Genomic DNA, 55,887 nt, shown 5'->3' on the forward strand with positions numbered 1-55,887 from the left:
GCCTTGGCCTGCGCGTAGGCGCCGAAGGCGATGCCCCAGCGCTCGGAGGCCAGGTTGTGGCCGAGGTAGGAGAAGCCCTTGTTCTCCTCGCCGAGGAGGTCCTCGACGGGCACCTTGACGTCGACGAACGCCAGCTCGGCGGTGTCGGAGACCTTCAGGCCCAGCTTGTCCAGCTTGCGGCCGATGGAGTAGCCCTCGGACTTGGTGTCCACGGCGAACAGGGAGATGCCGTGCCGGCGGTCCTCGGCGGTGGGGGCGGCGGTGCGGGCGCAGACGATCACACGGTCGGCGTGGACGCCACCGGTGATGAACGTCTTGGAGCCGTTGAGGACGTAGTGCGTGCCGTCCTCGGAGAGCCTGGCGGTGGTCTTCATGCCCGCGAGGTCGGAGCCGGTGCCGGGCTCGGTCATCGCGAGGGCCCACATCTCCTCGCCGGAGACGAACTTCGGCAGGAACCGCTTCTTCTGCTCGTCGGTGGCGAGCATCTTCACGTACGGCAGGCCGAGCAGCACGTGCACGCCGGAGCCGCCGAAGGAGACGCCGGCGCGGGCGGTCTCCTCATACAGCACGGCCTCGAACTTGTACGAGTCGATGCCGGCGCCGCCGTACTCCTCGTCGACGCGGATGCCGAAGACGCCGAGTTCGGCGAGCTTGTAGTAGAAGTCGCGCGGCACCTGGCCCGCGGCGAACCACTCGTCGTAGACCGGGACGACCTCGGCCTCGATGAAGGCCCGCAGGGTCTCCCGGAACGCCTCGTGATCCTCGTTGAACACCGTACGGCGCACCGCCGCCACCCTTTCCTGCGCCTGAACCGGCGCGGCTCTCGCGTACCTGGTCGCTCGCCGTCGGGGTTCCGCAAGGAAGGGTCGCGGCCCCGTGGCTAAGCGCTTGCTCACTTACGGTACCGGCGGGTAGGGAGGTGCGTCCAGGTAACGCTCGTCACGCCGGACAGCGGCAGGAGCCGCCCCCGCGGGCGAGTGGTGCGGGCGGGAACACGACCCGGCCCGCGCCGGAAGGCCGCGCGCCTACTCCCCAGCCGCCCCAGCCGCCCCAGTCCCTCCAGTCCCCCCAGTCCCTCCAGCCGCCGCGAACGCGCCCCGCGCCATCCGGTGCAGCAGCTCCGCCATGGCCCCCCGGCCCGGCAGCGACCCCGCCCGCCCCAGGTGCGGGGTCGAGTTCAGCAGGCCGAACACCGAGTGCACCGCCGACCGCGCCGCCGGCTCCGCCAGGTCCGGGTACACCTCCCGGACCACCCCCACCCACAGCTCCACGTACTGCCGCTGCAACTGCCGCACGAGCTTGCGGTCCGTGTCCCGCAGCCGGTCCAGCTCCCGGTCGTGCAGCGTGATCAGCGGCCGGTCGTCGAGGGCGAAGTCGATGTGGCCCTCGATGAGCGAGTCGAGGACCGCCCCGGCGGGCACCCCGTCGGCCTCCCGCAACCGCCGCTTCGCCCCCGTCAGCAGCTGACCGCTGATCCCCACCAGCAGCTCGGCGAGCATCGCGTCCTTGCCCGGGAAGTGGCGGTACAGACCGGGTCCGCTGATGCCGACCGCGGCGCCTATCTCGTCCACGCCCACGCCGTGGAAGCCGCGATCGGCGAACAGCCGCGCGGCTTCCTTGAGGATCTGCTCGCGGCGGGTGGGGGCGTCGGTTCTGGTGGCCATGGAAGCAATTCTAGACAGGGAGGTTAGCGGTCGTTAACCTGAAGGAAATGGTTAACGCTCATTAACAGTCGATCACTGGGTGAGGGGACCGAAGAATGCAGGAGGCAGCAGAGCTGACGAGCGCGGCCGATCCCGCGTCGGAGGCCTGGCGGGCCAATGAACGGGCCCACCTCGCCCTCGTCGAGGAGCTGCGCGGCAAGCTCGCCGCGGCCCGGCTCGGCGGGGGTGAGAAGGCCCGCGCCCGGCACACCGCGCGCGGCAAGCTGCTGCCGCGGGACAGGGTCGACACCCTGCTCGACCCCGGCTCACCGTTCCTGGAGCTCGCGCCCCTGGCCGCCGACGGGCTGTACGACGGGCAGGCCCCGGCCGCCGGCGTCATCGCCGGGATCGGCCGGGTCAGCGGACGCGAGTGCGTGATCATCGCCAACGACGCCACCGTCAAGGGCGGGACGTACTACCCGATGACGGTGAAGAAGCACCTGCGGGCCCAGGAGGTGGCCCTGGAGAACCGCCTGCCGTGCGTCTACCTGGTCGACTCCGGCGGCGCCTTCCTCCCCTTGCAGGACGAGGTCTTCCCGGACCGCGAGCACTTCGGGCGGATCTTCTACAACCAGGCGCGGATGTCGGGCGCGGGGATCCCGCAGATCGCCGCCGTCCTCGGGTCGTGCACGGCCGGCGGCGCGTACGTCCCCGCCATGAGCGACGAAGCCGTGATCGTGCGGAACCAGGGCACGATCTTCCTCGGCGGGCCCCCGCTCGTGAAGGCCGCCACCGGTGAGGTCGTCACCGCCGAGGAGCTCGGCGGCGGCGAGGTGCACGCGCGCGTGTCCGGCGTCACCGACCACCTCGCCGAGGACGACGCGCACGCCCTGCGGATCGTGCGCAACATCGTCGCCACCCTCCCCGCGCGCGGGCCGCTGCCCTGGGAGGTCCGACCCGCCGTCGAGCCGAAGGCCGACCCGTACGGGCTGTACGGCGCCGTGCCCGTCGACTCCCGCACGCCCTACGACATCCGCGAGGTCATCGCCCGCATCACCGACGGCTCCCGCTTCGCCGAGTTCAAGACCGAGTTCGGGCAGACCCTGGTCACCGGTTTCGCCCGGATCCACGGCCACCCGGTCGGGATCGTCGCCAACAACGGCATCCTGTTCTCCGAGTCCGCCCAGAAGGGCGCCCACTTCATCGAGCTGTGCGACCAGCGCGGCATCCCGCTGGTGTTCCTGCAGAACATCTCCGGCTTCATGGTCGGCAAGGACTACGAGGCCGGCGGCATCGCCAAGCACGGCGCCAAGATGGTGACCGCGGTGGCGTGCACACGCGTGCCCAAGCTGACCGTCGTGGTCGGCGGGTCGTACGGCGCGGGGAACTACTCCATGTGCGGGCGGGCCTACTCGCCCCGCTTCCTGTGGATGTGGCCGGGCGCCAAGATCTCGGTCATGGGCGGCGAACAGGCCGCGTCCGTCCTCGCGACGGTGAAGCGGGACCAGCTGGAGGCCCGGGGCGAGCAGTGGCCCGCCGCCGAGGAGGAGGCCTTCAAGGACCCGGTCCGCGCGCAGTACGAACGCCAGGGCAACGCCTACTACGCCACCGCCCGGCTGTGGGACGACGGGGTGATCGACCCGCTCGACACCCGGCAGGTGCTGGGTCTGGCCCTGACCGCCTGCGCCAACGCGCCGCTGGGCGACCCCCAGTTCGGCGTCTTCCGGATGTGAGGGGGACTTCAGAGATGCCTCAGACGATGTTCGACACGGTCCTCGTGGCCAACCGGGGCGAGATCGCCGTCCGCGTCATCCGCACGCTGCGCTCGCTGGGCGTGCGCTCGGTGGCCGTCTTCTCCGACGCGGACGCCGACGCGCGCCACGTCCGGGAGGCCGACACGGCCGTACGGCTGGGCCCGCCGCCCGCCGCCGAGAGCTATCTGTCCGTCGACCGGCTGCTGGCAGCCGCCGCCCGCACGGGCGCCCAGGCCGTCCACCCGGGCTACGGCTTCCTGGCGGAGAACGCCGGCTTCGCGCGCGCGTGCGCCGACGCCGGGCTCGTCTTCATCGGACCGCCCGCCGAGGCGATCGCCCTCATGGGCGACAAGATCCGCGCCAAGGAGACGGTGAAGGCGGCCGGGGTGCCGGTCGTCCCCGGGTCCAGCGGCAGCGGGCTGACCGACGCCGAACTCGCCGACAGCGCCCTGGAGATCGGCCTGCCGGTCCTGCTGAAGCCGTCCGCGGGCGGCGGCGGCAAGGGGATGCGGCTGGTGCGCGACGCCGCCGTGCTGGCCGACGAGATCGCCGCCGCCCGCCGCGAGGCCCGCGCCTCCTTCGGGGACGACACCCTGCTCGTCGAGCGGTGGATCGACCGGCCCCGGCACATCGAGATCCAGGTCCTCGCCGACGCCCACGGGCAGGTGATCCACCTGGGCGAGCGCGAGTGCTCCCTCCAGCGCCGCCACCAGAAGGTCGTCGAGGAGGCGCCGTCCGTCCTCCTGGACGAGCGGACCCGCGCGGCGATGGGCGAGGCGGCGGTCCAGGCGGCCCGCTCCTGCGGCTACACGGGCGCGGGCACGGTCGAGTTCATCGTCCCGGGCAAGGATCCGTCGTCGTACTGCTTCATGGAGATGAACACCCGTCTCCAGGTCGAGCACCCGGTCACCGAACTGGTCACCGGCCTCGATCTCGTCGAGTGGCAGCTGCGGGTGGCCGCCGGTGAGCGGCTGCCGTACACCCAGGACGACATCAGCCTCACCGGGCACGCCATCGAGGCGCGCCTGTGCGCCGAGACGGTGACCGTCACAGAGGGCACGCCCGGGTTCCTCCCCTCCGGCGGCACGGTGCTGCGGCTCCACGAACCGCAGGGGGACGGCGTACGCACCGACTCCGGGCTCAGCGAGGGCACCGAGGTCGGCAGTCTGTACGACCCGATGCTGTCCAAGGTGATCGCCCACGGGCCGGACCGGGAGACCGCGCTCCGCAAGCTGCGGGCCGCGCTCGCGCAGACGGTCACGCTGGGCGTGCAGACGAACGCCGGGTTCCTGCGGCGCCTGCTCGCCCATCCGGCGGTCGTGGCGGGCGAGCTGGACACCGGCCTGGTCGAGCGGGAGGCGGAAGGGCTCGTCGTCACGGACGTACCGGACGAGGTGTACGAGGCGGCGGCGGCCGTACGGCTCGACGCGCTGCGGCCCAGGGGCGAGGGCTGGACCGATCCCTTCTCGGTGCCGAGCGGCTGGCGGCTCGGGGGCCTGTCCCGGCCCGTCAACTTCCCTCTGCGCGTCCAGGACCCCGTCGAGTACGTCCCGCGCGGCACCCACACCGTCACCGACGACCAGGTGTCCGTCACCCTGGACGGCGTCCGCCACACCTTCCACCGCGCCGCCGACTGGCTCGGCCGTGACGGCGACGCCTGGCAGGTGCGGGACCACGACCCGGTCGCCGCGTCGCTCAACCGGGCCGCGCACGGCGGCGCCGACTCGCTGACCGCCCCCATGCCCGGCACGGTCACGGTCGTGAAGGTCGCCGTCGGCGACGAGGTGACCGCGGGTCAGAGCCTGCTGGTCGTCGAGGCGATGAAGATGGAGCACGTCATCTCCGCCCCGCACGCCGGCACGGTCGCCGAACTGGACGTCACTGCGGGGGCGACGGTCGCCATGGACCAGCTCCTGGCGGTCATCACCCCGGCCGAAACCCCGGCCGTCACCTCGACCGACACCCCGGGCGTCACCTCGACCGGCACCCCGGCCGTCCCGTCCGCGGAGGAGGAGTGATGACGCTGCCCATGGCCGTCCCGGCGCCCGGCCTGCCCGCCCGCGTCCGGATCCACGAGGTCGGCGCGCGCGACGGCCTGCAGAACGAGAAGGGCACCGTCCCGACGGAGGTCAAGGCGGAGTTCGTGCGCCGGCTCGCCGGCGCGGGCCTGACCACGATCGAGGCGACCAGCTTCGTGCACCCCAGGTGGGTGCCCCAACTGGCCGACGCGGAGCAGCTGTTCCCGCTGGTGCGGGACCTGACGGCGGACCTCCCGGTGCTCGTGCCCAACGAACGCGGCCTGGACCGCGCGCTCGCGCTGGGCGCCACCCGCGTGGCCGTCTTCGCCAGTGCCACCGAATCGTTCGCCAAGGCCAACCTCAACCGCACGGTCGACGAGGCGCTGGCGATGTTCGAGCCGGTGGTCGGCCGGGCGAAGGCCGAGGGGGCGCACGTGCGCGGCTACCTCTCGATGTGCTTCGGCGACCCCTGGGAGGGCGCGGTGCCCGTCCCGCAGGTCGTCCGGGTCTGCCGGGCCCTGCGGGACATGGGCTGCGACGAACTGAGCCTGGGCGACACGATCGGCGTGGCCACGCCCGGTCACGTCCTGGCCCTGCTCACCGCCCTCACCGGACAGCGGATCCCGGTCGCCGCGCTGGGCGTGCACTTCCACGACACGTACGGCCAGGCGCTCGCCAACACCCTGGCAGCGCTTCAGTACGGCGTCACCACCGTCGACGCCTCCGCGGGCGGCCTCGGCGGCTGCCCGTACGCCAAGTCCGCGACCGGCAACCTCGCCACCGAAGACCTCGTGTGGATGCTCCAGGGTCTCGGCATCGACACCGGAGTCGACCTGGGCCGTCTCGTCGCCACCAGCGTGTGGATGGCCGGCCGGCTGGGCCGCCCCAGCCCTTCCCGCACCGTCCGCGCCCTGTCCCACGAGGACTCCGAACGCCGCAAGGAGCAGTGACCGCCATGGACCACCGACTCTCCCCCGAGCTGGAGGAACTCCGCCGCACCGTCGCGGAGTTCGCACACGACGTGGTGGCGCCCAAGATCGGCGACTTCTACGAACGGCACGAGTTCCCGTACGGGATCGTCCGCGAGATGGGCCGCATGGGGCTGTTCGGGCTGCCGTTCCCACAGGAGTACGGCGGCATGGGCGGCGACTACCTGGCGCTCGGCATCGTGCTGGAGGAGCTGGCGCGGGTGGACTCGTCGGTGGCCATCACCCTGGAGGCGGGTGTCTCGCTGGGCGCGATGCCGGTCCACCTGTTCGGCACCGAGGCGCAGAAGCGGCAGTGGCTGCCCCGGCTGTGCTCCGGCGAGATGCTCGGCGCGTTCGGCCTGACCGAGCCGGACGGCGGCTCGGACGCGGGCGCCACGCGCACTACCGCCCGGCTCGACCCGGAGACGGACGAGTGGGTCATCAACGGCACCAAGTGCTTCATCACCAACTCGGGCACCGACATCACGGGCCTGGTCACGGTCACCGCGGTGACGGGCCGCACGCCGGACGGCCGGCCGCTGATCTCCGCCATCATCGTGCCGTCGGGCACGCCGGGCTTCACGGTCGCGGCGCCCTACTCGAAGGTCGGCTGGAACGCCTCGGACACCCGTGAGCTGTCCTTCTCCGACGTGCGGGTCCCGGTGGCGAACCTGCTGGGCGAGCAGGGCCGCGGCTACGCCCAGTTCCTGCGCATCCTCGACGAGGGCCGGATCGCCATCGCCGCCCTCGCCACCGGACTCGCGCAGGGCTGCGTGGACGAGTCGGTGAAGTACGCGAAGCAGCGCGAGGCCTTCGGCCGTCCGATCGGCGCCAACCAGGCCATCCAGTTCAAGATCGCCGACATGGAGATGAAGGCCCACACGGCCCGCCTCGCCTGGCGTGACGCGGCCTCGCGCCTGGTGTCCGGCGAGCCCTTCAAGAAGGAGGCGGCCCTGGCGAAGCTCTACTCCTCGACGATCGCCGTGGACAACGCCCGTGACGCCACCCAGATCCACGGCGGCTACGGCTTCATGAACGAGTACCCGGTGGCCCGCATGTGGCGCGACTCCAAGATCCTGGAGATCGGCGAGGGCACGAGCGAGGTCCAGCGGATGCTGATCGCGCGGGAGTTGGGGCTGACGGGATAGACCGGGGCGATCGGCCCGCACCACCGCCGCGGGTGCGTGCGCACCGTCGGCCGGCATGGAGAGCCGGGTTCCGGGGCACGCACCCTCCGGGCCCGGCTCCCGTGTGCGCGCCGTCCCGGCCACCCCACCTTGGCCGCGACCTGAGGTTAGGCTAACCTAAGCCTGTTCCAGCCACCCGCCGTAGGCGCACACCCCCCAAGTGGCCCCGTACGCACGAAAGCAGACCCTTCCATGTCGAACGCCAGAACCGCCCCCTTCTCCCGCCGCGGCCTGCTCGCCACCGGTGGCGCGCTCGGCCTGGGCGCCTTCCTGGCCGCCTGCGGCGACAGCGACGCGGAGAGCGGCGGCTCGGACTCCACGGCGTCCGCCAAGGCCTCCGGCCCCTGGTCCTTCAAGGACGACCGCGGCACGACCGTGAAGCTGGACGAGGTCCCCACGAAGATAGTCGCCTTCACCGGTGTCGCCGCCGCCCTCTACGACTACGGCATCGAGATCCAGGGCGTGTTCGGCCCGACCACGACGAAGGACGACAAGGCCGACGTCCAGGCCGGCGACATGGACGTCAGCAAGCTGACCGTCTTCGGGAACGTGTGGGACCAGTTCAACGTCGAGAAGTACGCGGCCTTCGCCCCCCAGGTCCTCATCAGCACGACCTTCGACAGCGCCGGCACCCTCTGGTACGTGCCCGAGGCCTCGAAGGACAAGATCGCCAAGCTGGCCCCGAGCGTGGCCGTCTCGGTCTTCGACCGTCAGCTGACCAAGCCGCTCGCGCGCATGTGGGAGCTGGCCGAGTCGCTCGGCGCGGACATGACGGCCGCCAAGGTCACCGACGCCAAGAAGCGTTTCGAGGCCGCCTCGGAGCGGCTGCGCAAGGCCGCCAAGGCCCGCCCGGAGATCAGGGTGCTGGCGGGTTCCGCCGCGGAGACCTCGTTCTACGTCTCCGGTACCGACCTCTCCGTCGACCTGGAGTACTTCAAGGCCCTCGGCGTGAACTTCGTCGAGCCCCCGGCGTCGGCCAAGAAGGCCACCGGCGGCTGGTTCGAGACGCTCAGCTGGGAGAACGTCGACAAGTACCCGGCCGACGTCATCATGATGGACGACCGCACCGCGACCATCCAGCCGGCCGACATCACCGAGGCCACCTGGAAGAAGCTGCCCGCCGTCAAGGCCGGCCAGGTCATCTCCCGCTCCCCCGAGCCGATCCTGTCGTACGACAAGTGCGTGCCGATGGTCGAGAACCTCGCGAAGGCCATCGAGGACGCGAAGAAGGTCGGCTGACCCGCGCGCCCGCCCGACACCTCTTCCTGACCGTCAGGAGCCATACGTGACCACCGCCGTAGCCGCCCCGTTCCGTTTCTTCTCCCTCCAGGTCGCACGGACGAGGCGGCTCGGCCCGTCCCTGCTCCGGGTCACCTTCGCCGGGGACGACCTCAGGGCGTTCCTCTCCGACGGGCGGGACCAGAGCCTGTCCCTGTTCCTGCCGCACCCGGGCCAGCCCGAGCCCCGCGTCCCCGTCGAGCTGGGCGACGGCTGGTGGCAGGGCTGGCGCGAACTCCCGGACGACGTACGGGCCGTGATGCGCTCGTACACGCTGCGGGACCTGCGCCGGGACGCCTTGGGGCACACCACCGAGATCGACGTCGACTTCGTCCTGCACGGAGTGGACCCGGGCGCGCCCGTCGCCGCGGGTCCCGCCTCGCGGTGGGCCGCGCGAGCCGCCGCCGGGGACAAGGTGCTGCTGCTCGGCCCGGCGGTCGCGGACAACCGGGCGATCCGCTTCCGGCCCCCCGAGGGCACCGACCTGGTGGTGATCTGGGCCGACGAGACCGCCGTCCCCGCCGCCTGCGCCATCGTCGAGTCGCTGCCGGCCGGCGTCCGCGCCCGGGTCTGGCTGGAGGTGCCGCACGCCGGTGACGTGCAGGACCTGGTGACCGAGGCGGACACCGAGATCACCTGGCTGGTGCGCGGCGGGCGGGGCGCCACGTGCTCCCCCATGGCGCTCGACCCGATCCGCGACGCCCCGCTCCCGCCCGCCGCCCATCCGTACGCCTGGATCGCGGGCGAGTCCGGCTGCGTGAAGGAGCTGCGGCGGCACTTCGTGCGCGAGCGGGGTTTCGACCGGCGCAGTGTCACCTTCGTCGGCTACTGGCGGCAGGGCCTGACCGAGGAGCAGCTGCGCGAGCAGGAGTGACACGGCCGTGGGCCCGACTCGCGTCGGTCCGGCCGGTGTTGGAAGTGACGGCAGTCACGGAAGGGGCGGGGTTTCCACCAGGTTAAGTTAGGTTAGGCTAACCTAAGTGAAGCCGAGGCTCCGCCCCGCTCCCGCCCTACGGACTGTCCCCACCGGAGGACCCGCACATGCGCTCGCACTTGCTCAACGACACGACCGCTGAGCACTACCGCCGCTCCGTGACCGAAGGAATAGAGCGGGTGGCGGCCAAACTCGCCACCACCTCCCGTCCGTTCACCGGTGTCACCGTCGACGCCCTCTCCCCGGTGATCGACGAGATCGACCTCGACAAGCCGCTGCACGACACCGCCGCGGCGCTCGACGAACTGGAGGACGTCTACCTCCGGGACGCGATCTACTTCCACCACCCCCGCTACCTCGCCCACCTCAACTGCCCGGTCGTCATCCCGGCCGTGCTCGGCGAGGCCATCCTGTCCGCCGTCAACTCCTCCCTGGACACCTGGGACCAGTCGGCCGGCGGCACCCTCATCGAGCGCAAGCTCGTCGACTGGACCACCGCCCGCATCGGCCTCGGCGAGAACGCCGACGGCGTGTTCACCTCCGGCGGCACCCAGTCCAACCTCCAGGCGCTGCTGCTGGCGCGCGAGGAGGCCAAGCCGGGGCGGGCCGGACGGGAAGCGGCGGACTCCTTCTCGAAACTGCGCGTCTTCGCCTCCGAGGCCAGCCACTTCAGCGTGAAGAAGTCCGCGAAACTGCTCGGCCTCAGCCAGGACGCGGTCGTGTCGATCCCCGTCGGCACCGACAAGCGCATGCAGACGGTCGCGCTCGCCCGTGAGCTGGAGCGCTGCGTGCGGGACGGCCTCGTCCCCATGGCCGTCGTCGCCACCGCCGGCACCACCGACTTCGGCTCCATCGACCCGCTGCCCGAGATCGCCGAGCTGTGCGAGCAGTACGGCGTGTGGATGCACGTCGACGCCGCCTACGGCTGCGGACTGCTCGCCTCCGTGAAGTACCGGGACCGCATCGAGGGCATCGAGCGCGCCGACTCGGTCACCGTCGACTACCACAAGTCCTTCTTCCAGCCGGTGAGTTCGTCCGCCGTCCTGGTCCGCGACGCGACCACCCTGCGCCACGCGACCTACCACGCGGAGTACCTCAACCCGCGCCGGATGGTGCAGGAACGCATCCCCAACCAGGTCGACAAGTCCCTGCAGACCACCCGCCGTTTCGACGCGCTCAAGCTGTGGATGACGCTGCGCGTGATGGGCGCCGACGGCATCGGGCAGCTCTTCGACGAGGTGTGCGACCTGGCGGTGGAGGGCTGGAAACTGCTGGCCGCCGACCCCCGCTTCGACGTGGTGGTGGAGCCGACCCTCTCCACCCTCGTCTTCCGCTACATCCCGGCCACCGTCACCGACCCGGCCGACATCGACCGCGCCAACCTGTACGCCCGCAAGGCCCTGTTCGCCTCCGGCGACGCGGTGGTGGCGGGCACCAAGGTGAGCGGCCGCCACTACCTGAAGTTCACCCTGCTCAACCCCGAGACGACGACCGCCGACATGGCCGCCGTCCTCGACCTGATCGCCGGCCACGCCGAGCAGTACCTGGGAGAGTCCCTTGACCGCGCTTCCTGAACCCACCGGGTCCACGAAAAAGACCTACGACTTCGTGGGGATCGGGCTCGGCCCGTTCAACCTGGGCCTGGCCTGCCTCACCGAGCCCATCGAGGCACTCGACGGCGTCTTCCTGGACTCCAAGCCCGACTTCGAGTGGCACGCCGGCATGTTCCTGGAGGGCGCCCACCTCCAGACCCCGTTCATGTCGGACCTCGTCACCCTCGCCGACCCGACCTCGCCGTACTCCTTCCTCAACTACCTGAAGGAGAAAGGCCGGCTGTACTCGTTCTACATCCGCGAGAACTTCTACCCCCTGCGGGTGGAGTACGACGACTACTGCCGCTGGGCCGCGAACAAACTGAGCAGCGTCCGCTTCAGCACCACCGTCACGGACGTCCAGTACGACGAGGGCGACGAGCTGTACGTCGTGCGGACCGAGGCCGGCGAGACCTTTCGCGCCCGCCACCTGGTCCTCGGCACCGGCACCCCGCCGCACATCCCGGAGGCCTGCCGGAACCTGGGCGGCGACTTCCTGCACAACTCGCAGTACCTGCGGCACAAGGCGGAGCTGCAGAAGAAGGAGTCGATCACGCTGGTCGGCTCCGGCCAGTCCGCCGCCGAGATCTACTACGACCTGCTCAGCGAGATCGACGTCCACGGCTACCGGCTGAACTGGGTCACCCGCTCCCCGCGCTTCTTCCCGCTGGAGTACACGAAACTCACGCTGGAGATGACCTCCCCGGAGTACGTCGACTACTTCCACGCGCTGCCGGAGCAGACCCGCTACCGCCTCACCGCCGACCAGAAGGGCCTGTTCAAGGGCATCGACGGCGACCTGATCAACGAGATCTTCGACCTGCTCTACCAGAAGAACCTCGGCGGTCCGGTGCCCACGCGGCTGCTCACCAACTCCTCGCTGAACGGCGCCCGGTACGAGAACGGCACGTACACCCTCTCCTTCCGCCAGGAGGAGCAGGGCAAGGACTACGAGCTGGCCTCCCAGGGCCTGGTGCTGGCCACCGGCTACAAGTACGCCGAGCCGGAGTTCCTCAAGCCGGTCCGCGACCGCCTGCGCTACGACTCCCAGGGCAACTACGACATCGCCCGCAACTACGCGATCGACGTGACCGGCCGGGGCGTCTTCCTGCAGAACGCCGGCGTGCACACGCACAGCATCACCAGCCCCGACCTCGGCATGGGCGCGTACCGCAACAGCTACATCATCCGCGAGCTGCTCGGCAGCGCGTACTACCCGGTCGAGAAGACGATCGCCTTCCAGGAGTTCGCCGTATGAGCACCACCACCGACATAGGCACCTTGACGATCCGCCCCCTCGACCCCCTCAAGGACGCCGAACTGGTGCACTCCTGGGTCACCCACCCCAAAGCGGCCTTCTGGATGATGCAGGACGCCAAGCTGCAGGACGTCGAGCGGGCGTACATGGAGATCGCCGCCGACGAGCACGCGCACGCGCTGCTGGGCCTGCACGACGGCGTGCCCGCGTTCCTGATGGAGACGTACGACCCCGCCCACCGCGAGCTGGTCGGCCTGTACGAGCCCGAGCCCGGCGACGTCGGCATGCACTTCCTGGTCGCCCCCACCGACCGGCCCGTGCACGGGTTCACCCGCGCGGTCATCACCGCCGTGATGGCGCACCTGTTCGAGGACCCCGCCACCGCCCGGGTGGTCGTCGAGCCGGACGTGTCCAACACAGCCGTCCACGCCCTGAACGAAGCCGTCGGGTTCGTGCCCGACCGCGAGATCCAGAAGCCGGAGAAGAAGGCGCTGCTGAGCTTCTGCACGCGGGAACAGTTCGTCGCGGCGACGGGGGTGACGGCATGACCCTCGCCGACGCCGTGGCCCACCTCTCCCCCGAGCGCTGGGAGCAGGCCAACCGCCGGCTGATCCGCAAGGCGCTCGCCGAGTTCGCGCACGAGCGGCTGATCACGCCGGAGCCGGAGAAGGACGGGGACGGGGACGCGTACGTCGTCCGCAGCGACGACGGCCTGAGCCTGTACCGCTTCACCGCCACCCGCCACGCCCTGGACCACTGGCAGGTGGACGCCGGCTCCATCACCCGCACCCGCGACGGACAGGAACTCCCGCTCGCCGCCCTGGACTTCTTCATCGAGCTGAAGAAGACGCTCGGCCTGAGCGACGAGATCCTGCCGGTCTACCTGGAGGAGATCTCCTCCACCCTCTCCGGCACCTGCTACAAACTCACCAAACCGCAGATCCCGGTCGCCGAGCTGGTGAAGAGCGGCTTCCAGGCCATCGAGACCGGCATGACCGAGGGCCACCCCTGCTTCGTCGCCAACAACGGGCGGCTCGGCTTCGGCATCCACGACTACCTCTCGTACGCCCCCGAGACCGCGAGCCCGGTCCGTCTGGTGTGGCTGGCCGCGCACCGCTCGCGGGCCGCGTTCACCGCGGGCGTCGGCATCGAGTACGCGTCGTTCGTCCGCCAGGAGCTGGGCGAGGAGACGGTCGAGCGGTTCGACCAGGTGCTCCGGGACCAGGGCCGGGACCCGGCCGACTACTTCCTCATCCCCGTCCACCCCTGGCAGTGGTGGAACAAGCTCACCGTCACCTTCGCCGCCGAGGTCGCCCGCGGCCATCTCGTGTGCCTGGGCGAGGGCGACGACGAGTACCTGGCCCAGCAGTCCATCCGGACCTTCTTCAACAGCTCGCACCCCGAGAAGCACTACGTGAAGACGGCCCTGTCCGTCCTCAACATGGGCTTCATGCGCGGGCTGTCGGCCGCCTACATGGAGGCCACCCCGGCGATCAACGACTGGCTGGCCCAGCTCGTCGCCAACGACCCGGTGCTGAAGGACACGGGCCTGTCGGTCATCCGGGAGCGGGCGGCCGTCGGGTACCGGCACCTGGAGTACGAGGCGGCGACCGACCGCTACTCCCCGTACCGCAAGATGCTCGCCGCGCTGTGGCGGGAGAGCCCGGTCCCCTCGCTCCAGGACGGCGAGTCCCTGGCCACCATGGCCTCCCTCGTCCACGTCGACCACGAGGGCGCGTCCTTCGCGGGCGCGCTGATCGAGCGGTCGGGCCTGGCTCCCAAGGAGTGGCTGCGCCGCTATCTGCGGGCGTACTACACCCCGCTGCTGCACAGCTTCTACGCCTACGACCTGGTCTTCATGCCGCACGGCGAGAACGTGATCCTGGTCCTGAAGGACGGCGTGGTCCAGCGCGCGATCTACAAGGACATCGCCGAGGAGATCGCGGTCATGGACCCTCAGGCGGTGCTGCCGCCGGCGGTCGAGCGGCTGCGCGTGGAGGTCCCCGAGGACAAGAAGCTCCTGTCGATCTTCACGGACGTCTTCGACTGCTTCTTCCGCTTCCTCGCGGCGAACCTCGCCGGCGAGGGGATCCTGGAGGAGGCGGACTTCTGGCGCACGGTCGCCGAGGTGAGCCGCGACTACCAGCGCTCGGTGCCCGAACTCGCGGAGAAGTTCGAGCGGTACGACCTGTTCGCCCCCGAGTTCGCGCTGTCCTGCCTCAACCGGCTCCAGCTGCGCAACAACAAGCAGATGGTGGACCTCGCGGACCCGTCCGGCGCGCTCCAGCTGGTGGGCACCCTGGAGAACCCCCTCGCGGGGCTGTGATCACGGCCCCCCACGGACAGACGGGCACCCCGGAGTACGGTCCTCCGGGGTGCCCGTCGGCACGTCCCGGCTACCGCGCGGGCCAGGGCACTTCCGGCGCCCGGTAATAGCCGATCCCCAGCGCGTCCCACCGCGGCCCCTGCGCCGCGAGCCGCACCCGGTAGGCCTCCCAGTCATGGGTGGCCGCGGGAGACCAGCCCAGCTCGGCGGCGCCCGCCAGCCGCGGGAAGGCCAGGTACTCGACGTGGGCGGAGTTCTCGACGGTCTCCGTCCACAGCGGCGCCTCGACGCCCCGCACGGCCGACGCGGGCGCCCCCGGCAGGTAGCTGCCCGGATCCCAGTCGTAGGACCGCCGCACGTCCACATAGCCCGCCCAGGACAGCCCCAGCGGGGTGTTCGCGTCGTACTTCATGTCGAGGTAGATCCGGTCGGCGGGCGAGAGGATCAGCCCGGTCCCGGCCTGCGCGGCCTTCGCGACCTGGGCCTTCTCCTCGGCGGCGGTGGAGTCCAGGCCCCAGTACTGGGCGAGCGCCCCCTTGGCGGGGCTCGCGCCGGTCAGCTGGTGCCAGCCGACCACCGTCTTGCCGTACGCGGCGACGATCGGCTGCACCCGGTCCATGAACTTGACGTACTCCTCGTGGCTCGTGGAGTGCGCCTCGTCACCGCCGATGTGGAGGTAGCGGCCCGGGGTGAGGGCGGCCAGCTCGCGGATGACGTCGTCCACGAAGTCGTACGTGATCTCCTTGCCCACGCACAGCGAGCTGAAGCCGACCTCGGTGCCGGTGTAGAGCGGGGGTGCCACGCCGTCGCAGTTCAGGCCGGGGTAGGAGGCGAGGGCCGCGTTGGTGTGGCCGGGCATGTCTATCTCGGGGACGACCTCCAGGTGGCGGGAGGCCGCGTAGCCGACGATCTCCCGGTAGTCGGCCTTGGTGTAGAACCCTCCGGGTCCACCGCCGACCTCGGTGGAGCCGCCGTACGTGGCCAGGCGCGGCCAGGAGTCGACGGCGATGCGCCAGCCCTGGTCGTCGCTGAGGTGCAGGTGCAGCTTGTTGACCTTGTAGAGGGCGAGTTGGTCGATGTAGCGCTTGACCTGGTCCACGGTGAGGAAGTGCCGGGACACGTCGAGCATCGCGCCGCGCCAGCCGTAGCGCGGAATGTCCCGGATCGTGCCGCCCGCGACCAGCCAGGGGCCGGACTGGACGGTGTCCTTCTCGACGGCCGCCGGGAGGAGCTGGCGCAGGGTCTGGACGCCGTGGAAGAGCCCGGCGGGCCGCGCGGCGGTGATGGTGACGCCCTGGCCGCCGCTGTCGAGCCGGTAGCCCTCCGCGCCGAACGGGCCCTTGGCCAGGCGCAGCTGGATGCCGCCCCTGCCGTGTGCGGTGACCGGCAGGCGGTAGCCGGTCGAGGGCCGCAGGACGTCCGCGAGGTAGGAGGCGACCCGGCGGGTCTCGCGGGAGCCGTCGACGCGGATGTGGGTGTCGCGGGTGATGCGGTACGGCGATCCGCCCGGCGTGACCGAGGCGGGTGCCGGGACCACCCGGTCCAGCGGGGTCGCGGCCGGTGGGCCGGCGGCCGGGGCGGCGCCGACGGCGAAGGCGCTCGTCGTCGCGACGAGCAGCAGCGAACCGAGCAGGCGGGTCGTTCTGTGGTGGTGTCTCACCAACGGTCCCTTCCTTGAGCCCGAACAGAACCCGAACAGGTATGGACCAACTCTCCCTCAGAAGCGGTGAAACAATCCCCTCATGGCGGAAATCCTCCAGAAGGACGGCAGTTGGGTCTTCGACGGCGACGCCCTGCGGCTGACCCCCGGACGGGACAGGAACGTCAGTCCGCTCCGCCGGACACTGGGTGAACTCGTCGTCCCCTTGGGCGCGTTGGCGGGCATCTCGTTCGAGCAGGGGAGGCGGAGCGGGCGGCTCAGGCTGCGGCTGCGCGACGGCTCGGATCCGCTGCTGCTCGCGACCGGCGGCCGGCTCACCGAGCCGCACGACCCGTACCAGCTGGCCGTCGACTCCGACCGCTACGGCGTCGCCGAGTACGTCGTGGACCAGGTGCGCGCGGCCCTGCTCCTGGAGCAGGTGCCGGCCGACCCGGTCGACACGTACCTGCTGCCGGGTCCGGCCGTCCCGCTCTCGGTGTCCGCCGGGGACGGCACCGCGAGCTTCGACGGCGAGCGGGTCCGCCTGGAGTGGAACGGGAAGGCCGAGGAGGCCAAGGCCGCCGTCGGCCCCCGCACCCTCCCGGTCACCGACCTCACCGCCGTCGAGTGGCGTCCGGCGGTCGGCCTGGAGAACGGCTGCCTCCGCTTCACCGTCAGGAACGCCCCGACCAAGGCCCCGCCCAAGTACGACCCGAACGCCGTCGAGTTGTGGAACCTCAAGAAGAGCCCGCTGATGGCCCTGGTCGCGGCGGCCGTCCAGGCCCGGCTGCCGCATCCGGCCGCCCAGGTGAAGGACGTGCCCAAGACGCTCACCGCGCCCGCCCCCGCGCCCCCGCCCGCCGTCGAGGACCGCCACGACGCGCTGCTGCGGCGGTTGCGCGAGCTCGGGGAGCTGCGTCGCACGGGGGTGCTGACGGACGAGGAGTTCGCGGCGGCCGAGCGGGCGGTCCTCGGGGGGACGTGAGGACCGCCCGCTCCTGCGGTGCGCCCCGCCTTCCGGGCACACCGGCGGCCTACCTGGCCTTGCGCGCCACCGTGAAGTGGTCGACCTGCTCGCCGGTCTCGGCGATGCCCCGCACCTTCAGCGTGGCGGTGCGGCCCCTGGCGGCCGGGGTGACGTCCACCCGCAGGAAGGAGTAGTCGAGGTAGCGCACCCGGGACCAGGCGACGGTCTCCTGCTGCCGGGCGCCGTCCTTGAGGCAGACGAAGGACGAGACGGCGTCGTCGTCCTTGACCCGCCCCTCGTAGGACTCGTCGGCGCTGAACGCGTACAGGCTGCGGCCGGCCGCGCCCGCCGTCACGTAGACCACGCCCTCCGTCTCCGGGTAGGCGGTGCCGCCGATCGGGAGCCGCTTGGCGACCTCGCCGCCCTTGAGGACGTCCGTGCGCTCGTAGACGTGGTTGTGGCCGTTGATGACGAGGTCCACGGTGTACTTCTCGAACAGCGGCACCCACTCCTGCCGCACGCCCCCCTCCGAGGCGTGGGCGGTGGAGGTGCAGTACGCGCAGTGGTGGAAGAAGACGACGATGAAGTCGACGTCCTGCGCGGCCCGGTACTTCTTGAGCTGCGCCTCCAGCCATCCGGTCTGGGTGCCGCCGGAGATGCCGAGGTTGGCCGGGATCTCGAAGGAGATGTCGTTGGCGTCCAGCGAGATGACCGCGGTGTTGCCGTGCACGAAGGAGTAGACGCCCGGGAGGTTCTTCTTGTCGGGTCCGTTGTCGGGGAGCGTCCAGCGGGCTTCTTCGCCGCCGTAGCCGTTGGGCGAGTACCAGGCCTCCATGTCGTGGTTGCCGTACGAGACCATCCACGGGACCTGCTTGGCGACGGACTCGGTCTGGTACAGGAACTGGTCCCACACCCGTGAGTCGAACCCGGTGTCGGAGGCGAGGCCCTGGCCGGCCGGGTCGCCGTAGGCGATGTCACCGGCGTGCAGGTGGAAGGCGGGGTTCTGGGCGAGGATCAGGGCGTCGTTGGCGAGGCCGTGGTAGCTGACGCCCTGGTCGCCGAAGGCGGTGAAGGTGAAGGGCTCCTTGCGGGCGGGGGCGGTGGTGAAGGTGCCGAGGGTGCCCAGCAGGTGCGGCTCGGCGGGGTCGAAGCCGGTGTGGCCGACGCCGTAGTAATACGTTTTGCCCGGTCGCAGGCCGGTCAGGCGGGCGTGCAGGTAGTACTGGGTGTGGTCGCCGCCGGCGCCGACACCGGCGGGGGTGTGGAGGGCGCGCACCTCGGCCTCGATCTTGCGGGAGAGGTCCCAGGGACGGGCGCCGACGCGGAGGAAGGGCTTCTTGACGGCGACCGGGACCTGCCAGGAGACGGTGATCTCGGTGCGCGGGTCGTTGCCGTAGGCGAGGTGCCGGCCGAAGGGGGCGACGAGGGCTCCGTCGACGGTCTCGGTGCGGGTGGTGGCGGCCGGGGTCGCCGCCTGTGCGGTGGCGCCCGGTACGAACGCGCCGCCCGCGACGGCGCCCAGGGTGACCGCGCCGCCCCTGATCATCGTGCGCCGGGAGAATCTGGTGCGCAGGTACTCGTGCTGCTCGGCCATGTTCATGCGTGCGGCGAGCCGCTCGGGTACGCCCATGCGAGGAATGTCCATGGTGACTGAAACTCGTCCCCTCAGGCGACCAGTGGCAGGACGCCGGATGGACGCGTCACGAACAGGTCCTCATGACGGATCCAACGTTCACCCAAAGATTCCCCACAGCCCTCTGCCCGAAATCGGGCAGGAATGTTGCGAAACGCTCGCCGGTACCCCAGGATCTACCGGGTGCACGACGAACTCGTTGATCATCTGACGCGGTCCACGCCCCTCAGCCGGGGCGAGGCACTGCGCGTGATCCAGGACGTGCTCGCCTACTTCGACGAGACGACCGAGGAGTACGTCCGTCGCCGCCATCGCGAGTTGCAGGCCCAGGGCCTGGTGAACGCGACGATCTTCGAACGGATCGGGGCGGACCTGGCTTACCGTGCGGTCGCGCCACCGGAGCTCACCCTCCGCCAGCTGCGCCGCATGGTCTACGGCTGATCCGTCCAACACTGCGAACGCTGAGGAAATACGTATACATGTGCGGAATCGTGGGTTACATCGGGAAGCGTGACGTGGCGCCCCTGCTGCTGGAGGGCCTCCAGCGGCTGGAGTACCGGGGATACGACTCGGCGGGCATCGCCGTCACCTCCCCGAAGACGTCCGGCCTGAGGATGGTCAAGGCCAAGGGCCGGGTCCGCGACCTGGAGGCCAAGGTCCCCGCCCGCTTCAAGGGCACGACCGGCATCGCCCACACCCGCTGGGCCACCCACGGCGCCCCCTCCGACGTGAACGCCCACCCGCACCTGGACGCCGAGGGCAAGGTCGCCGTCGTCCACAACGGCATCATCGACAACGCCTCCGACCTGCGCCGCAAACTGGAGGCGGACGGCGTCGAGTTCCTCTCCGAGACCGACACCGAGGTCCTCGTCCACCTCATCGCCCGCGCCCAGGGCGAGAAGCTGGAGGACAAGGTCCGCGAGACCCTGCGGGTCATCGAGGGCACGTACGGCATCGCCGTCCTGCACGCCGACTTCCCCGACCGGATCGTGGTGGCCCGCAACGGCTCCCCGGTGGTGCTCGGCATCGGCGAGAAGGAGATGTTCGTCGCCTCGGACATCGCCGCCCTGGTCGCCCACACCCGGCAGATAGTGACGCTGGACGACGGCGAGATGGCCACCCTGAAGGCCGACGACTTCCGCACGTACACCACCGAGGGCACCCGCACGACCGCCGAGCCGACCACCGTGGAGTGGGAGGCCGCCTCGTACGACATGGGCGGCCACGACACCTACATGCACAAGGAGATCCACGAGCAGCCCGACGCCGTGGACCGGGTGCTGCGCGGCCGCATCGACGACCGCTTCTCCACCGTGCACCTGGGCGGCCTGAACCTGGACGCCCGAGAGGCGCGCCGGATCCGCCGTGTGAAGATCCTCGGCTGCGGCACCTCGTACCACGCGGGCATGATCGGCGCCCAGATGATCGAGGAGCTGGCCCGCATCCCCGCCGACGCCGAGCCGGCCTCGGAGTTCCGCTACCGCAACGCGGTCGTCGACCCCGACACGCTGTACGTCGCCGTCTCCCAGTCCGGTGAGACCTACGACGTGCTGGCCGCCGTCCAGGAGCTGAAGCGCAAGGGCGCGCGGGTGCTGGGCGTGGTGAACGTGGTCGGCTCGGCGATCGCCCGCGAGGCCGACGGCGGCATCTACGTGCACGCCGGCCCGGAGGTCTGCGTGGTGTCGACGAAGTGCTTCACGAACACGACGGTCGCCTTCGCCCTGCTCGCGCTCCACCTCGGCCGCACCCGCGACCTCTCCGTCCGGGACGGCAAGCGGATCATCGAGGGTCTGCGCAAGCTGCCCGGCCAGATCGCCGAGATCCTGGAGCAGGAGGAGGAGATCAAGAAGCTGGCCGAGCAGTACGCCGACGCCCGCTCGATGCTCTTCATCGGCCGCGTCCGGGGCTACCCGGTGGCCCGCGAGGCCTCCCTGAAGCTCAAGGAGGTCTCCTACATCCACGCCGAGGCCTACCCGGCCTCCGAGCTCAAGCACGGTCCGCTGGCCCTGATCGAGCCGGCCCTGCCGACGGTCGCGATCGTCCCGGACGACGACCTGCTGGAGAAGAACCGCGCCGCCCTGGAGGAGATCAAGGCCCGCAGCGGCAGGATCCTCGCGGTCGCCCACGAGTTCCAGGAGAAGGCCGACCAGACGATGGTGGTCCCGAAGAACGAGGACGAGCTGGACCCCATCCTCATGGGCATCCCCCTCCAACTCCTCGCCTATCACACGGCGTTGGCCCTGGGCAGGGACATCGACAAGCCGCGCAACCTCGCCAAGTCGGTCACGGTCGAATAGCGCGCACCCAAAGGTGCGGGAACTGCGCGAGCGGCCACAGCGCACCTCCGGAGGCCGGAGAAAGAAGACGGACCCCGCGTGCGGCCACCCGGCACGTGGGGTCCGTCCCTGCGCCGGGAGCCGCCCAACCCCCGGCCCGCGCGGCTACCCGGTGGCCGTCACGCCCCGGCCGGCTGCGCGTCGCGGAAGTGCCGTGGGCCGGTGATCCGGCGCGGAGAGGGACAACCCGTGCGTGTCCCTTGCGAGTTGGTCGCCCACGGCGGTCTCCCTTCGCGCGGGTGCGCGGGTGCGGTGGTGCGCTGGTGCGATGACCGGTATATGCCCTTCGCAAGAGCACGAACACCTCTGCGCACGCGTGGATTCATGCGGCGCACAAGGGGAGTTCGCCGTCCCCGGGGCACATCTCAGCTAGGAGAACACGAGTCGCGGGACAACGGCTGAAGCGCGGGGCGCTTACGGGATGACGACCACGGGCCGCTGCGCCCGCTTGGCGAGCCGCCCGGCGACGGAGCCGAAGATACGGCCGACGATGCCGTGCGTGGAGCCGACGACGATGGCGTCCGCCTCGTACTCGCGGCCCACCTCTTCGAGCTCGTGGCAGATGTCGCCACCGCGCTCGACGAGGATCCACGGCACCTCGGCGAGATAGTCCGCGCAGGCGAGCTCCAGCCCGAGGACCTCGGTGCGGTGGTCCGGCACGTCGACGAAGACCGGCGGCTCGCACCCCGCCCACACGGTGGTGGGCAGCCGGTTGGCGACGTGCACGATGATCAGGCCCGACCCGGAGCGATGGGCCATGCCGATGGCGTACGCGAGGGCGCGCTCACTGGACGTGGAGCCGTCGAAGCCGACGACGACGCCGTGCTTGAAGGCGGGGTCGCAGGAGTGACGTGGCTCTTCCGCCGCCTGGGGCTCGGCCGCCGTGGGGTCGGCGACGGGCCGCTTGCGGTCCGCGGGTTCGAAGAATTCGTGACCGGCCATGGCTGTCTCGGCGTAGTGATCCTTGATCGGGAGGAGCGACCGTGTGCGGCGGAGCTGTGTCCGGGAATCATCTTCCCAACCCCATACCCTCAAGGGTACGGCGGCACGCCTCCTTAGCCCAGATCCCGCCCTCGCTGCGTGGGGGTTCCAGGGAGCATGCACGAGGGTGCGCCCGTAACGCAATGGTTGCTGCGCTGTACAGGCGGTTTGCACGGGATTCACGCGACGGCGGCCCGTCCCGGACGCACAGTGACCGATGGATCGAACACGCGTTGAATCCCGTGAGCCAGCCACAGGGAGCACGCATGTCCGGTCCCAGACGCCACTCCGAGGCTCCTCCAGCGCCCGAGGCCTGGGGGGACCCGCCCCGCGCGACCCCGCCCGCCCAGGACTCGGCGACGGACGTCGTCCGCTGGGCGGCCTTCAGCTGCGTCCTGGTTCCCGTGGTCCTCCTCTGGTACGGCACCTCGCTGGCCGGCACCGCCGGCACCGCCCTCGGCCTCGCGGCGGTGACGGCGGTCTGCCGTATCCTCCTGCGCCAGTCGGAGCGCGGCGCGGCCCGCCTGCTCGCCGAGGAGCGGGCCCCCCGGCGCGGCTCCCACCACGGCCGCCCGCACGGCCGGCATCACAGGGCCGGAACGGGGGCACACAGAGGCGGACGTCACAGTGGGGGGAATACACCGGTCGGCTGACCGGTTTCCGCGCACGCGCCCGACTCTTTTCAGCCAACTTCTGGTGTCCGCCCACTCCTTGGCCGAACCACCCCCCAACCCCCGTTCCACCTGCACGGAAAGGGTCTCCGGGGGTCCTCGCACCCTACGTGGATTGGCCACTGCGACAAGGCGCACTTCCCTGCACGCCCCACGAGTGCAACGCTTCGTGATCGAATGCTTCACGCCAAGTTGCCAAGTCGACAATGTGCCGGATGACCAACTGGTCACGTCGGCGCCACGGGACGCAGTAGATTCGATCTTGACTGTCTTACGGCGGGGGACTCGTGCAGGACCGAGGGGAAACGTGCAGGAGCGACACAACCGAGGAGCCGCGACCACCGAGGGGGGCTTAGCAGTATGAGCCACGACTCCACTGCCGCGCCGGAAGCCGCGGCCCGGAAACTCTCCGGGCGACGCCGCAAGGAGATCGTCGCGGTGCTGCTGTTCAGCGGCGGTCCCATCTTCGAGAGTTCCATACCGCTTTCGGTGTTCGGGATCGACCGCCAGGACGCCGGAGTACCACGCTACCGACTGCTGGTGTGCGGAGGTGAGGAAGGCCCGCTGCGGACCACAGGGGGCCTGGAACTCACCGCACCACATGGCCTGGAAGCGATCTCCCGGGCGGGCACGGTCGTCGTGCCGGCCTGGCGGTCGATCACTTCCCCGCCACCGGAGGACGCGCTCGACGCGCTGCGCCGCGCGCATGAGGAGGGTGCCCGCATAGTCGGGCTGTGCACCGGCGCCTTCGTCCTCGCGGCGGCCGGACTGCTGGACGGCCGCCCCGCGACCACCCACTGGATGTACGCGCCGACGCTGGCCAAGCGCTATCCGTCGGTGCACGTGGATCCGCGGGAGCTGTTCGTGGACGACGGCGACGTGCTGACGTCCGCGGGTACGGCGGCCGGAATCGACCTCTGTCTCCACATCGTGCGGACGGACCACGGCAACGAGGCGGCGGGCGCACTGGCCCGGCGTCTGGTGGTCCCCCCGCGCCGGTCGGGCGGCCAGGAGCGCTACCTCGACCGGTCTTTACCGGAGGAGATCGGCGCCGACCCGCTCGCCGAGGTCGTCGCCTGGGCGCTGGAACACCTCCACGAGCAGTTCGACGTGGAGACGCTCGCGGCCCGCGCGTACATGAGCCGGCGTACGTTCGACCGCCGGTTCCGCTCGCTCACCGGGAGCGCGCCGTTGCAGTGGCTGATCACGCAGCGGGTGCTGCAGGCCCAGCGCCTGCTGGAGACGTCCGACTACTCGGTGGACGAGGTCGCGGGGCGCTGCGGCTTCCGCTCGCCGGTGGCGCTGCGCGGGCACTTCCGCCGCCAGCTGGGTTCGTCCCCGGCCGCCTACCGGGCCGCGTACCGCGCCCGCAGGCCGCAGGGGGAACGGCCGTCGCCGGACGGCGACGGCGCCATGGCCGGACAGCAGGGCGGTCCGGCGAGCGCGCCGACGCCGCTGCATCCGGACAGCGGTGGTCCGGTACCGCTCCAGACCCGGCGTACGGCGAGCCCGGTCGGGACGTCGGCGGCGCTGGCTTCGTCGTCGGCCTCGGCCTCGTCCTCGGACAACGGCCGTGAGGCCTACGCGGGCAGCCGGGCGAGTCTGCCGGGGCAGCGCGGCGGGATGTGACGGCGGGTGGGGGCGGCGGGCGCGGGGGACTGTCCTCGCCCCCGCCGCCCTTACCCGTTCCCGGCCCCGAACGGGCTCCGGGCGGCACCGGTCACCTCATCGGGGGACGTCAGCCTTAGGGTGGTCGCATGAACGATCGCATGGTGTGGATCGACTGCGAGATGACCGGCCTCTCGCTGTCCGACGACGCGCTCATCGAAGTGGCCGCCCTCGTCACCGACTCCGAGCTGAACATCCTCGGTGACGGTGTGGACATCGTCGTCCGCCCGCCGGACCGGGCACTGGAGACGATGCCGGAGGTGGTGCGTCAGATGCACACCGCGTCCGGACTGCTCACCGAGCTGTCCGGCGGCACGACGCTGGCGGACGCCGAGGAGCAGGTTCTGGCGTACGTACGGGAGCACGTCAAGGAACCCGGCAAGGCCCCGCTGTGCGGCAATTCCGTCGGCACGGACCGCGGCTTCCTGCTCCGGGACATGCCGACGCTGGAGAGCTACCTCCACTACCGCATCGTCGACGTGTCCAGCGTCAAGGAACTCGCCCGGCGCTGGTACCCGCGGGCGTACTTCAACAGCCCGGAGAAGAACGGCAACCACCGCGCCCTCGCCGACATCCGCGAGTCCATCGCGGAACTCCGTTACTACCGCGAAGCCGTCTTCGTCCCGCAGCCCGGACCCGACTCCGACACCGCGAAGAAGATCGCCGCCAAGTACGTCCTGCGCGGGCGGTAGGAGCACGTCACAGGAGTGCGGAGGGGCGCCGTGAAAGCCGGGCGCGAGCACCCCTTCGGACCCTGTACACTTTTTCCCGGCAGGCCGGGGAAACCCGAACGGCCGACTTGGTGGGTGTAGCTCAGCTGGTAGAGCACCTGGTTGTGGTCCAGGAAGTCGCGGGTTCAAGTCCCGTCACTCACCCTCAATCATCAGCCGGTGGCCTTGGAGACAAGGCCACCGGCTGATGTCGTTCCCGGCGTCCCCGCCCGACGTACGGCTGCTCGTAGGGTGGGCCGATGCCCGAGCCCCTGGTGTCCGCCGAGCCTCTCTCCACGCCCCGCCTCGACCTCCTCCCCCTGCGGGCCGAGCACGCCGAGGAGATGGCCGCCGTCCTGTCCGACCCGGCCCTGCACGCCTTCACCGGAGGCACGCCCCACTCCCCCGCCGCGCTGCGGGACCGCTACGAGCGGCTGGTGGCCGGGTCGCCGGATCCGGCCGTCTCCTGGTGCAACTGGGTGCTCCGGCCGCGTGCGCAGGCGTGCCTCGTCGGCACGGTCCAGGCGACCGTCACCCGGGCGGACGCCGGGCACCTCGCCGAGATCGCCTGGGTGGTCGCAACGCCCTGGCAGGGTCGCGGGTTCGCCTCGGAGGCGGCGCGGGCGCTGGTCGGATGGCTCGGGCGGGGGTCCGTGCGTACGGTCGTCGCCCACATCCACCCCGGGCACCTCGCGTCGGCGGCGGTCGCCCGGGCGGCCGGGCTGGCGCCGACCGAGGACGAGCAGGACGGCGAGCGCCGGTGGCGGCTGGCGCTGCCCGGCTGAGCCCGCTCGACGGGTCCGGTCAGCGCCGCGTTCGATCTGAGGGGGCGGGGGCAGAGGCGGGGGCCGGAGGCGGGAGGCGGTCAAAGTCCCGCCCTAAGGGCGTATTGTCGCCTTATGGGCTGTTCGTGAGGTTGGGAGGCTCGTCATGCGGGCCCGACACATTCCCCGGTGGCGGCTGTTGACCTGGGTGATCCTCGCGTTCAACCTCGCCATGCTGCTGTGGCTCGTGGTGGCGCTCGACGCCGCGGGGGAGGAGTGCGTCGGGGAGCTGTGCCGGGGCGCCGACGACCCGGGCTCCGTCACCGGCGCCTGGCTGGTGATCTTCTTCTGGCTGGCCGGGGTCGTGCTCCTGGGTGTGGCCTGGTTCGTCACCCACCGCACCGAACCCGGGCCGCACCGACGGCACGGGCGACACGGGGAGCACGGGCGACACGGGGAGCACGGGGAGCACGGGAAGCACGGGCGGCACGGGCAGCCCCGACCGACGCCAGGACATCGGCCGACGTCCGGACGATGACGGCCCCAGACGGCGCCAGCCGGCCCCAGCCGGTGCACGCCGGTGTCAGGACGACCTCCGCTCCACCAGTTCCGTCGCCAGCACCACCCGCTGCCGCTCCAGGCCGCGGACCGCCGCCGGACGGCGGTCCGCGATCTCCGTCAGCAGCAGGTCGATCATCCTGCGGCCCATCTCCTCGATGGGCTGGCGCACGCTGGTCAGGGGCGGGTCCATGTGCCGGGCGATGGCGGAGTCGTCGTAGCCGACGAGCGCCACCTCGTCGGGGATGCGGCGGCCCTCCTCGCGCAGCACCTGGCGGGCGCCGGCCGCCATCACGTCCGAGCCCGCGAAGACCGCGTCCAGGTCGGGACGGCGGGCCAGCAGCTTCGTCATCGCGCGCCGGCCGCCCTCCTCGGTGAAGTCACCCGGCTCGATCAGCCGCTCGTCCACCTGGTGCCCCGCGTCCAGCAGGGCGTCACGGTAGCCGTCGACGCGCCGCTGGGCGCCGTACACGTCGAGGCGGCCGGTGATGTGGCCGACCGCCCGGCAGCCGCGGGCCAGCAGGTGCTCGACCGCCGAGCGGGCGCCTCCGTAGTTGTCCGAGTCGACCGACGGCAGGGTCTCCGCGGCCGACCTCGGGCCGCTGATCACCGCCGGTATCTCCAGCTGGGAGAGCAGGTCGGGCAGCGGGTCGTCGGCGTGCACGGACACCAGCAGGACGCCGTCGACCCGGTGCGCGGCCAGGTACTGGGCGAGGCGGGCCCGCTCCCGGTCGTTGCCCGCGAAGATCAGCAGGAGCTGCATCTCGGTGTCGGAGAGCTCGGCGCCGACGCCCTTGAGCATGTCCGAGAAGTACGGTTCCGCGAAGAAGCGGGTCTCCGGCTCGGGGACGACCAGGGCGATCGCGTCGGTGCGGTTGGCGGCCAGGGCGCGGGCGGCCGTGTTGGGCACGTACCCCAGCTCGGCGACCGCCGCCTCCACCGCCGCGCGGGTGGCGTCGCTGACCCGGGGCGAGCCGTTGATCACCCGGGAGACCGTGCCGCGGCCCACGCCCGCCCGTGCCGCCACCTCTTCGAGGGTGGGCCGGCCACCGCTCCGGCCCCGCGCTCCGTGGCTTGCCATGGGCTCCGCCTCCCGTTGACCCTGTCATTGGCCTGGAATTTAACAGTCCTGCCGGAGGGGCGACCGGTCACGGTGGACTCCCTCATTCCACTGCCGTGCTTCCCGGGGGTGGCTGGATCGTTACGCCGGGGTTCCAGTTAACAGCCCGATAACTGAACGCATCTCTCCGCCCCTAGTCCCTTGACACCCCCGCCCGGACCGACGAACCTTCAACACATCACCGGTGGGAGCGCTCCCACGGTACCTGACACATACACAACCCGCACGTTCCCCGCCCGAGCCGCAGCTAGAACAAACGGGCCCAACAACGCAGTTGGCCGGGGGGTCGGCACGTCAGGGCAACAGGAGGACGCAATGCGAGCACGTACCCGCATCGCCCGCAAGACGATGGTCCTCGCGGCCGTCGCCGCGCTGGGCTCCGGGCTGCTGGCCGGCTGTGCCGACGACGGAGACGACGGCGGTGACGGTTCGTCTTCGGGCGACAGCAGTGGCAAGACCACGATCACCCTCGGCCTCTTCGGCACCCAGGGCTTCAAGGAAGCCGGTCTGTACGCCGAGTACGAGAAGCTGAACCCGGACATCAAGATCGCCGAGAACGTCGTCGAGCGCAACGAGAACTACTACCCGGCTCTCGTCAACCACCTCACCACCAACAGCGGTCTGCAGGACATCCAGGCCGTCGAGGTCGGCAACATCGCCGAGGTCGTGAACACCCAGGCCGCGAAGCTGACGGACCTGTCCAAGGTGGAGGGCGTCAAGTCGGCCAACTGGCTCGACTGGAAGTGGAAGCAGGCCACCACCAAGGACGGCCAGACGATCGGTCTCGGCACCGACGTCGGCCCGATGGCCATCTGCTACCGCAAGGACCTCTTCGAGCAGGCCGGACTGCCGTCCGAGCGCGAGGAGGTCAGCAAGCTGTGGGCCGGCAGCTGGGAGAAGTTCGTCGAGGTGGGCAAGGATTACCAGGGGAAGGCGCCCAAGGGCACCACCTTCCTGGACTCCCCCGGCGGTCTGCTCAACGCGATCGTCAGCGGTGAGAGCGAGAAGTTCTACGACGCCTCAGGCGAGGTCATCTACAAGACCAACCCGGCCGTGAAGAAGGCGTTCGACCTCACGGCGCAGGCCGCCGAGGACGGGCTGATCGGCAACCAGACGCAGTTCCAGCCCGCCTGGGACACGACGATCGCCAACAGCAAGTTCGCCGCGATGTCCTGCCCGCCGTGGATGCTCGGCTACATCAAGGGCAAGTCGAAGCCCGAGGCGGCCGGCAAGTGGGACGTGGCCACCTCGCCGAAGCCCGGCAACTGGGGCGGCACCTTCCTCGCCGTGCCGAAGTCCGGCAAGAACGCGGAGGAGGCCGCGAAGCTCGCCGCGTGGCTGACCGCGCCCGAGCAGCAGGCCAAGCTCTTCGCCAAGCAGGGCAGCTTCCCGAGCGCCCCGGCCGCGTACACCATGCCGCAGGTCACCGGCGCGAAGAACGACATGACCGGTGACTCCCCGATCGGCACCATCTTCGCCGACGCCGCCAAGCAGATCCCGGCCCAGGTGATCGGCCCGAAGGACCAGATCATCCAGCAGGGTCTGACCGACAACGGCGTCATCCTGGTCACCCAGGGCAAGTCGGCCAAGGATGCCTGGGAGACGGCCACCAAGACCATCGACAACAACCTGGAGAAGTGACCGGTATGGCCACCCGGCACGACACCGCCGCGCTCCCCCTCAAGGAGGGGGGCGCGGCCCCGGGCCGCCCGCCCGCCGACGCCGTGCCCGAGGCGGACAAGCGTCGCCGGGCCCGGCTCTCCCGCCGCTGGCAGCGGGACATGCGCTGGAGCCCGTACGCGTTCGTCTCGCCGTTCTTCCTGCTGTTCGTCGCGTTCGGCCTGTTCCCGCTGATCTACACCGGCTGGGCCTCGCTGCACACGGTGGAGATGACCGCGCCCACCGACATGGAGTGGGCGGGCCTGCGCAACTACACCCGGATCTTCGACGACGACTTCTTCTGGAACGCGGCGAAGAACACCCTGACCATCGGCATCATCTCCACGGTCCCGCAGCTGCTGATGGCGATGGGCATCGCCCACATCCTCAACTACAAGCTGCGCGGCTCGACCTTCTACCGGGTCATGATGCTCGCGCCGTACGCGACGTCGATCGCCGCCGCGTCGCTGGTGTTCGTGCTGCTCTTCGGCCGCGACTACGGCATGATCAACTGGGCTCTGAACGCCGTCGGCATCGACAACATCGACTGGCAGAACGACAAGTGGGCCTCCCAGATCGCCGTCTCGTCGATCGTGGTCTGGCGCTGGACCGGCTACAACGCGCTGATCTACCTGGCCGCGATGCAGGCGATCCCGCAGGACCTGTACGAGTCCGCGGCGCTGGACGGGGCCAACCGCTGGCGGCAGTTCATCCACGTCACCCTGCCCTCGCTGCGCCCGACGATCCTGTTCACCTGTGTCGTGTCGACCATCGGCGCCTCCCAGCTGTTCGGCGAGCCCCTGCTGTTCGACGCGAACAAGGGCACCTCCGGCGGCTCCCAGCACCAGTTCCAGACGCTCGGGCTGTACCTGTACGAGCAGGGCTGGGTCAACCAGCACCTGGGCCGCGCCTCGGCGATCGCCTGGACGATGTTCCTGATCCTCATCGTGATCGGGATCGTCAACTACGTCATCTCGCGCCGGCTGCGCGCCAGTAGTTAGGAGACCCGGCCGTGACGACGACACTGACTCCGGTGGAAACGACCGACCAGAAACCCAAGCGGGTGCGGCGGCCCAAGTCGGCCCGGGCGGGCGGGCACATGCACGCCGGCCCGATCGCGTACGTCATCCTCGCCCTGTTCACCATCGGCTCGCTGTTCCCGCTGGTGTGGACGGCGATCGCCGCCTCGCGCGACACCCAGCGCCTGGCGCAGACGCCGCCGCCGTTCTGGTTCGGCGCGAACCTCTTCGACAACCTCGAAATCGCCTGGAAGGACGCCAACCTGGGCGAGGCGTTCATCAACACCACGTTCGTGGCGGGGGTGTCGGCGGTGACCATCGTGTTCCTGTCGACGATCGCCGGGTTCGCCTTCGCCAAACTGCGCTTCAAGGGCCGGGGCGCGATGATGCTGATCGTGATCGGCACGATGATGGTGCCGCCGCAGCTCAGCGTGATCCCCCTGTACATGATGGTCGCCGAGCTCGGCTGGACGGATCAGCTGAAGGCCGTCGTCTTCCCGTCGCTGGTGAGCGCCTTCGGGGTGTTCTTCATGCGGCAGTACCTCATCCAGGCGTTGCCGGACGAGATCATCGAGGCGGCCCGGGTGGACGGCGCGAGCAGCTGGCGGGTGGTGTGGCACGTGGTGTTCCCGGCCGCGCGGCCCGCGATGGCCGTCCTGGGCATGCTGATGTTCGTCCAGACCTGGAACGACTTCCTGTGGCCGTTCCTGGTGCTGACCCAGACCGGCAGCCCGACCGTCCAGGTGGCGGTCGCGGGCCTCGGCCGGGGCTTCACGCCCGACCAGTCCCTGATCATGGCGGGGGCGCTGCTGGGCACCCTGCCGCTGCTGCTGGTCTTCGCGATCTTCGGCAAGCAGATCGTGGGCGGCATCATGCAGGGCGCCGTCAAGGGCTGAGCCCCGCCGCTCCTCGGGGGCCGAGCCACTGTCGCCTCGGCCCCTGCTCTCCCCCTTCTTCTCTCTCCCTCTCTTCTCCCCCTCCTCTCATCCACCCCGTCGGTCCACACGACCTCCTATGGGAGCGCTTTCATGCCAGAGCCCGAAACGCCGGGAACCCCGGTGACCTTCCCGCCCGCCTTCCTCTGGGGCGCCGCGACCTCCGCTTACCAGATCGAGGGGGCGGTGCGGGAGGACGGCCGTACGCCCTCCATCTGGGACACGTTCAGTCATACGCCGGGCAAGACGGCCGGCGGCGAGAACGGTGACATCGCCGTCGACCACTACCACCGCTACCGCGACGACGTGGCGATGATGGCGGACCTGGGCCTGACGGCGTACCGCTTCTCGATCTCCTGGTCGCGGGTGCAGCCGACGGGCCGCGGGCCGGCGGTGCAGCGGGGCCTGGACTTCTACCGCCGGCTGGTCGACGAGCTGCTCGCCCACGGCATCAAGCCGGCCGTCACGCTCTACCACTGGGACCTGCCGCAGGAGCTGGAGGACGCGGGCGGCTGGCCGGAGCGCGACACGGCGTACCGCTTCGCGGAGTACGCGCGGATCGTCGGCGAGGCGCTCGGCGACCGGGTGGAGCAGTGGATCACGCTCAACGAGCCGTGGTGCAGCGCCTTCCTCGGCTACGGCTCCGGTGTGCACGCCCCCGGCCGCACGGACGCGGCGGCCTCGCTGAAGGCGGCCCACCATCTGAACCTGGCGCACGGTCTGGGAACGACGGCGCTGCGCTCGGTGATGCCGGCCCGCAACTCGGTCGCGGTGAGCCTCAACTCCTCGGTGGTGCGCCCGCTGTCGCAGGACCCGGCGGATCTGGCGGCGGTCCAGAAGATCGACGACCTGGCCAACGGGGTCTTCCACGGGCCGATGCTGCACGGCGCGTACCCGGAGACGCTGTACGCGGCGACAGAGCTGATCACGGACTGGTCGTACGTCCAGGAAGGCGATCTCGCGGCCATCCACCAGCCGTTGGACGCGCTGGGCCTCAACTACTACACGCCGGCGCTGGTGGCGGCGACCGACCCGGACGCGGGCGGCCCGCGTGCCGACGGCCACGGCTCCAGCTCCTTCTCCCCCTGGCCGGGCGCGGACGACGTGGCCTTCCACCAGACCCCGGGCGAGCGCACGGAGATGGGCTGGACGATCGACCCGACCGGCCTGCACGACCTGATCATGCGCTACACCCGCGAGGTCCCCGGCCTGCCGCTGTACATCACGGAGAACGGCGCGGCCTACGACGACAAGCCCGACCCCGACGGCCGCGTCCACGACCCCGAGCGGATCGCCTACCTGCACGGGCATCTCGCGGCGGTCCGCCGCGCCATCACGGACGGCGCGGACGTGCGCGGCTACTACCTGTGGTCGCTGATGGACAACTTCGAGTGGGCCTACGGCTACGGCAAGCGCTTCGGCGCGGTCTACGTCGACTACGCGACCCTGGCCCGCACCCCGAAGTCGAGCGCCCACTGGTACGCCCAGGCCGCCCGCACGGGAACGCTCCCGCCGGTGACCGCGGTGGACATGCCGCCGCTGGCGGCAACGGACTAAATCCCTGGGGGAAGCGGGGGACGGGGCGCGGCATCCGACGGGGGTGCCGCGCCCCGGCATGCCGGCCGGCCGCCGGCCCGTCGGTGTGCCACGTCGCCGACGTGACGGTGACCGTGCTGCCGGCCGGTCGTGGACTCGGCGCTCCACAGCGAGCCCGGTTTCGCGCCCGCCGGCAGGTCGGACCGCAGCACGGCGGCGACCCGGAGTCGGGCCAACGGCTTGATCAGGACGGGAGTCGGGGATTCCAGGGCACCCTCAAGAATGGGATCGGGACCGGTTGAAGGCGGAGCCCAGCCGTCCGGGCCGACGGCGTCGTACGGAGCCTCGGTGGCCCCTGCGCACCGGCTCGCGTCCGTCCACCTGGAGCCAGATCCGCACCTCCGTGCCGCCCAGCACGGACCGGCCGATCCGTACGTCCCCGCCGGTCGACTCCGCGAGCCGGCGCACGATGTCGAGCCCGAGCCCGGTCGACCCGGCGCTCCCCGAACCCCGGCCGCGCGCCATCGCCGCCCCCGGGTCGGGTATGCCGGGCCCCGCGTCCGACACGAGGACGATCACCGCGTCCTCGGCGTTGTGCACGTCGACCGCGAAGGCGGTGCCCTCCGCGGTGTGCCGGAAGACGTTGCCGAGCAGGGCGTCCAGGGCGGCGGCCAGGTCCGTGCGGGCCACCGGGACGCGCACCGGCCGATCCGCCCCGGCGACCCGCCACTTGCGGCCCTCGTCCTCCGCCAGCGCCGACCAGAACACCATCCGCTCGCGCACCACCTCGGCCGCGTCGCACCCGGCGCCGGGCCCGGCCGCCGCGGTCTGCGGCTTGGCGTCCCGGGCGGTCCGGATGATCGTGTCGACCTCGCCCTCCAGCTGGGCGACCGCGGCCCGCGTCTGCTCCGCGGCCGGCCCGTCCCCGAGCGAGGCCGCGTTCAGCCGCAGCACGGTCAGCGGCGTCCGCAGCCGGTGCGACAGGTCCGCCGCCAGCTCCCGCTCGTTGGCGAGGAGCTGGACGACCTGGTCGGCCATCGAGTTGAACGCGACCGCCGCCAGCCGCAGTTCGGCCGGCCCTTCCTCCGGCACCCTGGCGCCCAGCTTCCCCTCCCCCAGCTCGTGGGCGCCCTCCACCAGACGCCGCGCCGGCCGCACCATCCGCACGCCCAGCCGGTCGGCGACCGCGACCGAGCCGACGACCAGCGCGAGGCCGACCCCGGCGAGCACCGCCCAGGCGGTGGCGACGCCGTTGCTGACCTCGGCCTCGGGCACGTACACCTCGACGACGGCGATCTCCCCCGAGCTCAGCGCGACCGGCTGGAGCAGGGCGGAGCCGCCGGGCACCTCGCTGGTGGAGGCCCGGCCCAGCTTCCGCACGGTCGCGATGTCCGCCTCGGCGGCGTGCCCCCGCCCGAGGCCGACGGCCGCGGTGCCGTCGGCCGCCGGGATGTGCACGGCCATCCCGGCGTCCGAGCCCGCGGCGGCGACGACCCGCTCCACCTGGTCGCGGTCGGTGGTGATGGACAGGGCGGGGGCGACGGCCGCGGCCTGCCGTTCGGCGTTGGAGAAGGCGCGGTCCCGGGCCATCTCCTGGACCACCAGTCCGAGCGGGATCGCGAAGGCGACCACGACCATGGTGGTGACCGCCAGCGAGACCTTGACCAGAGCCCATCTCATCGCGCCGGCTCCGCGCCCGGGAACGGCGGGGCGGGCGACGGGGCCGGCGGCTCCAGCTTCACGCCGACGCCCCGGAGGGTGTGCAGATAGCGGGGCCGGGCGGCCGTCTCGCCGAGCTTGCGGCGCAGCCAGGACAGGTGGACGTCGATGGTCTGGTCGTCGCCGTACGACTGCTGCCACACCTCGGCGAGCAGTTCCCTGCGCGGGACGACGACACCGGGCCGCCCGGCCAGGAAGGCGAGCAGGTCGAACTCGCGCCGGGTGAGGTCCAGTCGTACGCCGTCCAGTTCGGCCGTGCGGCGCAGCGGGTCGACGCTCAGGCCGCCGACCCGCAGCACGGTCTGTGCCGCCGCCTCCCCGGAGCCGGCGCGGGACCGGCGCAGGACGGCCGCCATCCGTGCCGACAGGTGCTCGACGGAGAACGGCTTGGTCAGGTAGTCGTCCGCGCCCGCGTTCAGCAGGCGGACGATCTCCGTCTCGTCGTCGCGCGCGGTGGCGATGATCACCGGGACGTCGGTGATGCCGCGCAGCATCTTCAGGGCTTCCGACCCGTCCAGATCGGGCAGTCCGAGGTCCAGGACGACCACGTCGAAACGGACATGGGCGACCTCCCGGAGCGCCTCCAGCGCCGTGCCGACGCTGCGCACGGTGTGCGAGGCGTGGGTCAGATGCCGGATCAGCGCCGAGCGTACGAACTGGTCGTCCTCGACCACGAGAACACGTGCCATGCGCCGCACCGTACGCCATGCGGGACGAGCCCATCCGGTGCCTGTGGACAACTCCCCGGCTGTGGACGACGACGGCCCGCGGCGGACACCGGTGGGACGCGTGAGGCAGGATGGCCCGCGATGCGCAGAGGACTCGTACACCTGCTTGCCTGGTCGCTCGCCACGGGCGCGGCGGTCACCCTGTCGTGGTGGGGCGTCCGCACGGTGATGGAGGGCACGGCGTACGACCCGCCGCGCGCGCTGCCCGTCACGGCGGCCGACGCGGCCACCCGGGAGCCGCAGCCGTCGGCGTCGTCGACGAGCCGGCCGTCCCCGTCGAGGAGTCCGTCCCCGACCGCGGCCCCGAGCCGGACACCGTCCCGCGCGCCGCGACCGGCGCCCACCCCCGCCACCACCCCGGCCACGAGCCCCTCCCCCACCGCGTCGGGCCAGGTCAAGAGCTACGACACCGACGGCGGACGGGCGGTCTTCGACCTCGGGCCGACCTCCGCGACGCTCGTGTCGGCGACGCCGGGCACCGGCTGGTCGATGCAGGTGTGGAAGACGGAGTCGTGGATCCGGGTGGAGTTCGCCTCGGGCGCGGACCGGGTGTCGGTGTTCTGCACCTGGCACGACGGGCCGCCGCGGGTGGAGATCGGGAACTACTGAGCGGGCGTCACCGGAACACGGACGGCGGCGGCGCCGGGGAGGCCACCGCGGCCGCGTCGGTGACGGGGACGGCGCCTCCCGTGAAGTCGGTGAGCGCCCGGCCGTGTTCGACGCGGCCCGGGTGCGGGTCGGAGGCGGCGCGGCGGGTGAGTTCGGCGAGCGGCAGCGGGTGGTCGCAGGCGACCAGGACCGCGTTGCCGAAGCGTTTGCCGCGCAGCACGGTCGGGTCGGCGACCAGCGCGAGTTCCGGGAAACAGGCCGCCGCGGTGGCGATCTGGCCGCGCAGATGGGCCAGCGGCGGGCCGTCGGCGAGGTTCGCGGCGTAGAGACCGCCCGGCTTCAGGGCCCGGCGGACCTCGTGGAGGAACTCGGTCGAGGTGAGGTGGGCGGGGGTGCGGGCCCCGCTGAACACGTCGGCGATGACGAGGTCGGCCCAGCCGTCGGGCACCTTCGCGAGGCCTTCGCGGGCGTCCGTCGCCCGGATGCGGATCCGGGCGTTCGGTGCCAGCGGCAGCTCCCGGCGGACCAGTTGGACCAGGGCCGCGTCGCGCTCGACGACCTGCTGGGTGGAGCGGGGGCGGGTGGCGGCGACGTAGCGGGCGAGGGTCAGCGCGCCGCCGCCGAGGTGCACGGCGTGCACGGGCCGGCCGGGCGGGGCGGCCAGATCGATGACGTGCCCGAGCCGTCGCTGGTACTCGAAGGACAGATACGCCGGTTCGTCCAGGTCGACATGCGACTGCGGCGCCCCGTCGACGAGCAGCGTCCAGGCCCGTGCCCGGTCCCGGTCGGGTATGAGCTGGGCGAGCCCGCCGTCGACGGCTTCGACGAGCGCTTCGACGGCGGCGCTCGCGCGCCGGGAGTTCCTGGACTTTCCCATGGGGCCATTATCGGGGGCCGCGGACAGGACAGCTCAGCGAGCTCACGCGAGCTGACGGCGAGGTCAGCGGCAGTTGTCCGCCGCCTCGATCAACCGTGCCGCCTCCCCCAGCGCCGCCCGCAGCACCGCCGGGTCCGTCGCCAGGTCCGCCTCTCCCGGGGGCAGCAGCCAGTCGGACCCCTCCACCGGCGGCTCAGGGCTCAGCCGCAGGCCCCGTCCGTCCGTCTCCGTGCAGGTGCTCCCCGGCACGTCCCACGCCGCCGCGGTCCCCGGCGGCACCACGAACCCCAGCGTGTCGCAGCCGTCGTCGTGCAGGACGGGCCCCACCGCGTCGCCCGCCCCCCGCCGCAGGATGTCGACCGCCTCCAGCCCCTGCCGCGTCGGCACCGTGACCAGATCGCACACGGTGTCCGGACAGGGCTGCGGCGCACTGGACGCGGTCGGCGTACAAGGATCGATGCTCTGTCTGGTCTCCATGCCGGCCTCCACCACGGAACCCCTCATCCAACGATCGGGTCGGGAGTCGGGCGGCTCCCGGTCCACGGGGTTCAACGCGGCGACGCGTCAACGGCTACGGCCGAAGTCCGCCGCAAAGGATGGCAGTTCATGGCAGATCCGGGATGAGATATCCGGTTTGTAGCCAAACACCGCGTGCCGGGTCGTGCACAGCGGGTACGTTCTTGCCCGCCGGAAACAGGGTGTCACACGGACAACTCAGCCCGAACTCGCCCCGGGTCCGGCATGGTTCGACGGTTCGCACGAGAGGACCCGGCCATGACGTCGTCCACGGCGACCTCGTCCCAGCCCCCCAGACCACCGCAGCCGAATCTCGCGTTCCGGAGGCTGCGCGGACAGCGCTCACCGGCCGAGTTCGCCGCGGCGGTACGGCGGGCAGCCCGCGAGATCGGCGAGCGGGTCTGCTGCGACGCGCGCTATGTCGGCCGGGTCGAGGCGGGCGAGATCCGCTGCCCCAACTACGCGTACGAACGGGTGTTCCTGCACATGTTCCCCGGCCGCACCCTCACCGACCTGGGGTTCGCGCCTCGCTCGTCCGTACGCGGACGCCGGGCGCACGCACCAGAGGACGCGCCCCCCTCATGCGTCACGAGCCCGGTGTACGCCCTGGGTGAGACGCGGAGGGCGGACGAGCCGTACGACCCGCAGGACACACAGGATCCGTACGGCACGCACAGCCCGTACGAGACGCACGACGACTACGAGGAGAGCGACGTGCTGCGTCGCGCATTCATGACCGGCGGGGGCGCCACGGTGGCCGCCGCCTCGCTGGGGCCCCTGGCGCTCACCATCGACGCCGCGGCCGCGGACCGTCCCGCCCGCCGCGTCGGCGGTAGCGAGGCCGGCGCGCTGGAGGAGGCCGTCCGCAGAATCCGGCTGCTCGACGACCGGCACGGCGCGGACGGCCTCTACCAGCGCGCGGCGGCCCCGCTGCGCGCCGCGTACGCGCTGCTGGACGCCGGGGTGACCCGGCAGGCGACCACCGAACGACTCCACTCGGGCGCCGGTGAACTGGCCGTCTCGGTGGGCTGGCTGGCCCATGACTCGGGACGGTTCGACGACGCCCGCTCGCACTACGCGGAGGCCCTCGCGACCGCCCGGATGAGCGGCGACGACGCCCTGGAGGCGCACGCCTTCTGCAACACGGCGTTCCTCGCCCGCGACGCCGGACGCCCGCGCGAGGCGGTCCGGGCCGCCCAGGCCGCGCAGCGCGTCGCCCGCCCGCTGGGCTCCGCCCGGCTGATGTCGCTGCTCGCGCTGCGCGAGGCGGGCGGCTGGGCCGGGCTCGCCGACCGCACCGGCTGCGAACAGGCGCTCGCCCGCGCGCAGGTCCTCTACGAGCGAGGCCGCTCGGACGCCGACCCCGAGTGGATGAGCTTCTACGGCGAGGCCGAGCTGGAGGGCCTGGAGGCGCAGTGCTGGTCGACGCTGGGCGACTGGCGGCGCGCGGCCCGGCACGCACGCCGTGCGGCCCGGCTCCAGGACCCGCACTTCACCCGGAACATCGCCCTGTACACGGCGGAGCTGGCCGACGACCTCGCGCGCGGGGGACGGCCCGACGAGGCAGCGGCGGCGGGCATGAAGGTGCTGGACCTGCTGGCGGAGGTCCAGTCGGCGAGGGTCCAGACGATGCTGGCCGGCACGGCGCGAGTGCTGCGGCCGCACCGCGGGGCGTCGGGGGTGCCGGCGTTCCTGGAGCGGCACGCCTCACTGCCGCGGACGGTGTGAGCGGCCGTCCGGCGTCAGGAGAGGTGCCCCAGGTCGTTCCAGCTCTCGATGGCCGGTTCGCCGTACGCCCAGCCCAGGATCGACAGGGACGTCGGGTTCAGCCGGATCCGCGCCGCGAAGCCGAGCGGCAGGCCGAGCCAGCGCGCGCCGACGGACCGCAGGATGTGCCCGTGCGCGAACACCAGCACGTCCCGGTCCGCCTCCTTCGCCCAGGCGACGACCTCGTCCGCGCGCGCGGTCACCTCGGCGGGCGACTCGCCCTCGGGCACGCCGTCCCGCCAGATGAGCCAGCCCGGCCGGACGGCCTGGATGTCCTGCGGGGTCATGCCCTCGTAGGCGCCGTAGTGCCACTCCATGAGCGGGTCCCAGAGCTTCGCCCGCTCCCCGAAGCCGGCGAGTTCGCACGTCTCCCGCGCGCGGGAGAGCGGGCTGGTACGCACCTCGACGCCGTCGAGACCGTCGAACGGCGCCCGGTGCAGACGTTCGCCGAGCAGCTTGGCGCCGCGCCGGCCCTCCTCCAGCAGCGGCACATCGGTCCTGCCCGTGTGCTTGCCGGACAGCGACCATTGCGTCTGTCCGTGCCGGGCCAGCAGGATGCGCGGTGCCATGGGGGAACCTCTTCGGGGAAATTCGGCGGCGGAACCCCTCCATCATCGCGCACGCTGTGCGGGGGCAACCCGCGGGCCGATCTCTGCGTCTATGAGGGCCGGGGGCGCGCCGTAGGGGCGCGTGCGTACGCCGTAAAGTGGCACGACCGGGCAGGACCACCGGGCGCGCGAGACGAAGGGGGAGGGCGATCGGATGCCGCAGACCGTGACACCAGGCATCGAGGCGGCCTCGCGGACCCGGCTGCGCTGGTGGACCGAGCTGCCGCTGATCCTCCTGGTGTACGCCTGCTACTCCGCCGGCCGGCTCCTCGCCCGGGGCGACGTCGCGAGCGCCGTCGACCACGGCCTGGCGATCCTGCGCGTCGAGAAGGTGCTGCGCATCAACGCCGAGCACCCTCTCAACCGGCTGTTCACGCAGCAGGCGTGGATCGGCGTGCCCGCGGACTTCCTGTACGCCTCGCTGCACTACCTGGTCACGCCGGCCGTCCTGATCTGGGTGTTCCGGTCGCACGCCGTGCACTACCGGATGGCCCGCACGTGGCTGATGACGTCCACCTTCATCGGCCTGATCGGCTTCACCCTGCTGCCGACCTGTCCGCCCCGCCTGCTCGCCTCGAGCCACGGCTTCGTGGACACGATGGCCCAGTACAGCTCGTACGGCTGGTGGGGCGGCGAGGCGAGCGCTCCGCGGGGCCTGGGCGGTATGACCAACCAGTACGCGGCCATGCCGAGCCTGCACGTGGGCTGGGCGCTGTGGTGCGGAGTGCTGCTGTGGCGCTACGGCCGGACGCGTACCGCGAAGACCGCCGGTGTCGTCTACCCGCTGGTGACGACGATCGTGGTGATGGGCACCGCGAACCACTACTTCCTGGACGCGGTCGCGGGCGCCGCGGTGATGGGCGCCGGGCTGCTGCTCGCGCCGCACGTCATCCGGGGCGCGGAGCGGGCGGGGGCGTTGCTGCGGGCCCGCTTCGCGGTCGTCGCGGCAGGCTCTCCCGGCGCACATGCCCCACTTGTCAGTGCCGGATGCCAGACTTCCGCGAGTGAGCACATTCCACGGCAGCGCGAGTCCAGGTTCGCAGGCGGAGCCGAACCGAGTGCCTCCCCCACGGACACGGGAGAAGGCGCTCCGGCACCGGCTCGCTGAGCTGCGCGGCCCCGACGTACCGGCCAAGGCCCTGGACGCGCGCGCCCTCGCGGCGCTCGCCGCCAACCCCGGGTGCGAGCGGCGCGCGATCCTCGACGGCGCCGGGGTGAACAAGACGGCGCTGGCGAGCGCGCTGGGCGCGCCCTCCGCGTTCGGGCAGTCGCAGTTCGCGCTGACCCGGGGCAACGCGTTCGAGGCGCGGGTCACGTCGGACGGCGGCGCGGAACTGCTGCGCCTGGTGCACGAGAAGCTGGACCCGGCGGCCGAGCCGCCGTCGCACGCCCAGGTGCCCGACCTCACCGCGATCGGCCCCGAGGGCCGCACCGCCCGTACCGCGCTCGCCCTGCGCGAGGCCACCGCGGCCGGCGGCTGGACGCTGCTCGGCCATCCGATGCTGGCGCTCGGCGTGGCCGGTTCGCCCGCCTTCCTGGAGCCGGACGCGGTGGTCGTGCACCCGGACGGCGGCTGGACGGTCGTCGAGATCAAGTCCTTCCCGATGCTGGACGGCTCCGCGGACCCGGCGAAGGTCGGCGCCGCGGCCCGGCAGGCGGCGGTGTACGTGCTGGCGCTGGAGGAGGTCGCCGCCCGGCTGGATCCGCCCCCGCGCGTGCGCCACCACGTGCTGCTGGTGTGCCCCAAGGACTTCTCCAACCTGCCCGCCGCGTCCGCGGTCGACATCCGCAGGCAGCGCGCGGTGACCGCCCGGCAGCTGGCCCGCCTCACCCGCCTCCAGGACATCGCCGACGCCCTTCCGGAGGGCACCTGCTTCTCCCCCGAGCTGCCCGCCGACCAGCTCACGGCGGCCGTCGAGGCGGTCCCGGCGGCGTACGCGCCCGAGTGCCTGTCCGCCTGCGAGCTGGCCTTCCACTGCCGTGACCGTTCCCGCACGGCCGGCGCGGTGACCTCCCTCGGCCGCGCGGTCCGCGCCGAACTGGGCGGCCTGACGACGGTCGACGACGTCCTGGCGGCGGCCCGCGGGGAGGCCGGGGACCCGGACGACCCGGCGGTGGCCGCGCTCAGGAGGGCGGCGGCCCTGCGGTCGGAGGCGCTGGCGAGCCGGCAGGAGGCGGCATGTCGCTGATCTCCACCCTCGCCCGGCTGGAAGCCGTCAGCACCGGCCGCGCCCAGCCCGCCGCGACCGTCCGGCACCGCCGGCTGTCCGAGCGGCCGCTCGTCCTCGTGCCGCTCACCACCGCCGGTGAGGCCGGCGCCCCGCTCGGCGCCCTGGTGGGCACGGACCGGGACGCGCCGCGGCTGCTGGCCGTGCCGCAGCCGCGCGACCGCGACCTGAGGTTCGCGTTCCTCGCCGAACTGGCCGACGTGATCCTGCCGTACGTGGACACCTACGCCGAGGCCGTCGAGGCCGCCGAACGCACCGAGACCGACCCGGAGACCGGCAAGCGGGTCAAGGTCGAGGTGGACCTGTGCGCGGACGCCCCGCAGCTGATCGTGCCCAGCCGCGCCGGCGTCGAGTTCGTGCGGCTGCTCGGGCGCTCCATGCGCTTTCGGCGGACGGCGGAGCAGGACCCGGAGACCCCGTATCCCGCGCCGCCCCGGCTGCCGTTGCTCGGCCGGTGGCTGACCCACTTCGGGGAGCGGGCCCGGGTGCCCGGCTCCTCGCTGCTGCTCGCCATGACCGACGTCCTGGCCCGGCACTGGGCGACGGGCCAGTCCACCCTGGAGGACCAGCACCTGGGCGCGCTGCTCGCCTGGATCGACCCGCCGGAGGGCGTGTCCGGCGCCGAGGCGGCGCTGCGGGCGGAGCTCCAGCGGGACGCGGACGGCCAGTTGCTGTGCCCGCCCGCCGGCCCGGCCACCGACCCGGCGTTCGACAACAGGCTCCTCGCCCCCGCCTTCGAGCGCTACGACCGTGCCCGTCTCGCCCTGGCCGCCGCCGAGGACGGCCTGCAGGCCGACGACCGGCTCGGCATCCTCACCGCCGCCGAGCGCGAGGTGCGCGCCCTGGTGGAGAGCCGGACGCGGCCCACCTGGGACGCGGTGTGGCGGGGCCTGGACCTGCTGCGGGCGCTGCCGGAGGGCGGTCACGTCGAGGAGCGGTGGACCCGCGACCGCTGGTCGTTCACCGCCCACCGCGACCGTGTCCTGGCCGGCGAGCCCCCGCAGCCGCGCCGCGACGACGCGGTCACCGCCGCGAACAAGCTGGCCGCGCGCGAGCGTGAACAGGCCCGTCTGGAGGCTCAGGAGGCGCTGGACGACCCGCTGGTGATGGCCGGGCGGCGGCTGGCCGGGGAGGCGTTCGCGGGCGAGGTCACCGATGTCGTGATGGCGTACAGCGAGGGCAGACGGCCCAGCCCCCGCCCGCTGGTCACCGTCCGCACCGACGACCGGCCGCACCTGGGTGAACGGGCCCGGGTGTACCGCTCGCTGGGCGGCAAGCCGCAGGCCGCCGAGTTCGTGGGCCAGGAGGCGGAGGATCTGCTGGTCCTGCGGATCGTCGACAAGATGGGCCGCGGCAAGGAGCCCGAGCCCGGTTCGGTGCCGGAGAAGGGCGACCGGCTCTGCTTCACCCTCTTCGAGCACGAGCAGCGCGGCGGCGTGAAGCTGCCCGACCCGGAGGACACCCCGTGGACGCACGGCGGACCGCCCGGTGAGGCGACGGTTCCCGATCCCGACCCCGTGACCCCGGAGGACGTCCTGTGACCGCGCCTGCCTTCGACCCCGGTGCCGAGGCCGCGCGGGCCACCGAGGCGATCCTGCACGACACCCTGCACGGCACGCACCGGGGCGTCGTCGTCGACTCCCCGCCCGGTGCCGGCAAGTCCACGCTCGTCGTCCGGGCCGCGCTGGAACTCGCCGACGCCGGGCAGCCGTTGATGGTCGTCGCGCAGACCAACGCCCAGGTCGACGACCTGGTGCTGCGGCTCGCCGAGAAGAACCCCGGCCTGCCGGTGGGCCGCCTGCACAGCAGCGACAGCGACCCGTACGACAAGGCGCTCGACGACCTGCCGAACGTACGCAAGTCGGCCAAGGCGGGCGACCTCGGCGGGCTGGCGGTGGTGATCTCGACGGCCGCCAAGTGGGGGCACGTCAAGGCCGACGAGCCGTGGCGGCACGCGATCGTCGACGAGGCCTACCAGATGCGCTCCGACGCGCTGCTCGCCGTGGCCGGTCTGTTCGAGCGGGCGCTGTTCGTGGGCGACCCCGGCCAGCTGGACCCGTTCGCGATCGTGGGCAGCGAGCAGTGGGCGGGCCTGTCGTACGACCCCTCGGCCTCCGCGGTGACGACTCTGCTCGCCCACAATCCCGAGCTGCCGCAGCACCGCCTGCCGGTGTCCTGGCGGCTCCCGGCGTCGGCGGCGCCCCTGGTCTCCGAAGCCTTCTACCCGTACACGCCGTTCCGCAGCGGCACCGGCCACGACGACCGGCGGCTCGCCTTCGCCGTCCCGTCGGACGGCTCCGGACCCGACCGGGTGATCGACGAGGCCGCGGAGTCGGGCTGGGGCCTGCTGGAACTGCCCGCGCGGCACACTCCGCGGACGGACCCGGAGGCGGTGCGGGCGGTGGCGGCGGTCGTACGCCGGCTGCTGGACCGGGGCGGCGCGGCCACGTCGGAGCGCTCGCCCGAGCCCACCCCGCTGACCGCCGACCGGATCGCGGTCGGCACGGCCCACCGGGACCAGGCTGCGGCCGTCCGCGCGGCGCTCACCGAGCTGGGCGTGGCGGACGTCACCGTCGACACGGCGAACCGCCTCCAGGGCCGCGAGTACGACGTCACGGTCGTTCTGCACCCTCTCTCCGGCCGCCCCGACGCGACCGCGTTCCACCTGGAGACGGGCCGCCTGTGCGTCCTGGCCTCCCGCCACCGGCACGCGTGCGTCGTGGTCTGCCGGGCGGGCGTCACCGACCTCCTGGACGACTACCCGTCGACGGAACCGGTCCAGCTGGGCACAGTGGTGAAGTTCCCGGACGGCTGGGAGGCGAACCACGCGGTACTGGCACACCTGGCGCGACACCGGGTGGCATGGCGGCCGTGACCGGCGCCGGGAACATCCCGGGCCGGGAGGCCCTGATACCGCGGGAGTGTCCAGGGACACCGCCCACAGCATCAGGCCCCCTTGCGCGGGCGCGGGACAATGGACGGTGGCCCGATCCAGACGGGTCATCCCTGACGTACGAGGAGGAGAAGACATGGCGGAGCCCACGCCGCGTCGGAACGAACCGCGGCTACGCCCCGCGCCCCTGCTCTTCGAGCCCGCGCAGGCCGCCGCCGACCCGGAGCACTTCTTCGATCTGGAGTCGATCGACGACCCCCGGGCGCTGCTGGCCCGTGCGACGGAACTCACGCACGCGTTCCGCGCGGCGACCGACCGGGCCGTGGAGTTCCAGGCCATCGCGGCGGCCCAGCTGGCCGACCCGCGCCGCTTCGACCGGCTGACCGCGGCGGACATCGCCGAGCGGGCCGAGTGGACCGAGGACTACGCGAAGAAGATGGTCGAGTTCGGCCGGGACCTCATGCGGGGCGGCGCGGAGGGCCGAGGGCCCGCCGACCCGGTGTGACGTACCGGGCACGCGCCTTTACCCGGGCATATGCCAGGCGGGCAAGATACCCCCTCCCGTCCTTCCGCGTCCCGTTTTCCGGCAACTATGCGAACCGGCCCGCTCACGCCCCGTAGACGTAGAGGCATGAGCAGTCCACGGAATGAGCCACCACCGCCGTTCTCCCCTCACCGCGACGACCGCTTCGACGTCTCGGGCGTCACCGCGGACGGCGCCGCCTGGCTGGCCTCCGCGGGGACCTCTCCTGCGCGCAGCGCCCTGGCGCTGTGGGCAAAGCGGCCTCACGCGCCGGTCGTGCTGCCCTGCGGCTCCGCCTTCGACGTGGTCAGCGCGCCCGCCGTCTTCGGGCGCCGCATGCTCGACCGGCTGCGGGCGGAAGGGCCGGGGCCGGGACCGGTCGCGGCGTTCCGGGGCCGGATGCTGCTGTTCGCCGCGCCCGGCACGGCCCAGCGGCTGCCCTCCCTGCTGCACTGGGAGGAGTTCGGCCGTACGGGCGCCGTCCCGCCGCTGCTGTGCCACGGCACCGGCGACGCGGTGACCGTCCCCGCCCCGAGCGGTACCGGCGGCTCCCCCGGCAGGCCCGACGGGCGCTGGCTGGTCGCCCCGGACACCCGCCGCCCGTGGCTGCCGGGCCCGGAGATCCTGCTCTGGGCAGCCGTCCGGGCGGCCCGCGCGGCCGTGCGGATATCGATTTTTCCTCCCGCCGATCAGGGTGCTAATGTCTACGACGTCAGCAGGCGCCGCTAGCTCAGTTGGTTAGAGCAGCTGACTCTTAATCAGCGGGTCCGGGGTTCGAGTCCCTGGCGGCGCACGGTGACGATGGCGAGGCAGGTTCGCGGAAGCGCGAGCCCGCCTCGCCATCGTTGTTTCTGCACGTGTCGCCGCCCTCACCGCCTTGCCGCGTCGCCCGAGCGGTCACCCGACCGTGATCTTCACCGTCCACGCCCCCGAGGCGGTCCGGCCCTCCGCCTCCACCCGGACGTTCTCTCCCGGCACGGTGAAGCTCTCGCCGAGGGCGACCGGGGCGTCCGCGAGGGGCGGGTAGACCGAGTTCTCCCAGCAGGCGTCGGTGCGCGGATGGGCGTCCAGCACCTCGACCGGGCCCCGGCCGGACTCCGCCGCGCCGCTCACCCGGTAGACGAGGATGCCCGGCCGGCAGGCCGCCGTGTCGTTGCCCACCGGTCCGCGCGCCTCGAAGGCGAGCACGCTGTCGGCGCCGGTGCGGACGACGGCGAGCTTGGTCCCGTGGCCCAGCCCGAAGGCCGGCGCCCCGGCGGCGCCCACCACCGGGACGCCCGGCCCCGCGCCCAGCGGCTCCAGCGTCAGCCGGGTCGGCCCGCTCTCCCGTACGCACGCCACCTGGCGCGGCTCCAGCCAGCCGAGCTTCCACTTGTGCCAGCCGAACAGGTCCGGCGCCAGCCCGAACTGGCTGCCCATCAGGTCCCAGTCGCCGACGTGCGTGTCCCAGTCGCCCTTGCCGTCCACCGGCCGGTGGTAGAGGTCCGGCAGGTCGAAGACGTGCCCGGTCTCATGGGCCAGAACCAGCCGGTCCGGCGGATGCTGCTCGAACACGGTGACGACCCGGCGGATGTCCGTGCCGTCGGCCCGCAGCGGCATGTCCAGGTTCACCACCTTCGTCGCGTCCGAGTCCACGCCGGGCGCGTCCGGGTCGGCGACGAAGTAGACGACGTCGTAGCGCGAGAAGTCGACCTGCCCGTCGGCCGCGGCGAGCGCGTCGCGCAGATAGGCGGCGCGGTGCGGGGCGCTCCAGTCCCGCTGTATGGCGTACGACGTGGAAGGGTGCGGCATCCGGATCCAGTCCCGCAGGGGATGCGGGCGCAGGGTGAACCTGCCGTAGGAGGCGCGCTGGAAGAAGTCGCTGGTGGCCGGGAAGTGGTCGGCGGTCAGCTGGCCGGGGCTGGTCAGCGGGGTCGAGTCCGGGAACGACAGGAAGACCATCACCGCGTCCAGCTCCCGGGTCGGCCGCGGATAGGCGGCGTTCCAGGTGTCCAGGCCCTCCGAGTGGTGGGCCTCGGTGCGCTGGAGGGCGCACGGTGCCGCCGAGAACGGCTCGGCGACGGAGGGGCCGGTGACGAGGGAGGTCGCCGCGAGGGCCGACAGGGTGGTGAACACGGCCGCGGTGCTGCGCAGTCGGGGGCGCGGGAGCGGACGCGGCACAGGGACCTCCGGGAGCGGTTCACGGGACACCGCACCCAGATTGTGTGAGTTTGTCGTACAAGGCCCTGTTTATCTGCACCAGACGAGTGAGAGGGCCGAAGGTCCGTCAGACGCGACACCCCCGAACTGCTCACGGAACGTCACAACTGGTCAGGCGCCCGCAGAAGCCGTCCGCGGTCCGAGCAGAAACGATCTGTCAGAAAGGCCGCTCGGTCCGGGACACTGGACAGTGGCTGGAAGGGCCTTGGGGCAGCCTCTATGATCGGCACACTTTCCTGCCGGACAGCGATCGAGTGCACTGCGGGAGCGAGCGGTGAGCGGAACGTCCGAAGGGCCGACGCCCGCGGCAGACCTCGACCGGTCAGCCGTCACAGAGAGTGATGCCAATGCGGCGCCCGGTGCCGAACCCTCCACCTACCGGTCGGTCTTCACGGCCGCCCCGCTCGCCATGGCCGTCGTGGACCGCGAGGGCCTGGTCGTCGGCGCCAACACCGCCTTCGCGGACCTGCTCGGCAGTGCGCCGGACGCGCTGGCCGGACGGATCGCCGCGGACCTGGTGGACCTGGCCTCCGACGCCCGCACCTGGCACGCCTACCGGGAGGTCCTGCGCGGCCGGCAGGCCAGGCTGCGCTGCACCCGCCGGCTCAAGCACTCCGACGGCCAGTCCCTGTGGGTGCAGGTCACGGTCGCTCCCCTGAAGGGAGACGGGCCCGGCTCGGTCCTGCTGTCCGTCGCCGACATCAGCGCCCGCCGTGAACTACAGGCGCGGCTGCGGCACTTGCAGATGCACGACCCGGTCACCCGGCTGCCCAACCGGGCGCTGTTCTTCGAACGGCTCTCGGCCGCGCTGGAGGCGGAGGCGTACGAGCCGGGCGGCACCGGGCGGGTCGGCCTGTGCTACCTGGACCTGGACGGCTTCAAGGCGGTCAACGACACGCTCGGCCACCGGGTCGGCGACCGGCTGCTGGCCGCCGTCGCCGACCGGCTCACGCGCTGCGCCGACGAGGCCGGCCGCGGCCGGATCAGCGCGCCGCTGGTCGCCCGGCTCGGCGGTGACGAGTTCGCGCTCCTGGTCGAGGACTCCACCGGCACCGAGCAGCTCGCCGATCTCGCCGAGGCCGTGCAGAAGGCGGTCCAGGCTCCGTTCGACCTCTCCGGGCAGCGGCTGTCGGTGTCGGCCTCGATCGGCGTGGTGGAACGGCGGGCGGCGGGCACCAGCGCGACGGGGCTGATGCAGGCCGCCGACACGACGCTGTACTGGGCCAAGGCGGACGGCAAGGCCCGCTGGACCCTCTTCGACCCGGAGCGCAACGCCCACCGCATGACCCGGCAGGCCCTCGCCTCCACCCTGCGGCCGGCGATCGAGCGCGGCGAGTTCGTGCTGGAGTACCAGCCGTTGGTGGGGATGGAGGACGGCCGGCTGCGGGGCGTCGAGGCGCTGGTGCGCTGGAACCACCCGCAGTTCGGTGTGCTGACGCCGAATCGGTTCATCGGACTGGCCGAGGAGGACGGCTCGATCGTGCAGCTGGGGCGGTGGGTTCTGGCCACCGCCTGCCGGCAGGCGCGGCAGTGGCAGCTGGACCACCCCGACGAACCGCCGATCTTCGTGAGCGTGAACGTGGCGGTCCGTCAGGTCTGGGACTCCGACCTGGTCGCGGACGTGGCGGAGATCCTCGCGGAGACCGGCCTGGCACCCCGTCTCCTGCAGCTGGAGCTCACCGAGTCGGCGGTGATGGGCTCGGCGGGCCGCCCGCTCCAGGCGCTCCAGGCGCTCAGCGGCATGGGCGTGCACATCGCCATCGACGACTTCGGCACCGGCTACTCGAACCTGGCGTACCTGAGCCGGCTGCCGGTGTCGGTGCTGAAGCTGGACGGCTCGTTCGTGCGGGGCTTCCAGTACGAGGGCGAGGGCGTCCCCCCGAACCCGGCGGACGAGGTCGTCGTCGAGGCGATGATCCAGCTCGCCCACCGGCTCGGGCTGACGGTCACCGCGGAGTGCGTGGAGACGTCGGCGCAGGCCGCCCGGCTGCGGCGGATCGGCTGCGACACCGGCCAGGGGTGGCTGTACTCGCGGCCGGTGCCGCCGGATCGTATCTCCGGATTGCTGGGGGTCGGGGTGTGAGCGGGCCCGTGACCAGGCCCGGGGCTCAGGCGGCGGGCAGTCCGTAGGCGTCCGCGATGAGTTCGTACGAGCGCAGGCGGACGTCCCCACTGTGGGCGTTGCCGGTGATCATCAGCTCGTCGGCGCCCGTGCGCTTGTGGAGGTCGTCGAGGCCGGAGCGGACCTCGTCGGGGGTGCCGTGGATGACGTTGGCGTTCCAGGAGTCGACGAAGTCGCGCTCCATCGGGCTGAACGCGTAGGTCTCGGCCTCTTCGGGGGTGGGGACGAGCCCGGGGCGGCCGGTGCGCAGCCGGATCATGTTGAGCGCGGCGGCCATGATCTGGCGGCGGGCCTCGTGCGGGTCCTCGGTGGCCAGGGCGGAGACGCCGATGAGGGCGTACGGCTGGTCCAGCACGGCGGAGGGCCGGAAGGACTCCCGGTACAGGTCCAGGGCCGGGATGGTGTGCTGCGCCGAGAAGTGGTGCGCGAAGGCGAAGGGCAGGCCGAGGGTGCCGGCGAGCCGGGCACTGAAACCGGAGGAGCCGAGGAGCCAGACGGGCGGGCGGTGCGGTGACTGCACGCCGCCGGGGGAGGTGGCCTGGACCGGGCCGGGGACCGCGTGGATCCGGCGGTAGGGGTGCCCGTCCGGGAAGTCGTCGTCGAGGAAGCGGACGAGTTCGGCGAGCTGCTGGGGGAAGTCGTCGGCGGCCTCGTCGAGGCGGTCGGAGCGGCGCAGGGCGGCGGCGGTGGCGCCGTCGGTGCCGGGGGCCCGGCCGAGGCCGAGGTCCACCCGGCCCGGGGCCATGGCCTCCAGCGTGCCGAACTGTTCCGCGATGACCAGCGGGGCGTGGTTGGGGAGCATCACGCCGCCCGAGCCGAGGCGGATGCGGGTGGTGTGGGCGGCCAGGTGGGCGAGGATCACGGCGGGGGAGCTGGACGCCACGCCCGGCATGGAGTGGTGTTCGGCGACCCAGTAGCGGTGGAAGCGGCGGGACTCCGCGAGCCTGGCCAGGGCGACGCTGGTGCGCAGGGCGTCGGTGGCGGTGCGGCCGGCGCCGACGGTGACCAGGTCCAGGACGGACAGGGGGGCGGGGGCGGTGCCGTGGGTGGTCCCCCGGATCTCGTCTGGCGTTGCGGTCACGGTGGGTGCCTCCTGTGTTCGGCCGTGCGGTGTCGTGTCCTCCGGGGGTTAACAGGAGGGTGTCTCCGCTTATTCCGGCCCGGTGCGCCGGTCGCGGGGGTGACCGCCCGGGGCTCCGCCCCGGCCCGGTCACCCCCGCGACCGGCCTTCGTCAGGAGGGACTCACGCCTGGACGAGGGGTTCCCTGGTGAAGAGGGCGCCCAGGCTCGGGGCGTTCACCCGGCGGTCCGCCAGGCGCAGGGCCTCCCAGACCGTGACCTGGTTCGCCGTCAGCACCGGCTTGCCGAGTTCCTTCTCCAGGGCCGGGATGTGGGCCGCCGTGTGCAGGGCCGTGTCCGGGAGGAGCACCGCCTGAGCGTCCGCGCTGTCGGCTTCCCGGGCCAGCGCGAACACCTCCTCCTCCCCCCATGTCCCGACCTCCGCCGCCGTGATGATCCCGGAGCCGCGGACCCCGGTCACCTCCACGCCGGCCGCCCGCAGGAACTCCGCGAAGAGCGACGCCACGTCCTCGGGGTAGGTCGCGCCGACCGCCACCCGCCCGGTCCCGAGCTCCCGCACCGCGTGCACGAAGGCGAAGGACGTGGAGGAGGCCGGCATGCCCGCCGCGAGGGCGAGGGCGCGTACCTGCTCGTGGGCGCCCTCCCAGCCGTACACGAAGCTGCCGCTGGTGCAGGCCCAGACCACCGACTCCGCGCCGGACATCCGCAGTTCCCCGACGCCCGCCGCGAGCCGCTCGGCGGAGCCCATCCGGAGCAGGGCGTCGACCCGGTGGGCGTCCTCACCGATGTCGGTGTGCACCAGGTCCAGCCGGACGTCGCTGCCGAGCAGCTGCTCGATGCGCGGGTAGTCGTCCTCGGCGGAGTGGCCCGGATAGAGGAATCCCAGTGCGGTCATGTCCAGCCTTCCTGCTGTTCTTCGTCCGGCAGTGCCGGTGCGTCCGGCAGTCCCGGAACGTCGGGCAGTGCGGGACCGAACCGTGCCGCCGGATCGATCAGCGCCTGGTACGGTCCCACCGCTCGGGTACCCAGTCGGCGCAGCGCCGCCCACATCGTGACCTGGTTGGCCGAGATCACCGGGATCCGCAGCTCCGCCTCCAGTTGGGGGATGACGTCGTACGTCGGCAGGTTGGTGCAGCTGATGAACAGCGCGTCGGCGCCGTCCCGGGCGGCCCGGCGGGCCATGTCCGCCACGTCCCGGTAGGGAACCTTCCAGATGTGCCTGGTCAGGCCCATGTACGCGCAGCCGCTGACGGTGACGCCCGCTTCGGCCACGTACTCCTCCAGCGCGCGGGTCACGGACACCGTGTACGGCGTCACCAGGGCCACCCGGCGTACGCCGAGTTCCGTGAGGGCCTCCAGCAGCGCCCCGGACGTCGTCACCGACGGCTGCGCGCCCGAGCGGGTCATCGCCTCGCACATCGCGCGTTCCCCGGCGATCCCGCCGACGAAGCTGCCGGACGTGCAGGCGTAGGCCACCACCTCGGGCGCGATCGCGGTCAGCGTGCGCACCGCGTCGTGCAGGGTCTGGTGCTCGCTGACCAGGCGCGCCAGGTCGAGGCTGACCTCGACCGGGACGTACGGCGTCCGGGTCAGGTGCAGGGAGACCTCGTCGGGCACCCAGCGCCACAGTTCCCGGTCGAGGGCGAAGTCGAACGGGGCGACGACCCCGACACCGCGCTGAGGGCGTGGGCCCCCCAGAAACGAGACGTCCATGACAGACACCGGCCTCACGCTGAGGGACCAGGGGACAACGGACCGTGCACATGCCCGTGTTGACGAAGGTAGGTTCGGGTGCGAGCGTGGTCAATCCGCCCTTGTGACGCCCGCGTCACGCCTCGGTCACCCTCTTGTGTCCGCCCACGTCGGACGGCCCTCACTCCCGGAAAACCCGCTTCTCGAACGGCTCGCGCATGACCGCTCCCCCCTCCGGTCCCCCGTCCGCCCCCACCCTCCTCGTGCTGGACGCCGATCCGCTCCCCCGCCTCGGCAGGCTCACCGGCCGGGCCCGCGTGGAGCACACGGACGAGTCGGCCCTCGCCGAGCGGCTGCCGCACGCCGACGTGCTGCTGGTGTGGGACTTCACCTCGCACGCGGTGCGCCGGGCCTGGCCCGGCGAGGGCCCGCGGCCGCGCTGGGTGCACACGGCGAGCGCCGGCGTCGACCATCTGATGTGCCCCGAACTCGCCGCCTGCGACACGGTGGTGACGAACGCGCGCGGTGTCTTCGACCAGCCGATCGCCGAGTACGTCGCCGCGCTGGTCCTGTCGATGGCCAAGGACCTGCCGCGGACCTGGGAGTCGCAGCGGCAGCGGACCTGGCTCCACCGCGAGTCGCAGCGGGTGGCCGGCACGCGCGCGTGCGTCGTCGGGTCCGGGCCCATCGGGCGGGCGATCGTCGCCACCCTCACAGCGCTCGGTGTCACCGCCGCGCTCGTCGGCCGCACCCCGCGCGCCGGCGTCCACGGCCCGGACGACCTGGACCGGCTGATGGCCCGCGCGGACTGGGTGATCGCGGCGGCGCCGCTCACGGAGCGGACGCACGGCATGTTCGACGCCCGGCGCTTCGGCATCATGCAGCCCTCCGCCCGCTTCATCAACATCGGCCGGGGACAGCTGGTCGTGGAGGAGGCGCTGGTCGAGGCGCTGACCAAGCGGTGGATCGCGGGCGCGGCCCTGGACGTCTTCGCGCACGAGCCCCTCGCACCGGACAGTGGGCTGTGGCGGGTGCCGAACCTGATCGTGTCCCCGCACATGAGCGGCGACACGATCGGCTGGCGGGACGAACTGGCCGCCCAGTTCGTGGAGTTGTACGAGCACTGGGAGGCCGGCCGGCCGCTGCCGAACGTGGTGGACAAGAAGCGCGGGTACGTACCCGGACACTGACGTCCTACGGAGGGGCCGGATGACGGAGCTCAACGAACTCACCGCACTGCGACTCGTCGACGGCTACCGCAGGGGCGACTTCAGCCCCGTGGAGGCGACCCGCGCGGCCCTGGACCGCGCGGAGGCGATCCAGCCGGCGGTGAACGCCTTCGTCCGCCTCTTCGCGGAGGAGGCCCTCGCGCGGGCGCGGGCGTCCGAGGACCGGTGGCGGCGCGGTGAACCGGCGGGGCTGGTGGACGGTGTCCCGGTCACCGTGAAGGACATCCTGCTGCTGCGGGGCGCACCGACGCTCAAGGGCTCCACGACGATCTCGGAGCGGGGCCCGTGGGACGAGGACGCCCCGTCCGTGGCCCGGCTGCGCGAGCACGGCGCCGTCTTCCTCGGCAAGACCACGACCCCGGAGTTCGGCTGGAAGGGGGTCACGGACTCGCCGCTGTCCGGCGTGACCCGCAATCCGCACGACCCCACCCGCACCGCGGGCGGCTCCAGCGGCGGCGCGGCGGCGGCCGTGGCGCTCGGCGCGGGCCCGCTGGCGCTGGGCACCGACGGCGGCGGCAGTGTCCGGATCCCGGCCGCGTTCTGCGGGATCTTCGCGCTGAAGCCGACGTACGGCCGGGTGCCGCTGCACCCGGCGAGCGCCTTCGGCACCCTGGCCCACGTGGGCCCGATGGCCCGGGACGCGGCGGACGCGGCCCTGCTCCTCGACGTCATCGGGGTTCCCGACTCCCGCGACTGGTCGGCGCTCGCGCCGGCCGCCGGCCCCTTCTCGGCGGGCCTGTCCGGCGGGGTGCGAGGGCTCAGGATCGCCTACTCGCCGTCCCTCGGCGGGCAGGTGGCGGTGCGGCCGGCGGTCGCCTCCGCGGTACGGCGTGCGGTGGAGCGGCTGGCGGATCTCGGCGCGTACGTCACCGAGGCCGACCCCGACATCACCGACCCGGTGGACGCCTTCCACACCCTGTGGTTCAGCGGCGCCGCCCGGGTGACCCAGCCCCTCGGGCCGCGGCAGCGGGAGTCGCTCGACCCCGGGCTGCGGGAGATCTGCGAGCTGGGCGCCCGGTACAGCGCCCTCGACTACCTGGCCGCGGTCGACGTCCGCATGGAGCTGGGCCGCCGGATGGGCCGCTTCCACGACTCCTACGACCTGCTGGTCACCCCGACCCTGCCGATCACCGCGTTCGAGGCGGGCGCCGAGGTCCCCAAGGGCTCCGGCCACCGCCGCTGGACGGGCTGGACGCCGTTCACGTACCCCTTCAACATGACCCAGCAGCCGGCGGCCTCCGTGCCGGTGGGGACGGACGGCGACGGGCTGCCCGTGGGTCTTCAGCTCGTGGCCGCCCGCCACCGCGACGATCTCGTCCTGCGCGCGGCTCACACGCTGTACGCGTCGGGCGTCACAGCCGCCGGAAGCTGAGCGTCTCCCCGGCCGCTCCGGTCCGCCACAGGTCGTTGCAGGCCTCGGCCATCGCGTCGAGGCCCTCGGTCACCTGGCCCCAGACGATGCCGGGGACCCAGCCCACGTCCCCGTTGAGCAGCAGGTTGTTGCGTTCGTAGAAGAGGGCGAGGTCGACGACGGTGGTGCCGGGGCGTACGCCGGTGCCGTAGCCGTAGGCCTTGGTGCTCAGTTCGGTGCCCGCGAAGGAGAAGTAGCAGAGGTCTCCGGGAATGGGGGTCACCGTCGGATTCTCCAGCGGGGGCTCCTCCTCGGCGAACGGCGGGAGAAGGGCGTAGATCTCGTTGCGTGCGTACTTCGCGTGGTAGACGTCGCCGCCCAGCGGAAGGGCGTCCCACACCGCCGCGCAGGTGCGCGGCGCGCGCTCGTCGAGCAGTTTCGCCGTGCAGTGGACTCCGCGCTCGCGCAGGGAGACTTCGATGTGACGGTCGGCCATTCGGCCTCCTGTACAGGTGCTGACGGTGGCGGTCCGGTTCCCTCCAGCAGAACACCTCCCCCGGTACGCGCAGGTGGTCACCGCCCGATATCGCCA

General features: G+C 72.2%; 49 protein-coding genes and 2 tRNA genes (1 of these 51 only partly in view). 35 read left to right on the forward strand and 16 right to left on the reverse strand.

Features of this window, described 5'->3' with window-relative positions; genetic code table 11:
• Together ACWD0J_RS09545 and ACWD0J_RS09550 are read right to left on the reverse strand one after the other, a co-directional pair.
• A protein-coding gene (locus tag ACWD0J_RS09545) for an acyl-CoA dehydrogenase family protein (protein WP_451495199.1) crosses the window boundary here: on the reverse strand, positions 1–785 show its 5' portion. 373 nt of this gene lie to the left of the window's left edge; the window shows 785 of its 1,158 coding nt (coding positions 1–785); it begins with the start codon at positions 783–785; its stop codon lies off the left edge, out of view.
• Positions 786–1,025: 240 nt separating this feature from the next.
• Positions 1,026–1,664 carry an SACE_7040 family transcriptional regulator gene (locus tag ACWD0J_RS09550; protein ID WP_451495200.1) on the reverse strand — a complete coding sequence of 213 codons (639 nt, stop codon included), beginning with the start codon at positions 1,662–1,664 and terminating at the stop codon, positions 1,026–1,028.
• Between the two features lie 95 nt (positions 1,665–1,759).
• Between ACWD0J_RS09550 and ACWD0J_RS09555 the strand changes: the two genes are divergently transcribed.
• The 10 genes from ACWD0J_RS09555 (at position 1,760) to ACWD0J_RS09600 (ending at position 14,958) form a co-directional block, all read left to right on the forward strand.
• Positions 1,760–3,376, forward strand: a complete 1,617-nt coding sequence (locus tag ACWD0J_RS09555; RefSeq protein ID WP_451495201.1) for a carboxyl transferase domain-containing protein — start codon at positions 1,760–1,762, stop codon at positions 3,374–3,376.
• A gap of 26 nt (positions 3,377–3,402) precedes the next feature.
• The gene (locus ACWD0J_RS09560) at positions 3,403–5,415 is read left to right on the forward strand and encodes an acetyl/propionyl/methylcrotonyl-CoA carboxylase subunit alpha (RefSeq protein ID WP_451495251.1); all 2,013 of its coding nucleotides are present in this window, start codon (positions 3,403–3,405) and stop codon (positions 5,413–5,415) included.
• On the forward strand, positions 5,415–6,365 hold the full coding sequence (locus ACWD0J_RS09565; RefSeq protein WP_451495202.1) for a hydroxymethylglutaryl-CoA lyase: 951 nt from the start codon (positions 5,415–5,417) through the stop codon (positions 6,363–6,365). The genes ACWD0J_RS09560 and ACWD0J_RS09565 overlap by 1 nt, the downstream gene beginning before the upstream one ends.
• A gap of 5 nt (positions 6,366–6,370) precedes the next feature.
• Positions 6,371–7,531 carry an acyl-CoA dehydrogenase family protein gene (locus ACWD0J_RS09570; RefSeq protein WP_451495203.1) on the forward strand — a complete coding sequence of 387 codons (1,161 nt, stop codon included), beginning with the start codon at positions 6,371–6,373 and terminating at the stop codon, positions 7,529–7,531.
• Positions 7,532–7,762: 231 nt separating this feature from the next.
• Positions 7,763–8,809, forward strand: a complete 1,047-nt coding sequence (locus tag ACWD0J_RS09575; RefSeq protein ID WP_451495204.1) for an ABC transporter substrate-binding protein — start codon at positions 7,763–7,765, stop codon at positions 8,807–8,809.
• Between the two features lie 46 nt (positions 8,810–8,855).
• Positions 8,856–9,722, forward strand: a complete 867-nt coding sequence (locus ACWD0J_RS09580) for a siderophore-interacting protein (RefSeq protein WP_451495205.1) — start codon at positions 8,856–8,858, stop codon at positions 9,720–9,722.
• Between the two features lie 167 nt (positions 9,723–9,889).
• A complete protein-coding gene (desA, locus tag ACWD0J_RS09585; RefSeq protein ID WP_451495206.1) occupies positions 9,890–11,356 on the forward strand; it encodes a lysine decarboxylase DesA in 1,467 nt (488 codons plus the stop codon).
• A complete protein-coding gene (locus ACWD0J_RS09590; protein WP_451495207.1) occupies positions 11,340–12,632 on the forward strand; it encodes a lysine N(6)-hydroxylase/L-ornithine N(5)-oxygenase family protein in 1,293 nt (430 codons plus the stop codon). The genes desA and ACWD0J_RS09590 overlap by 17 nt, the downstream gene beginning before the upstream one ends.
• Complete coding sequence (locus tag ACWD0J_RS09595) at positions 12,629–13,180, forward strand: GNAT family N-acetyltransferase (protein WP_451495208.1); 552 nt, start codon at positions 12,629–12,631, stop codon at positions 13,178–13,180. Before ACWD0J_RS09590 ends, ACWD0J_RS09595 begins: the two co-directional genes overlap by 4 nt.
• A complete protein-coding gene (locus ACWD0J_RS09600; RefSeq protein ID WP_451495209.1) occupies positions 13,177–14,958 on the forward strand; it encodes an IucA/IucC family protein in 1,782 nt (593 codons plus the stop codon). Before ACWD0J_RS09595 ends, ACWD0J_RS09600 begins: the two co-directional genes overlap by 4 nt.
• Before the next feature lie 70 nt (positions 14,959–15,028).
• Here ACWD0J_RS09600 and ACWD0J_RS09605 read toward each other — a convergent pair whose 3' ends face one another.
• Positions 15,029–16,618 carry a beta-N-acetylhexosaminidase gene (locus ACWD0J_RS09605; RefSeq protein ID WP_451495210.1) on the reverse strand — a complete coding sequence of 530 codons (1,590 nt, stop codon included), beginning with the start codon at positions 16,616–16,618 and terminating at the stop codon, positions 15,029–15,031.
• 82 nt (positions 16,619–16,700) lie between these two features.
• On the opposite strand from ACWD0J_RS09605, the gene ACWD0J_RS09610 reads away from it, so the two are divergent.
• Positions 16,701–17,582, forward strand: a complete 882-nt coding sequence (locus tag ACWD0J_RS09610) for a DUF4429 domain-containing protein (RefSeq protein WP_451495211.1) — start codon at positions 16,701–16,703, stop codon at positions 17,580–17,582.
• A 49-nt stretch (positions 17,583–17,631) separates the two neighbouring features.
• On the opposite strand, the gene ACWD0J_RS09615 is transcribed toward ACWD0J_RS09610, so the two are convergent.
• On the reverse strand, positions 17,632–19,194 hold the full coding sequence (locus tag ACWD0J_RS09615) for a purple acid phosphatase family protein (protein ID WP_451495212.1): 1,563 nt from the start codon (positions 19,192–19,194) through the stop codon (positions 17,632–17,634).
• A gap of 186 nt (positions 19,195–19,380) precedes the next feature.
• On the opposite strand from ACWD0J_RS09615, the gene ACWD0J_RS09620 reads away from it, so the two are divergent.
• Positions 19,381–19,638: a hypothetical protein gene (locus tag ACWD0J_RS09620; protein ID WP_451495213.1), complete on the forward strand. Its 258-nt coding sequence runs from the start codon at positions 19,381–19,383 to the stop codon at positions 19,636–19,638.
• A gap of 38 nt (positions 19,639–19,676) precedes the next feature.
• Complete coding sequence (gene glmS / locus ACWD0J_RS09625) at positions 19,677–21,494, forward strand: glutamine--fructose-6-phosphate transaminase (isomerizing) (RefSeq protein WP_451495214.1); 1,818 nt, start codon at positions 19,677–19,679, stop codon at positions 21,492–21,494.
• A gap of 453 nt (positions 21,495–21,947) precedes the next feature.
• Here the strand turns inward: glmS and ACWD0J_RS09630 are convergent, their stop codons facing one another.
• Complete coding sequence (locus ACWD0J_RS09630; RefSeq protein ID WP_451495215.1) at positions 21,948–22,475, reverse strand: universal stress protein; 528 nt, start codon at positions 22,473–22,475, stop codon at positions 21,948–21,950.
• A gap of 305 nt (positions 22,476–22,780) precedes the next feature.
• Between ACWD0J_RS09630 and ACWD0J_RS09635 the strand changes: the two genes are divergently transcribed.
• The 6 genes from ACWD0J_RS09635 to ACWD0J_RS09660 all read left to right on the forward strand — a co-directional run bounded on the left by ACWD0J_RS09635 (position 22,781) and on the right by ACWD0J_RS09660 (position 26,865).
• On the forward strand, positions 22,781–23,167 hold the full coding sequence (locus ACWD0J_RS09635; RefSeq protein WP_451495216.1) for a hypothetical protein: 387 nt from the start codon (positions 22,781–22,783) through the stop codon (positions 23,165–23,167).
• A gap of 378 nt (positions 23,168–23,545) precedes the next feature.
• Positions 23,546–24,814 carry a GlxA family transcriptional regulator gene (locus ACWD0J_RS09640; RefSeq protein ID WP_451495217.1) on the forward strand — a complete coding sequence of 423 codons (1,269 nt, stop codon included), beginning with the start codon at positions 23,546–23,548 and terminating at the stop codon, positions 24,812–24,814.
• 128 nt (positions 24,815–24,942) lie between these two features.
• Complete coding sequence (gene orn, locus ACWD0J_RS09645; RefSeq protein ID WP_451495218.1) at positions 24,943–25,545, forward strand: oligoribonuclease; 603 nt, start codon at positions 24,943–24,945, stop codon at positions 25,543–25,545.
• A gap of 110 nt (positions 25,546–25,655) precedes the next feature.
• Positions 25,656–25,728 (forward strand) — tRNA-His (locus ACWD0J_RS09650).
• Between the two features lie 95 nt (positions 25,729–25,823).
• The gene (locus tag ACWD0J_RS09655) at positions 25,824–26,348 is read left to right on the forward strand and encodes a GNAT family N-acetyltransferase (protein WP_451495219.1); all 525 of its coding nucleotides are present in this window, start codon (positions 25,824–25,826) and stop codon (positions 26,346–26,348) included.
• Positions 26,349–26,493: 145 nt separating this feature from the next.
• Positions 26,494–26,865: a hypothetical protein gene (locus tag ACWD0J_RS09660; RefSeq protein WP_451495220.1), complete on the forward strand. Its 372-nt coding sequence runs from the start codon at positions 26,494–26,496 to the stop codon at positions 26,863–26,865.
• A 45-nt stretch (positions 26,866–26,910) separates the two neighbouring features.
• Here ACWD0J_RS09660 and ACWD0J_RS09665 read toward each other — a convergent pair whose 3' ends face one another.
• The gene (locus ACWD0J_RS09665) at positions 26,911–27,966 is read right to left on the reverse strand and encodes a LacI family DNA-binding transcriptional regulator (protein WP_451495221.1); all 1,056 of its coding nucleotides are present in this window, start codon (positions 27,964–27,966) and stop codon (positions 26,911–26,913) included.
• Between the two features lie 354 nt (positions 27,967–28,320).
• Between ACWD0J_RS09665 and ACWD0J_RS09670 the strand changes: the two genes are divergently transcribed.
• The 4 genes from ACWD0J_RS09670 (at position 28,321) to ACWD0J_RS09685 (ending at position 33,175) form a co-directional block, all read left to right on the forward strand.
• Positions 28,321–29,646 carry an ABC transporter substrate-binding protein gene (locus ACWD0J_RS09670; RefSeq protein WP_451495222.1) on the forward strand — a complete coding sequence of 442 codons (1,326 nt, stop codon included), beginning with the start codon at positions 28,321–28,323 and terminating at the stop codon, positions 29,644–29,646.
• A 5-nt stretch (positions 29,647–29,651) separates the two neighbouring features.
• On the forward strand, positions 29,652–30,665 hold the full coding sequence (locus ACWD0J_RS09675; protein WP_451495223.1) for a carbohydrate ABC transporter permease: 1,014 nt from the start codon (positions 29,652–29,654) through the stop codon (positions 30,663–30,665).
• An 11-nt stretch (positions 30,666–30,676) separates the two neighbouring features.
• On the forward strand, positions 30,677–31,579 hold the full coding sequence (locus ACWD0J_RS09680; RefSeq protein WP_451495224.1) for a carbohydrate ABC transporter permease: 903 nt from the start codon (positions 30,677–30,679) through the stop codon (positions 31,577–31,579).
• Between the two features lie 132 nt (positions 31,580–31,711).
• Positions 31,712–33,175 carry a GH1 family beta-glucosidase gene (locus ACWD0J_RS09685; protein WP_451495225.1) on the forward strand — a complete coding sequence of 488 codons (1,464 nt, stop codon included), beginning with the start codon at positions 31,712–31,714 and terminating at the stop codon, positions 33,173–33,175.
• Between the two features lie 255 nt (positions 33,176–33,430).
• Here ACWD0J_RS09685 and ACWD0J_RS09690 read toward each other — a convergent pair whose 3' ends face one another.
• Positions 33,431–34,834 (reverse strand): sensor histidine kinase, encoded by a 1,404-nt coding sequence (locus ACWD0J_RS09690; protein WP_451495226.1) that lies wholly within the window; start codon positions 34,832–34,834, stop codon positions 33,431–33,433.
• Positions 34,831–35,562 (reverse strand): response regulator transcription factor, encoded by a 732-nt coding sequence (locus ACWD0J_RS09695; RefSeq protein ID WP_451495227.1) that lies wholly within the window; start codon positions 35,560–35,562, stop codon positions 34,831–34,833. Before ACWD0J_RS09695 ends, ACWD0J_RS09690 begins: the two co-directional genes overlap by 4 nt.
• Before the next feature lie 120 nt (positions 35,563–35,682).
• Between ACWD0J_RS09695 and ACWD0J_RS09700 the strand changes: the two genes are divergently transcribed.
• Positions 35,683–36,210, forward strand: coding sequence for a hypothetical protein (locus ACWD0J_RS09700; RefSeq protein WP_451495228.1), 528 nt, complete (start codon positions 35,683–35,685; stop codon positions 36,208–36,210).
• Positions 36,211–36,217: 7 nt separating this feature from the next.
• On the opposite strand, the gene ACWD0J_RS09705 is transcribed toward ACWD0J_RS09700, so the two are convergent.
• Both ACWD0J_RS09705 and ACWD0J_RS09710 read right to left on the reverse strand, forming a co-directional pair.
• Positions 36,218–37,087, reverse strand: coding sequence for a spermidine synthase (locus ACWD0J_RS09705; protein ID WP_451495229.1), 870 nt, complete (start codon positions 37,085–37,087; stop codon positions 36,218–36,220).
• 63 nt (positions 37,088–37,150) lie between these two features.
• Positions 37,151–37,564, reverse strand: coding sequence for a hypothetical protein (locus ACWD0J_RS09710; RefSeq protein ID WP_451495230.1), 414 nt, complete (start codon positions 37,562–37,564; stop codon positions 37,151–37,153).
• 297 nt (positions 37,565–37,861) lie between these two features.
• Here ACWD0J_RS09710 and ACWD0J_RS09715 point away from each other — a divergent pair, with 297 nt between their 5' ends.
• The gene (locus ACWD0J_RS09715; protein WP_451495231.1) at positions 37,862–39,331 is read left to right on the forward strand and encodes a hypothetical protein; all 1,470 of its coding nucleotides are present in this window, start codon (positions 37,862–37,864) and stop codon (positions 39,329–39,331) included.
• Positions 39,332–39,345: 14 nt separating this feature from the next.
• Here ACWD0J_RS09715 and ACWD0J_RS09720 read toward each other — a convergent pair whose 3' ends face one another.
• Positions 39,346–39,939 (reverse strand): histidine phosphatase family protein, encoded by a 594-nt coding sequence (locus ACWD0J_RS09720; RefSeq protein WP_451495232.1) that lies wholly within the window; start codon positions 39,937–39,939, stop codon positions 39,346–39,348.
• Between the two features lie 193 nt (positions 39,940–40,132).
• Between ACWD0J_RS09720 and ACWD0J_RS09725 the strand changes: the two genes are divergently transcribed.
• The 7 genes from ACWD0J_RS09725 to ACWD0J_RS09755 all read left to right on the forward strand — a co-directional run bounded on the left by ACWD0J_RS09725 (position 40,133) and on the right by ACWD0J_RS09755 (position 46,415).
• Positions 40,133–41,086, forward strand: a complete 954-nt coding sequence (locus tag ACWD0J_RS09725; protein WP_451495233.1) for a phosphatase PAP2 family protein — start codon at positions 40,133–40,135, stop codon at positions 41,084–41,086.
• Positions 41,037–42,167: a hypothetical protein gene (locus ACWD0J_RS09730; protein ID WP_451495234.1), complete on the forward strand. Its 1,131-nt coding sequence runs from the start codon at positions 41,037–41,039 to the stop codon at positions 42,165–42,167. The genes ACWD0J_RS09725 and ACWD0J_RS09730 overlap by 50 nt, the downstream gene beginning before the upstream one ends.
• On the forward strand, positions 42,158–43,747 hold the full coding sequence (locus ACWD0J_RS09735; RefSeq protein WP_451495235.1) for a hypothetical protein: 1,590 nt from the start codon (positions 42,158–42,160) through the stop codon (positions 43,745–43,747). Before ACWD0J_RS09730 ends, ACWD0J_RS09735 begins: the two co-directional genes overlap by 10 nt.
• On the forward strand, positions 43,744–45,081 hold the full coding sequence (locus ACWD0J_RS09740; RefSeq protein WP_451495236.1) for an AAA domain-containing protein: 1,338 nt from the start codon (positions 43,744–43,746) through the stop codon (positions 45,079–45,081). The genes ACWD0J_RS09735 and ACWD0J_RS09740 overlap by 4 nt, the downstream gene beginning before the upstream one ends.
• A gap of 154 nt (positions 45,082–45,235) precedes the next feature.
• Positions 45,236–45,604: a hypothetical protein gene (locus tag ACWD0J_RS09745; RefSeq protein WP_451495237.1), complete on the forward strand. Its 369-nt coding sequence runs from the start codon at positions 45,236–45,238 to the stop codon at positions 45,602–45,604.
• A gap of 126 nt (positions 45,605–45,730) precedes the next feature.
• A complete protein-coding gene (locus ACWD0J_RS09750) occupies positions 45,731–46,351 on the forward strand; it encodes a bifunctional DNA primase/polymerase (protein ID WP_451495238.1) in 621 nt (206 codons plus the stop codon).
• Positions 46,342–46,415 (forward strand) — tRNA-Lys (locus ACWD0J_RS09755). The genes ACWD0J_RS09750 and ACWD0J_RS09755 overlap by 10 nt, the downstream gene beginning before the upstream one ends.
• 104 nt (positions 46,416–46,519) lie before the next feature.
• Here ACWD0J_RS09755 and ACWD0J_RS09760 read toward each other — a convergent pair.
• Positions 46,520–47,782 (reverse strand): M6 family metalloprotease domain-containing protein, encoded by a 1,263-nt coding sequence (locus ACWD0J_RS09760; protein ID WP_451495239.1) that lies wholly within the window; start codon positions 47,780–47,782, stop codon positions 46,520–46,522.
• Positions 47,783–48,095: 313 nt separating this feature from the next.
• Here ACWD0J_RS09760 and ACWD0J_RS09765 point away from each other — a divergent pair, with 313 nt between their 5' ends.
• Positions 48,096–49,904 carry a putative bifunctional diguanylate cyclase/phosphodiesterase gene (locus ACWD0J_RS09765; RefSeq protein ID WP_451495240.1) on the forward strand — a complete coding sequence of 603 codons (1,809 nt, stop codon included), beginning with the start codon at positions 48,096–48,098 and terminating at the stop codon, positions 49,902–49,904.
• 25 nt (positions 49,905–49,929) lie between these two features.
• On the opposite strand, the gene ACWD0J_RS09770 is transcribed toward ACWD0J_RS09765, so the two are convergent.
• The 3 genes from ACWD0J_RS09770 to ACWD0J_RS09780 form a co-directional block, all read right to left on the reverse strand.
• Positions 49,930–51,024, reverse strand: a complete 1,095-nt coding sequence (locus tag ACWD0J_RS09770; RefSeq protein ID WP_451495241.1) for an LLM class flavin-dependent oxidoreductase — start codon at positions 51,022–51,024, stop codon at positions 49,930–49,932.
• A gap of 162 nt (positions 51,025–51,186) precedes the next feature.
• Positions 51,187–51,918 carry a maleate cis-trans isomerase family protein gene (locus ACWD0J_RS09775; protein ID WP_451495242.1) on the reverse strand — a complete coding sequence of 244 codons (732 nt, stop codon included), beginning with the start codon at positions 51,916–51,918 and terminating at the stop codon, positions 51,187–51,189.
• Complete coding sequence (locus ACWD0J_RS09780) at positions 51,915–52,736, reverse strand: maleate cis-trans isomerase family protein (protein ID WP_451495243.1); 822 nt, start codon at positions 52,734–52,736, stop codon at positions 51,915–51,917. Before ACWD0J_RS09780 ends, ACWD0J_RS09775 begins: the two co-directional genes overlap by 4 nt.
• A gap of 197 nt (positions 52,737–52,933) precedes the next feature.
• Between ACWD0J_RS09780 and ACWD0J_RS09785 the strand changes: the two genes are divergently transcribed.
• Positions 52,934–53,905, forward strand: a complete 972-nt coding sequence (locus ACWD0J_RS09785) for a D-2-hydroxyacid dehydrogenase (protein ID WP_451495244.1) — start codon at positions 52,934–52,936, stop codon at positions 53,903–53,905.
• A gap of 19 nt (positions 53,906–53,924) precedes the next feature.
• Positions 53,925–55,316, forward strand: coding sequence for an amidase (locus tag ACWD0J_RS09790; protein ID WP_451495245.1), 1,392 nt, complete (start codon positions 53,925–53,927; stop codon positions 55,314–55,316).
• On the opposite strand, the gene ACWD0J_RS09795 is transcribed toward ACWD0J_RS09790, so the two are convergent.
• Positions 55,297–55,791, reverse strand: coding sequence for a DUF3830 family protein (locus tag ACWD0J_RS09795; RefSeq protein WP_451495246.1), 495 nt, complete (start codon positions 55,789–55,791; stop codon positions 55,297–55,299). The two genes, ACWD0J_RS09790 and ACWD0J_RS09795, sit on opposite strands and share 20 nt — an antisense overlap.
• Between the last annotated feature and the right edge of the window lie 96 nt (positions 55,792–55,887).

Source organism: Streptomyces sp. NPDC003011 (genome assembly GCF_053591515.1).

Bases quoted from the DNA above. Each gene is read 5' to 3' on its own strand.
- ACWD0J_RS09550 (WP_451495200.1), bottom strand. From the start codon at position 1,664: ATGGCCACCAGAACCGACGCCCCCACCCGCCGCGAGCAGATCCTCAAG.
- ACWD0J_RS09555 (WP_451495201.1), top strand. From the start codon at position 1,760: ATGCAGGAGGCAGCAGAGCTGACGAGCGCGGCCGATCCCGCGTCGGAG.
- ACWD0J_RS09560 (WP_451495251.1), top strand. From the start codon at position 3,403: ATGTTCGACACGGTCCTCGTGGCCAACCGGGGCGAGATCGCCGTCCGC.
- ACWD0J_RS09565 (WP_451495202.1), top strand. From the start codon at position 5,415: ATGACGCTGCCCATGGCCGTCCCGGCGCCCGGCCTGCCCGCCCGCGTC.
- ACWD0J_RS09570 (WP_451495203.1), top strand. From the start codon at position 6,371: ATGGACCACCGACTCTCCCCCGAGCTGGAGGAACTCCGCCGCACCGTC.
- ACWD0J_RS09575 (WP_451495204.1), top strand. From the start codon at position 7,763: ATGTCGAACGCCAGAACCGCCCCCTTCTCCCGCCGCGGCCTGCTCGCC.
- desA (WP_451495206.1), top strand. From the start codon at position 9,890: ATGCGCTCGCACTTGCTCAACGACACGACCGCTGAGCACTACCGCCGC.
- ACWD0J_RS09595 (WP_451495208.1), top strand. From the start codon at position 12,629: ATGAGCACCACCACCGACATAGGCACCTTGACGATCCGCCCCCTCGAC.
- ACWD0J_RS09600 (WP_451495209.1), top strand. From the start codon at position 13,177: ATGACCCTCGCCGACGCCGTGGCCCACCTCTCCCCCGAGCGCTGGGAG.
- ACWD0J_RS09610 (WP_451495211.1), top strand. From the start codon at position 16,701: ATGGCGGAAATCCTCCAGAAGGACGGCAGTTGGGTCTTCGACGGCGAC.
- ACWD0J_RS09615 (WP_451495212.1), bottom strand. From the start codon at position 19,194: ATGGGCGTACCCGAGCGGCTCGCCGCACGCATGAACATGGCCGAGCAG.
- glmS (WP_451495214.1), top strand. From the start codon at position 19,677: ATGTGCGGAATCGTGGGTTACATCGGGAAGCGTGACGTGGCGCCCCTG.
- ACWD0J_RS09630 (WP_451495215.1), bottom strand. From the start codon at position 22,475: ATGGCCGGTCACGAATTCTTCGAACCCGCGGACCGCAAGCGGCCCGTC.
- ACWD0J_RS09635 (WP_451495216.1), top strand. From the start codon at position 22,781: ATGTCCGGTCCCAGACGCCACTCCGAGGCTCCTCCAGCGCCCGAGGCC.
- ACWD0J_RS09640 (WP_451495217.1), top strand. From the start codon at position 23,546: ATGAGCCACGACTCCACTGCCGCGCCGGAAGCCGCGGCCCGGAAACTC.
- orn (WP_451495218.1), top strand. From the start codon at position 24,943: ATGAACGATCGCATGGTGTGGATCGACTGCGAGATGACCGGCCTCTCG.
- ACWD0J_RS09655 (WP_451495219.1), top strand. From the start codon at position 25,824: ATGCCCGAGCCCCTGGTGTCCGCCGAGCCTCTCTCCACGCCCCGCCTC.
- ACWD0J_RS09660 (WP_451495220.1), top strand. From the start codon at position 26,494: ATGCGGGCCCGACACATTCCCCGGTGGCGGCTGTTGACCTGGGTGATC.
- ACWD0J_RS09665 (WP_451495221.1), bottom strand. From the start codon at position 27,966: ATGGCAAGCCACGGAGCGCGGGGCCGGAGCGGTGGCCGGCCCACCCTC.
- ACWD0J_RS09670 (WP_451495222.1), top strand. From the start codon at position 28,321: ATGCGAGCACGTACCCGCATCGCCCGCAAGACGATGGTCCTCGCGGCC.
- ACWD0J_RS09675 (WP_451495223.1), top strand. From the start codon at position 29,652: ATGGCCACCCGGCACGACACCGCCGCGCTCCCCCTCAAGGAGGGGGGC.
- ACWD0J_RS09685 (WP_451495225.1), top strand. From the start codon at position 31,712: ATGCCAGAGCCCGAAACGCCGGGAACCCCGGTGACCTTCCCGCCCGCC.
- ACWD0J_RS09690 (WP_451495226.1), bottom strand. From the start codon at position 34,834: ATGAGATGGGCTCTGGTCAAGGTCTCGCTGGCGGTCACCACCATGGTC.
- ACWD0J_RS09695 (WP_451495227.1), bottom strand. From the start codon at position 35,562: ATGGCACGTGTTCTCGTGGTCGAGGACGACCAGTTCGTACGCTCGGCG.
- ACWD0J_RS09700 (WP_451495228.1), top strand. From the start codon at position 35,683: ATGCGCAGAGGACTCGTACACCTGCTTGCCTGGTCGCTCGCCACGGGC.
- ACWD0J_RS09705 (WP_451495229.1), bottom strand. From the start codon at position 37,087: ATGGGAAAGTCCAGGAACTCCCGGCGCGCGAGCGCCGCCGTCGAAGCG.
- ACWD0J_RS09710 (WP_451495230.1), bottom strand. From the start codon at position 37,564: ATGGAGACCAGACAGAGCATCGATCCTTGTACGCCGACCGCGTCCAGT.
- ACWD0J_RS09715 (WP_451495231.1), top strand. From the start codon at position 37,862: ATGACGTCGTCCACGGCGACCTCGTCCCAGCCCCCCAGACCACCGCAG.
- ACWD0J_RS09720 (WP_451495232.1), bottom strand. From the start codon at position 39,939: ATGGCACCGCGCATCCTGCTGGCCCGGCACGGACAGACGCAATGGTCG.
- ACWD0J_RS09725 (WP_451495233.1), top strand. From the start codon at position 40,133: ATGCCGCAGACCGTGACACCAGGCATCGAGGCGGCCTCGCGGACCCGG.
- ACWD0J_RS09735 (WP_451495235.1), top strand. From the start codon at position 42,158: ATGTCGCTGATCTCCACCCTCGCCCGGCTGGAAGCCGTCAGCACCGGC.
- ACWD0J_RS09745 (WP_451495237.1), top strand. From the start codon at position 45,236: ATGGCGGAGCCCACGCCGCGTCGGAACGAACCGCGGCTACGCCCCGCG.
- ACWD0J_RS09750 (WP_451495238.1), top strand. From the start codon at position 45,731: ATGAGCAGTCCACGGAATGAGCCACCACCGCCGTTCTCCCCTCACCGC.
- ACWD0J_RS09775 (WP_451495242.1), bottom strand. From the start codon at position 51,918: ATGACCGCACTGGGATTCCTCTATCCGGGCCACTCCGCCGAGGACGAC.
- ACWD0J_RS09780 (WP_451495243.1), bottom strand. From the start codon at position 52,736: ATGGACGTCTCGTTTCTGGGGGGCCCACGCCCTCAGCGCGGTGTCGGG.
- ACWD0J_RS09785 (WP_451495244.1), top strand. From the start codon at position 52,934: ATGACCGCTCCCCCCTCCGGTCCCCCGTCCGCCCCCACCCTCCTCGTG.
- ACWD0J_RS09790 (WP_451495245.1), top strand. From the start codon at position 53,925: ATGACGGAGCTCAACGAACTCACCGCACTGCGACTCGTCGACGGCTAC.
- ACWD0J_RS09795 (WP_451495246.1), bottom strand. From the start codon at position 55,791: ATGGCCGACCGTCACATCGAAGTCTCCCTGCGCGAGCGCGGAGTCCAC.